Source organism: Mesorhizobium sp. M1E.F.Ca.ET.045.02.1.1 (assembly GCF_003952485.1).
In the GTDB taxonomy this organism is placed as follows: domain Bacteria; phylum Pseudomonadota; class Alphaproteobacteria; order Rhizobiales; family Rhizobiaceae; genus Mesorhizobium.
Genome location: NZ_CP034447.1, coordinates 2,656,006 through 2,710,931, shown reverse-complemented (window position 1 = coordinate 2,710,931; position 54,926 = coordinate 2,656,006). Strand labels below are relative to the sequence as shown.

The window sequence follows — 54,926 nt, the reverse complement described above, 5'->3', positions numbered from 1 at the left end:
CACCACCGCTTCCGTTCCAGGCTCATAGGAGGCGGATTCGCGCCAGCTTTCGCCATTGTCGAGGTCGACATCGAACATGTGGATCTTGTCATAATTGGCGACCGCGGCGCCGTCGGGGGCGAACAGGAACGCGCGATTGGCAAGCTTGCCGTCGGCGCGGCGGATGGCTGTCGAGCCGATATGGAGGTAGATGCCAAGCTCCTTCGCCAGCTTGCCGGCTGTCGAAACGACAATGTCCTTGTCCTCGGTGGTGAAGGCGGCGGCACCCGCTTCCTTGTCGCGCACGAGCGCGCCGGTCATCTCCGGCGTCTGGACATAGGTCGCGCCCTGGTGTGCCGCCTCGCGCACCAGCCTTTCCATGTCGGCAGCATTGCGTTCCGGGCTGGTCCCCGAACGCATCTGCACCGCTGCCGCCTTGAAAACACCCATGATCAAGCCCTCGCTCCGTTGGCAAGCAGCATGTCCAGCCGGCCCTGCGACTCCAGTTCATGGAGGTCGTCGCAGCCGCCGACATGCGTATCGCCGATGAATATCTGCGGAAAGGTGGTTCGCCCATGCGCCCGGGAAATCATTTCCTGGCGCAGTTCCGGCGAGAACGACGCGTCGTGCTCGGTATAGACCACACCCTTGCGCTCGAGCAGCCGCTTGGCGGCGGTGCAATAGCCGCACATCATCCGGGTGTAGATCGTCACGTCGACCATCGGTCAGTCATCCTGCCTGTGCATACCGCCCAGCGGTTGTGTGAAAACGACATGCACCAAAACTACAGCTAAACCCTATATAGTCGCGGACTCATCGGCCCGAAAGTCCCCAGGCAGGACGCGGGCGAAGGTCAGCACGTCGACTGCTCCGGCACCGCCCTTTTTCAGCGCCTTGGCCACCGCCCGCACGGTGGCGCCGGTGGTGAAGACGTCGTCGATGACGAGCACCCTGCGCCCAGCGATGTCGATCTCGGCTTCCGGCGGGACACGAAAAGCGGCGCGCACATTCTCCTCGCGCTCGTGCCGCTCCAGCCCGACCTGCTGGCGGGTAAGCTTGACGCGCCGCACCGCCGCCGGTGAAAAAGGCAGACCGCTCAGCTTCGATACCGCCCGCGCCAACTCCGCCGACTGGTTGAACTGTCTGCGGAAAAAGCGCCGCCAGTGCAGCGGCACCGGCACCACGACGTCGGCTTCGGTGATCAATTCCGCCCCGGCGCGCATCATCCAGCGCGCCATCCACGGCGCGAGATCGGTGCGATCCTGGTATTTCAGTCCTTGCACCATCTGGCGCGCGACACCTGAATAGACGACCGCCGCCCGCGCCCGCTCGAAAGGCGGCGGATCGGCGATCGCCTCGGCGGAGAGAAAACCCTCGCCCATGTCATGGATAAAGGGCGTACCCATCACCGGACACCAGGGCTTCTCCAGCAACCGGAGTTTCGGCCAGCAGGCGCCGCACAGCACGCCGGGCTGCGAAACGTGGCGGCGGCAGCCGGCGCAGACCGGCGGAAACAACATGCGCGCCGGCCAACCGAGCGCCTGCCGCGCCGTATCCTTGATCGCAATGGTCTTGATCTTGTGCACCGGATCGGCCACGTGAAGTGAAACCCCACGCCACCATAGCATCGGTCCGCCATGCGCGGGCAATAGGAATAGCCCATTGCAGTCCTTGATCGATACGGAGCTTTGGCTTGCACACAAGCGCCGGGCACTCGCTCGTCCCGTCGAAGGCGCCGATTTCCTGATGCGGCGGGCGGCGGAGGACCTTGCAGACCGGCTGGGCGCCGTTGAGCGAAGGTTCGGCAAGGCGGCGGCGCTGTTCTGCCAGACATCGGCCGCGACCAAAGTGCTCGCCGGCAGCGGCAAGGTGGCCGACATCGTTCGCGTGGAGACGGACCAAGCCTTCCTTGCCGGCGAAACTGGTGTCGTCGTCCCGGCGGAAACCGTGCCGTTCGAAGCCGAAAGCCTCGATCTCGTCGTCTCGCTGCTGTCGCTGCACGCGATGAACGACATCCCCGGCGTGCTCGCGCAGATTCGTCGCGCGTTGCGGCCCGACGGGCTGTTCCTTGGCGCATTGGCCGGTGCAGGCACGCTTGCGGAGCTGCGCGAAAGCCTGCTTGCCGCCGAGACCGAGCTTCATGGCGGCGCGAGCCCTCGCGTTCTTCCGTTCACCGATGTGCGCGACGCCGGCGCATTGCTGCAGCGTGCAGGCCTGGCGCTGCCGGTCGCCGACGTCGAGACGGTCACGGCGCGCTACTCCTCGCTGTTCGGCCTTGCCGCCGATCTGCGCGCCATGGGCGAGACCAGCCCGCTGTTCGATCGCAGCCGGCGACCCGCCACCAGGCGGCTGTTCGCCCGTGCCGCCGAAATTTATGCCGAACGGTTTTCAGACCCGGACGGCCGCATCCGGGCGAGCTTTTCGATCGTGTGGATGTCCGGCTGGGCGCCCGACGCCTCGCAGCAGAAGCCGCTCAAACCCGGCTCGGCCAAGGTCTCGCTGAAGACGATCCTGGAGAAGCCGACGGGGCATTGACCGATCGGCCCCGCGGTCCGGAGCAATTCCAGGAAAAGCGTGTACCGGTTTCCGTCGGAAATTTCGTAAAAACAAATAGTTAGAGCGGTTCAGCGATCCCGCCAACGCCGGACCGCTAATGCGGTCAGTGCTGGGCAAAGGCGTTGGCAAGCCTGCTGTTGTTGTCGCTGAACAACCACTGGATCGCATCCGCGGCCTTGCCGACGCCGCCGATGATGACGAGCGACAGCACGGTGACGATGAGACCGTATTCGATGGCCGTGGCGCCCGATTCATCTTTCGCGAATTGCTGCAGCAGGTTTTTCATGGTCGTCGATCCCTCTTGTGGGGAACCATAGGGCCTACCCGTTAAGAAAGGTTAACGGCAAAAGCTTAACGGGGGGTGAAACAGCCACTTCTCGCTGAATTTATTAACCAATTAGCAGTCGCCATGGCGACTGCCGTCGTTGCGGATCACGCAGATGGAACTTGGCAGCGGCTGCAGCACGCTTCGCCGCAGTGTGTAGGTGTCGCGGCGGCCGATCGAGCCGGTGCTGGTCATGTCGAGCCCGCTGGCCAGGCCGCCACGCGCGCTCTGCGACCGCGTCTGGCTGTCGAGGAAAGGCGTCGCGATCAGCGCCAGCGCCACTGCAGCCGATCCGAAAAGCAACGTGATCCGCAAAATGCCCATGCCGGCATCGGCGGCGCGGAAAGTACGATCGGGCCGGATCGAGTCCCAGTCTCTCTCGAGGCTCATGGAATGGCTCCAAACAAAATCGGGCATGCCGCCGCGCGGACGACTTCGCCTCAATCTTCCATGTCGAGATAAATCTTCCATTAACGCTGCCTAAAACAGACGAGGCAAAGGCAGCTCGCGGCTACTCCAGGAAAAGTGCGTAGCCGTCTGGTGGAAACGCCGAACTGCTCTGACGATCACAACAGATCGATGAGAAACTGGATCAGTGGCGCGTCCGCCGGCGGCATCGGATAATCCCGCATCTGCCGTGGCCTCACCCATTTCAGCCCCTGCCCTTCCTTCGGCTGCGCGATGCCGCGGAAACGCCGGCAGACATAAAGCGGCATCAGCAGGTGGAAATCGTCATAGCTGTGGCTGGCGAAGGTGAGCGGCGCGAGGCAGGGTATCTCGGTCTCGATGCCGAGCTCTTCATGCAGCTCGCGGATCAGGCACTCTTCCGGAGTCTCGCCGGGCTCGACCTTGCCGCCTGGAAACTCCCAAAGGCCCGCGAGTTGCTTGCCTTCGGGGCGCTGCGCCAGAAGCACGCGCCGGTCGGCGTCGACCAGCGCGCAGGCCGCGACGAGGAGCAGGCGCTTTCCGGCTGGCTTGATCTCGCTCATGCGCCCGGCGGCCGACGATAGTGGTAGCGGTAGACTTCCTCGAAGCCGAGCGACCGGTAGAGCGACAGCGCCGGGACATTGCCGGCTTCCACCTGCAGCCAGGCTTCGCGCGCGCCGCGCAGCCGCGCCCATTTCAGCGCCGACAGGATGAGGTTGCGGCCATGACCCTTGTTGCGAGCCGACTTCTCGGTGGCGACCTCGAACAGCCCGGCGAGATCGCCGTCATGGACACAGATCAGCGTCGCGAGCGGCTCGTTGCCGTCTTCGAGCGCAAACAGCCCCGCTTCGGGCTGGATGGCGCCGATGACCTCCGACAGGCCGGGCCGCAGCGAGACATCCGAGCTGCTCGTCCTGATCGCCGCGCCGATGAAGCGGCTGATGTCCTTCAGCGGAATCTGGTCCATCGCGGCGTCGAGCTCAGCCTCCTTGAGCGGCAGCCGCATCACCAGCGACTCGTCGAACCGGCTCCAGCCCGCCTCGTCGAGATGCTTCGACAGCACCGGCCCCGAAAGCGGCGACATGCGAAAGGTCAGCGGCCGGCCGTAGGCGTCGAAACGGCGGCTGGCGCGCATGATCCGCTCGGCAATGTGCTGGGTGTCGCCCGGATCGAGCGGGTTGACCGAATTCAGACGCTTTGCCGGATGGCCGGCCGTCAGCCGCACCACCCATGTCCCGTCATAATGGACGGCCGCCGCCGGCCAAGCGCGAAAACCCGCCGCCTCGTAGCGGCGCACGATCGCAAGCACGCTTGCCGGATGCCTCGACACCGGCGCCATCAGCTCCGGTAGTCGCCATTGATGGCGACATATTCCTTGGTGAGGTCGCAGGTCCACACCGTCGCCTTGCCGCGGCCGATGCCGATATCGGCGCGGATGCGGATATCGTCCCGCTTCATATAAGCCGAGGTCGCTTCCTCGGAGTAAGCCGGATCACGCTCGCCCTCATGCGCCAGCCGGTTGTCGCCGAACCAGATCGACAGCCGGTCGCGGTCGGCCGGCTCGCCGGCCTTGCCGACGGCCATGACGACGCGACCCCAATTGGCGTCCTCGCCGGCGACCGCCGTCTTGACCAGCGGCGAGTTGGCGATCGAGAGCGCGATGCGCTTGGCCGAGCGGGCGGACTTGGCGCCGGTGACGGTGACCTCGACCTGCTTGCGCGCACCCTCGCCGTCGCGCACCACTTGCAGCGCCAGCGACTTCAGCACCTTGCCGAGCGCGCGGCGGAAGGCGCCGAGCCGCGCATCCTTCGGATCGCTGATCGCCGGGGCGCCGCGCGCGGCTGCCTTGCCGGTTGCAAAGAAAAGCAGCGTGTCGCTGGTCGAAGTGTCGCTGTCGACGGTGACGGCGTTGAAGGTCTTGGCCGTGCCGCGCGACAACAGGTCCTGCAGCACGGGCGCGGCGATCGGCGCGTCGGTGGCGATGAAGGAGAGCATCGTCGCCATGTCGGGCGCGATCATGCCGGCGCCCTTGGCGATGCCGTTGATGGTCACGTCGGCGTCGCCGAGCTTCACGGTCTGCGTCGCCACCTTCGGATAGGTGTCCGTGGTCATGATGGCCTTGGCCGCGTCGGTCCACAGGTCCGGCTTGCCATCCTTCACCAGGGCGGCAAGCAGGTGGCTGAATTTGTTGGTGTCAAGCGGTTCGCCGATGACGCCGGTCGAGGCCAGGAACACCTCGCTCTCGGCACATCCTGCCGCCTTTGCCGCCGCCTCGCCGGTCAGCGCGGTTGAAGCCTTGCCCTTCCTGCCGGTGAAGGCGTTCGCGTTGCCGGAATTGACCACCAGCACCCGCGCCTTGCCGGCGGCAAGGTTCTGGCGGCAGTAGTCGACCGGCGCCGACGGGCATTTCGAGCGCGTGAAGACGCCGGCGACGGCCGTGCCCGCATCGAAGACCATGGCAAGCAGGTCGGTGCGATTCCGATATTTGATCCCGGCCTCGGCGGTCGCGATGCGCACGCCCTCGATGACCGGCATCTTGGGATATTTCTTCGGTGCGAGCGGCGAAATCGTAGCGGACATCGGGACCCCGGAGCGGCAATAACGCGAAAAGAACGCCGGTTTGCCCGATACGGCGCCACGGCGCAAGGGCGTTTTGATGGCCCTCGCAAGGTGTCGGGCGTGGCCGGCGTGGATGGACCCACACGATCGGTCGGAGCGCTCAGGAATGCCCGCTCAGGAACGCAATGATCCGCTCGGCCGTCTCGGCCGGGAATTGATCGACGAAGAAATGCCCGCCAGGCAGTGACGCTTCGGTCATGTCGGCAGCCCGCTTGCGCCATTCGGCGGGGATATTGAACAACGAGGCCATCGTTCCCGACGAGCCGTAGAATACGAGCGTCGGGCAGAGGACCTTGCGGCCGATGTCGGCGGCATCGTGTTCGAGGTCGATGCTGGCTGCCGCCCGATAGTCGGAGCAGGAACCGTGGATCATCCCGGGGTCATGCCAAGCCCGCCGGTACTCGGCGATCATCTCGGGATCGAAACTCGAAATGCTGGTCGCGCCCCAGCCGACTAGGCATGTTTCGTAAAAGAAGTCCGGATCGTTGCCTATGAGGCGCTCGGGCAACGGCTCCGGCTGCGACAGGAAATACCAGTGCCAGTAGGCGCCAGCGACATGCCTGTTCGTGTCCGTGAACATGGCATAGGTCGGCACGATATCCATGACGGTGAGCGACAGGACCGCTTCCGGATGGTCGAGCGCCATCCTGTGTCCGGTCCGTCCGCCCCTGTCGTGGCCGACCACATGGAACCGGTCGAATCCGAGTTGGCGCATCAGGCCGACCTGGTCGTTCGCCATCGCGCGAAAGCTGTAGTTCGACCGATCGGGCAGGCATTTCGGCTTCGAGGAATCGCCATAACCGCGCAGGTCGGCGCAAACGACCGTGAAACGATCCGCGAGCAAGGGGGCGACCCGAGCCCACATCGCCCGGCATTGCGGAAATCCGTGCAGCAAAAGCACCGGCGGCCCGGAACCGCCAACCTCGCAGGCGATGTCCATCCCGTCAATGGTGAAGGCCTTGCGTGCGAAACCTTCAAACATGATCCGCTTGCTCCGCGCTGGCAGCGGCCTTGGCCGCCTCATCGGCAGCCGAGTTATTTCGGAATTTGCCGCTCCGATCCATCCCTACATTCGTTGCAGCGTGTCGCGCCGGCGGCGATCAGATCGGTTCCAGCGCCTACTCGCCCGGCCGGCCTGCGCGCACATTGATGAAACCGCCAAACGCCCTCTGCACGCCGGGGATCAGTCCCCAGATCATGATCGAGACCATCAGCGGCGCGATGACCAGCGTGCGCTGCCAGATGAACCAATCCTCGGTGAGCGGGAACACCACGTAGAGAATGGCGGTGATCAGCGGATAGACGCCGGCAAGAACCAGAAGGGCAAAGCGGGGACGCGAGAAGCGGGTGGGCTGGGTCATCGATCTCTCCTATCGTTACGAAACGTTCCGTTATATAAAACGGACCGTTTCGTTTCGTCAAGAGGTCGTGTATGAGGATGCAGCAATTCATGGATAAGACAGGTCGAATGGCTGAAGAGGCTGGCTCGGGACGCAAATCGATCGGCGCGCGGCGAAACCCGGAAAGCGCCGGCGCCATTCTCGACGCCGCCGAGGCAGTGCTGGTCGAAGCCGGCTATGCCGGTTTCTCCATCGAGGCCGTGGCGCGGCGGGCGCGCGCCGGCAAGCCCACGATCTACCGCTGGTGGCCGAGCAAGGCGGCTCTGCTGCTCGACGTCTACCAGCGGGGCAAGCGCGTCGACAATCCGGACACCGGAAAGCTGGAGGACGATCTCGTTGGTTTCCTGAAGAGCCTGTTCTCGCACTGGCGCGAAACCTCGTCCGGCAGCGTGTTCAGATCGCTGATCGCCGAGGCCCAGTCCGATGAAGGCGCGGCAGCAGCGCTTGCAGACTATGCGAGAGGGCGCCGCGCCCATACCGGCCAGATGGTCGAGCGCGCCAAGGCGAGGGGCGAAGTTGCGGCCGATATCGACCCGACGCTCGTTGCCGACCTCATGGCCTCCTATGCCTGGACGCATCTCCTGACCAATCGCCTCGACGAAGACGACGCGGCCATACGCAAGGCAGTCCGCTATGTGATGCACGGCATTGCCGTGCGTATCCGCTGAAACAAAAGGGCGCGACGAACAACAGTTCGCCGCGCCCTTTTGCGGAGTCTCTTGCGCTTACTTGCCGTTCTCCATCGCGTCGACCGCGGCCTTCAGCTTCTCGTCGGGGATCTCGACCTTGGCGGCTCCGCGCAATTCCTTGACCATGGCGAAGTATTTGTCGCGGATCACGGCCTGCCTGGCCTGGTCCTTGACGTCGTCGAAGGCCGGCGGCTGCTTGGCGCGCTTGTCCTCGACCTTGATGACATGCCAGCCGAACTGCGACTGCACCGGCTCCTTCGAGTATTTGCCGACCTCCAGGGCAGAGGCCGCCTTGTCGAACTCAGGCACCATCTGCCCGGGACCGAACCAGCCGAGGTCGCCGCCATTCGATTTACCGCTTGGGTCGCTGGTGTGCTCGTTGGCGAGTTTTTGGAAATCGGCACCGCCGTCGAGCTGCTTGATGATCGCCTCGGCCTCTTCCTTGGTCTTCACGAGGATGTGACGGGCGTGGATTTCATTGACCGGCGGCGTGTTGGCGATTTCCTGGTCATAGCGGGCGCGGACTTCGGCGTCCGTCACCTTGTTGACGACCTCCTTCTCGACCACCTCGCCGTGCAGGGCGCGCTGCTGCAGGAACGCCATGCGGCGCTGGAAATCGGCATCCTTGTCGAGACCGCTGTCGACCGCCTTCTTGGCCATGACGCGGATTTCGATGGCAGCCGAAAGGGCGGCGGCGCGGCGCTGTTCCGGCGGCAGCTGCTGGAACTGCTGCGACAGCTCGCCTTCGGCGAGCGCAAGATCGGCCTCGGTCAGCTTCTCGCCGTTGATGGTGGCGACGACGGCGTTCGGGTCGACCGGCGCAGCGGCGGGAGCCGCGGCATCCGGCTGGGCGGGCTTGGTTTCCTGCGCCATCAGCGGCGACAGTGAAAGAGCCGAGAGCCCGAAGGCCAGGCCAAGGCTGGCGAGCGACGCGCGGCGGAACAGCAGGGACATCAAGATAAACTCCAATGGGGATTGCCAATAAGGATGGCTTGAGCGGAAAGGTTCCAGATCAGTCCGATTGTGGCGGAATTTGGCGCTGCCCGGAGGGCTAACGCGGCGTTGACATCGATTGAGCCCCCTCTTATCTGTCCAACGACTTGGCGTCCAGAACCGTTTTCCGGGCGCTTTTTGCGTTTGTCCGCATTCACGCGGATTTGATAGGCCCGCCAGGCGCCTGTCGCAAACGGCTAAAATTGCTATCGAAAGGACCATTGGATGGTCAGTCTCGGCGGTCTCGCCCGTAAGGTTTTCGGCTCCTCCAACGACCGCCGAGTCAAGGCGACCAGGCCCCGGGTCGAGGCCATCAACGCCATGGAAAACGAGATGCGGGCGCTGTCCGATGCCGAGCTTGCGGGCCGCACGGAAAAATTCCGCCAGGATCTCGCCAACGGCGCGTCGCTCGACGACCTGCTGATACCGGCTTTCGCCACCGTGCGCGAAGCGGCCCGCCGCGTTCTGAGCATGCGTCCCTTCGACGTGCAATTGATCGGCGGCATGGTGCTGCACAATGGCGGCATCGCCGAAATGCGCACCGGCGAGGGCAAGACGCTGGTCGCCACCTTGCCGGTCTATCTCAATGCGCTTGCCGGCAAAGGCGTCCATGTCGTCACCGTCAACGACTATCTGGCCAAGCGCGACGCGGAATGGATGGGCCGCATCTACAAGTTCCTCGGCCTCACCGTCGGCATCATCGTTCACGGCCTCTCCGACGACGAGCGCCGCGAGGCCTACGCCTCCGACGTCACCTATGCCACCAACAACGAGCTCGGCTTCGACTATCTGCGCGACAATATGAAGTACGAGCGCTCGCAGATGGTGCAGCGCGGCCATGCCTACGCCATCGTCGACGAGGTCGATTCCATCCTGGTCGACGAAGCGCGCACGCCGCTGATCATTTCCGGTCCGCTCGAGGACCGCTCGGAAATGTACAACACCATCGACGCCTTCATGCTGAGGCTCGGCCCCCCCGACTACGAGGTCGACGAGAAGCAGAAGACCACGATCTTCACCGAGGACGGCACCGAAAGGCTGGAAAACATGCTGCGCGACGCCGGCCTGCTGAAGGGCGAGTCGCTCTATGACGTCGAGAACGTCGCCATCGTCCACCATGTCAACAATGCGCTGAAGGCGCACCTTTTGTTCCAGAAAGACAGGGACTACATCGTGCGCAACGGCGAGATCGTCATCATCGACGAGTTCACCGGCCGCATGATGCCTGGCCGCCGTTATTCGGAAGGCCTGCACCAGGCGCTGGAGGCCAAGGAACACGTGGCGATCCAGCCGGAGAACCAGACGCTCGCCTCCGTCACCTTCCAAAACTATTTCCGCCTCTACAAGAAGCTCGCCGGCATGACCGGCACGGCGCTGACCGAGGCCGAGGAATTCGCTAACATCTACAATCTCGAAGTCACCGAGATCCCGACCAACCTGCCGGTCGTCCGCAAGGACGAGGACGACGAGGTCTATCGGACGGTGGACGAGAAGTACAAGGCGATCGTCAAGGAGATCAAGGAAGCGCGCGACAAGGGCCAGCCGATCCTAGTCGGCACCACCTCGATCGAGAAATCCGAGCAGCTGGCCGAACGCCTGCGCAAGGACGGTTTCAAGAATTTCGAGGTGCTGAACGCCCGCCACCACGAGCGGGAGGCGGCCATCGTCGCCCAGGCCGGCAAGCCCGGCGCCATCACCATCGCCACCAACATGGCCGGCCGTGGCACCGACATCCAGCTTGGCGGCAACGCCGACATGCGCATTGCCGAGGAATTGGCCGACATGCCGGCCGGGCCGGAACGCGAGGCACGTGAAAAGCAGATCCGCGACGACGTCGCGCAGTTGAAGGAAAAGGCGCTGGCCGCCGGCGGCCTCTACGTTTTGGCCACCGAGCGCCATGAATCGCGCCGCATCGACAACCAGCTCCGCGGCCGCTCCGGCCGCCAGGGCGATCCGGGCCGCTCGAAATTCTTCCTGTCGCTGCAGGACGACCTGATGCGCATCTTCGGCTCCGAGCGCATGGACGGCATGCTGCAGAAGCTCGGTCTCAAGGAAGACGAGGCGATCATCCACCCGTGGATCAACAAGGCGCTGGAAAAGGCGCAGAAGAAGGTCGAGGCGCGCAACTTCGACATCCGCAAGAACCTCTTGAAATATGACGACGTCTCCAACGATCAGCGCAAGGCGGTGTTCCAGCGACGCATCGAGTTGATGGACGGCGAAGGTCTGTCCGAGACGGTCACCGAGATGCGCGAGGGCGTCATCGAGGAAATCGTCGCCAAGAACATCCCCGAAAACGCCTATGCCGAGCAGTGGAACGTTGCCGGCCTGAAGGAGGAAGTGGCGCAATTCCTGAACCTCGACCTGCCGGTCGAAGAGTGGGTCAAGGAAGAGGGCATCGCCGAGGACGACATCCGCGAACGCATCGCGGCGGCTGCCGATGCAGCCGCGAAGGAACGCGCCGACCGCTTCGGCCCCGACGTGATGAGCTATGTCGAGCGCTCGGTGGTGCTGCAGACGCTCGACCACCTGTGGCGCGAGCACATCGTCAATCTCGACCATCTGCGCTCGGTCGTCGGCTTCCGCGGCTATGCCCAGCGCGACCCGCTGCAGGAGTACAAGGGCGAGGCCTTCGAACTGTTTCAGGCCATGCTCGGCAACCTGGAACAGGCCGTCACCGCGCAGCTGATGCGCGTCGAGTTGGTCCGCCAGGCGGCGGACGCTCCCCCGCCTGAGGCGCCCGACATGTTCGGCAGCCATATCGACGGCACCACCGGCGAGGACGACTTCCAGGGCGGCGAGACCGCGCTTCTGGTCCGCCAGGATCACAACACGATCGTCGCGCCGGAGAATCGCGATCCGAAGAACCCGGCGACCTGGGGCAAGATCGGCCGCAACGAGGCCTGCCCCTGCGGCTCCGGCAAGAAATACAAGCACTGCCACGGCGCCTTCGCCTGATCCTCTCTTCCTTCTCCCCGTTTTTACGGGGAGAAGGTGGCCCGCAGGGCCGGATGAGGGGCTGCGCCGGTGTTCGGCGATCTGCCAAACACCGAACTGCTCCAGCTTCCCTGGCCGGTAAGCCTCACAGCAGCCCCGACGCCCGCGCCGCCGCCGTCGCCTCGCCGCGCGAGACGGCCTCCAGCTTCTCCAGCACCGCCGAGACGTGGTGATCGACCGTCTTCGGCGAGATGGTCAGATGCGCCGCGATCTTCTTGTTGGAGAAGCCGCGCTCGATCAGTTGCAGCACCTCCATCTGGCGTTGCGTGAGGCCCGCTTGATTGGCGCGCGTCGCCTGCCTTGGCCCTCTCGCGATATGGCTGACGCCGCTTTGCCGCATCATGCCGCGCACATGCTGCGCCACCGGCCTTGCGCCAAGCGCTTCAAGAATGTCGAGCGCCTCGCGCAGCGCCGCCTCGTTGCCTTGCAGCAAGGCGAGCGCGCGCTCGAAGGGAGCGTCCGTCCCTGCCCAGAACGCCGCGGCGCCGCGCCAGTCTCCGGCAAGCAGAAGGCGATGCGGCTCGGCCATGCCAATGGTCTCGCCGGGATCGCTGTCGGGCGACAGCAATTGCCGCCAGATCGCCAATTCGCCGAACACCGCCCGCGTCGGCGACTGGCTTTCGGCGAGGTCGATCAGGCGGAGCGCCTCGTCCGGATCGCCTTGCCCGAGCCATGCGAGCTCCGCCATCACCGCCGCGTAAGGCACCAGCCGCTGCAGCTCCATGCCCTTGTCCAGGAAGCTTGTCATCTCGTCCAGCACCGGCTCGGCCGATGGATCACCCCGCCTGATGCGCAGCCTTGCCAGCGCCACCAGCGAGGGGTAGCGCACCAGCGCGGTCGCTGCCTCGTCGTCGATGACGTCATGCGCTATCGCCGCCGCGTCGTTCCACAGGCCGCGCCGCAGCAGCAACTGCGCCTGAACGCCGCGCATGTAGTCGCGCCAGGTCGCCAGATCGTTCTCGACGCAATAGGCGATGCCGCGTTCGAGGAAGGCTTCCGCCTCGTCGAAGCTGAGCCGGTTCATCTCGACGCAGGCGCAATTGGTGAAGGCGCGGGCCGCATGCTCCTGGAAATTCCCCGCAAGGGCGATTCCCAGGCTGCGGGCGAGATCGCGTCGCCCTTTGGCGAAATCCAGCCATTGCCCGGCGGCGCCGACATTGTTGAGTGCGTGACACAGGATGTCCGGCCGGTTCAGCCGCTCCGCCAGCGCGATCGCCTTGCCACCCAGCGAAAGCGTCTCGTCGAGCCTTTCGGCCAGCATCGCCAGTTGGGAAAGGTTCGAGTAAGCCATGGCAAGCTCGGGACTGTCGGGCGCCGTTTCCAGAAGCTCGACGGCCTGCGACCCGAACCGGTCCGCCGCCTCGCGGTCGCCGAGCAGGTAGGCGAAGCGTGACAGGCATCTGAGGCTGTCGCCTTCCTTCAGCCTGTCGCCCAACGCTTGCTGCAGCCGGCGCGCCTCACGCTGCGCCTCCATGGCCGCGTTGATGCGGCCGATGAGATGGCATTCGAAGGCATGGCCTTCGTGCAGCGCGGCCCGGCTTTCCATCGGCAGGCCATCGCAATACCGCAGGGCGACCTCGTAATGGCCGGCGGCATCGCGATGCGCGCCGACGCGGGAAGCCTCGCGCGCGGCAAGCGGCGCAAGCTCGCGCACCGCCTCCAGGTTCTGCGCCTCCACCGCGTGATGCACCAGCCTTGCGGTGGCCACATCGGGGTTTTCCTGCAGTGCTGTCAGCGCGCGCTGGTTGTACTCGCGCCGTCGGCTCGGCGTCAGCGCCATCTCGATGGCCCGGCGAGCGATCTCGTGCCGGAAGGCGTAGCCGTCGCCGAAATCCTCGAGCAGGCCTTGGCTGACGCATTCGGCGAGCTGACCGGCGGCGGCGATCCCGCACAGGCCCTGCAGTGCCCAGGCGTCGGCGCGGCGCGGAAACACGGACACCGCGTCGAGCATCGAGCGGGCGCCGGGCGACAGCCGCTCCGCCCGGGCCAGCACCGCGTCGCGTACGCTGGCCGGCAGCGCGCTGTCGCTTTCGGCGGCAAGCAGTTCGGCGACGAAGAAGGCATTGCCGGCGGTGGCCCGGTAGATCGCTTCGCCCTCGCGACCGGCCTGTTCCGCGAGCGACAACACGGCGGCCTCACTGAGCAGCGGCACCTCGATACGCGTGACATTGCTGGCCGGGATCTCGCCGAGCGCCCGGCGCACGCGCATCTGCCCCTCGCTGCGGTCGGTGCGCGCCGTGACCAGAAGCAAAATGTGGGTGTTTGCAATGCGCCGGCCGAGGAAGCGGACGAAATCGAGCGTAGCGTCATCCGCCCAATGCAGGTCCTCGATGACGAGCAGGCTCGGACCCTTCGCCTCGAAGACGTCGAGCGCATCGGAAAACAGCGGCAGCCGCTGCCCCTGCCGGGCGTCGATCGCCCGCGGCAATTCCCATTGCGCCTCGCGGGCGAGGTCGTAGAGCGGCCCGAGCGGATCCGGGATCGACAGGTCCTCGCAGGCGCTGCGAAGCAGCGTCACGCCTTGCCCGACATGACCGACGAAGGCCTCGACCAGCGCCGTCTTGCCGGCGCCGGCCTCGCCTGACAGCGCCGCGACGCGGCCGCGGCCCTGCATCGCATCCGCCACAAGGGCCTCCAGTTGCCGCAGTTGCGTCTGCCTTTCCAGAAGCATTCTCGTTTCTCTCGCAAAGTCAGGATTTCACCGCGGCGGGTGCCGCCTCGATAGTCCGGATGAGCGCGCCATAATGTGACCTTCCACACATTATGGTGCCTCTCTCCACAAATAACGCCCCTAATGTGGGGAATCGTCCCGCCCAATATGGGGAAAGGTTCCGATGCGCGGCTTTTGCGAGCGTGGTTTTAGTGCGGCCGCGCTCGAACCGAGCGTGATTCAATCACCAAAGGAAAACCAATCATGCCTCGCTATCTGGTTGAACGGACATTTCCCGATGGGCTCAACGTGCCGATGAACGATGCCGGCGCGACGGCCATGGGCGGCGTCATCGCCCGCAACGCCGAAAAGGGCGTGACCTGGGTGCAGTCCTTCGTCTCGCCCGACAAGTCGAAGAGCTTCTGCATCTACGACGCCCCCTCGCCCGAGGCGATCCGCAGCACCGCGCAGAAGAATTCGCTTCCCGTCGACAAGATCACGGAGGTGCGGGTCCTCGACCCCTACTTTTATCGCTGATCAAGCGGACGATGCGCTTCAGATCATCCCTGCCGGTGGCGGACCTGATGGCGTGCCGGACGGCGAGGGAGTATCCGCCCCGGCGCATATCCTCGCGCCACGGCGCGGCATCATCCAGCGGGCCGTGGCGGCGCTGCTTTCGCCTCTGCGAAACCGGCGCCGCCGATTGCCCCCGCGGGACGATTATCTGAGACGCGATATCGGCCTCGAGGAGCGCGAGATGCCGCGCGAATACTGGGAATATTGGTGGCATCACCGTTGATGCAGCCCCTTCCCTTCTCTCCGTCTCTAAGGGGAGAAGGGAGCACTCCACCCACCCTTTCTTAAGGTGTTTCGGATAGACGGGACCGCTGGAAAGAGGCGGAAAACGGAGAGTATTCGGGGTGCGCTTTTCCGCGGCGACGACTGCCGGGCGGTTCCTGCCGCAGCGCTTAGCGCTGCGCATGCGGCCGTTGCTTGGCCGCATCGATGCCGTGCTGTTCACCGCCGACGAACGCGGCGAAGCCGGCCGCATGTCGCTGATCGCCTTTTCCATCCGCATCGTCAGCGCCGTCATCGCCTTCATCAGCCAGGTGCTGATGGCGCGCTGGATGGGCTCGTTCGAATACGGCATCTTCGTGCTGGTCTGGGTGACGATGGTCATCGTCGGCAACCTTGCCTGCCTCGGCTTCCACACCTCGGTCATCCGCTTCATTCCCGAATATCGCGAGCGCGGCATGCTCGCCGAGCTGCGCGGCATCGTGCTCGCGAGCCGCCTGTTCGTGCTGGTCGCCTCGACGGTGATTGCGGCCCTCGGCGCCCTCGGCGTCTGGCTCGCCTCGCCCTGGATCGAGAACTACTATGTCGTTCCCTTCATCCTCGGCGTCATCTGCCTGCCGATGATCGCGATGGGCGATCTTCTGCAGGGGCTGGCCCGCGCCAATTCATGGGCGCTGTTCGCGCTGTCGCCGACCTATCTCGTGCGGCCGGTGCTGATCCTGGTGTTCATGGCGCTTATGCTCGCCCTGAACTACGCCCCGGACGCCAAGACCGCGATCTTCGCCTCGATCGCCGCCACCTATGTGACGACGCTCGGCCAGTTGATAGGCGTCACCTCACGCATGGACAAGAAGATCCCGGCCGGCCCGACGACCGTGCATTTCGGCCAGTGGTTCCTCGTCTCGCTGCCGATCTTCCTGGTCGAGAGCTTTTTCTTCCTGCTCACCAATGCCGACGTGCTGATGGTCGGCGCCTATCTCGACCCCAATGACGTCGCAATCTATTTCGCTACCGTGAAGACGCTGGCGCTGGTGCATTTCGTCTATTTCGCCGTCAAGGCGGGCGTCGCCCAGCGCTACGCGCAGTTCACCCATGGCGAGCCGGAACGGCTTGCCGCCTTCGCTCGCGAGACGGTCTCCTGGACTTTCTGGCCGTCGCTGGCGATGGCGCTGCTGGTGCTGGCGCTCGGCAAGCCGATGCTGGTGCTGTTCGGCCCGGAATTCACCGCCGGCTATCCGCTGCTTTTCCTGCTCGTCTTCGGCGTCGTCGCGCGCGGCGCCGTCGGCCCCTGCGAAAGCCTGCTCACCATGAGCGGCAACCAGAACATCTGCGCCGCCGTCTATGCCATGACGCTTGCCCTGAACATCGGCCTCAACGTGATGCTGATCCCGCATTTCGGCCTCTGGGGCGCGGCGGTCGCCACCAGCCTCGCCATGATCTTCGAGGCCAGCGCGCTGTCTTTCACCGTCTGGCGCAAGCTCGGCATCGTCATGGCGATTTTCGTGCCTGCAAAGAAGGAAGTCGCCTGATGGCCGCCGTTCCGTTGCTCGAGGAGACCAGCGGCGGCCCGGCCGGCGCCATGGTGTCGGGCCTTGCGGGCCTCGCCAGGGAGGCGGACCCTGCCCATATCGAGCTGTTCGCCAACAACAGGCCGGAGCGCAGGCTCGCGATCTATCCGGCCTCCGCAGGCTTCGATCTCGTCGAGGAGCTCGATTATCTCAGCGCCCGCGCGATCGAACCCAACGTGTTCTTCAACCCCCGCTTCCTGGCCCCCGCCATGCCGAGGCTCGAGGACCGCGAGGTGCGGCTGGCTGTCATCCGCGACGGCGACGAGTTCCGCAACCGGCTGCGGCTTCTGGTGCCGTTCTCGGTCGAGCGGCCGGCGATCCCGCTCGGCGTCCCGGTCATGCGCACATGGTCGAGCCCGTTCGGCCCGCTCGGCGCGCCGCTGGTCGATCGCGACGACCCGGTCGGCGTCATCGAGGATTTCTTCTCGATGCTGTCGAGGCCGCATCTCAAGCTGCCGAAGGTCTTTGTGCTGCCCGACATGAGGCTGGACGGCCCGGTGGCGAGCCTGCTCACCTCCTTTGCCGACAGCCGCGGCCTGACCCTGGTCGTCACCGGCAAGGCCGAGCGCCCGGTGCTGGAGAGCGATGCCGATGGCGACGACTATCTCAAGGCATCGCTGCGCTCGCATCACTATCGCGAATTCCGCCGCCTGAAGCGGCGTCTTGCCGACCTTGGCAGGCTCGAGCATGTCGTGGCGCGCGGGCCGGACGAGATCCGCCACGCCATCGAGAGCTTCCTGACTCTGGAGGCCGCGGGCTGGAAGGGCCGCGAGCGCACCGCCATGGCGATCGACCGCTACCGCGCCGCCTTCGCCCGCGAGGCCGTGCACCGGCTGGCAGAGCACGACATGTGCCGCATCCATTCGTTGAAGCTCGACGGCCGCACCATCGCCTGCCTGGTGGTCTTCGTCGAGGCGGGCGTCGCCTACACCTGGAAAACCGCCTATGACGAGGCGCTCTCAGCCTATTCGCCGGGCACGCTTCTGATGATCGAGGTGACGAAACAGCACCTCGACGACCCCAACATCGTCATGACCGATTCCTGCGCGGTGCCCGACCATCCGGTGATGAGCCGGCTGTGGAGCGAGCGCAAGCCGATGGGCACGCTGGTCGTGGGTCTGACGCCGGACGCCGACCGCCTCGCCCGCCAGGCAGCCTCGCAATTGCACCTCTATCGCGAGACCCGCAACATGGCGCGCATCCTGCGCAACCGCATGCGGAGCCTCTTGAAAAGGCGCTAGATGGAGAGCGCTGCACAGGCTATGGCATGCGGCGGGCCGATCCGGTCCGCCTTCCTCGAAAAGCAATCCAGATGATCAGAACCTTCCTGCGCCATGTCGGTCCGCCAATCACGCTGCTTGGCCTGCTGCTCGCCCCACTGCCGACAACCGCCTTCGCAGGCTCCTGCCCCGAGGATTGCAGCGAGCCTCCGCCGCCGCCCGTCAACATCTACAGCCATACCACCGCCGGCCATCTCGACGCCGCCACGGCCGGCGCGCTGCCGCGCGTCTATGTGCCGAACCGCTCCTCGAACAGCGTCTCTGTGATCGACATGGTGACGCTCAAGGAGGTCGAAAGGTTCCCGGTCGGCAGCAAGCCGCAGCATGTCGTTCCCTCCTGGGACCTGAAGACGCTCTGGGTGGCCAACAACGGCACCGGCAAGAACGGCAGCCTGACGCCGATCGACCCGACGACCGCCAAACCCGGCAAGCAGGTGCAGGTCGACGACCCCTACAACATGTATTTCATGCCGGACGGCAGCGCCGCCATCATCGTCGACGAGGCGCTGAGGCAGCTCGACCTGCGCGATCCGCGGACCATGGCCCTGAAATCGATCATCCCGGCGCCGACCTGCCCCGGCATCAACCACGCCGATTTCTCGGCCGACAATTCCTATGCGATCTTCACCTGCGAGTATGGCGACGGCGGGCTGGCAAAGATCGACCTGAAGAACCAGAAGGTGCTCGGCCATCTCGACCTGTCGAAGATGGGCATGCCGCAGGACATAAGGCTGTCGCCCGACGGCAAGATCTTCTACGTCGCCGACATGATGAATGACGGCGTCTTCCTCATCGACGGCGACAGCTTCAAGGAGATCGGCTTCGTCGCGACGGGCATAGGCGCGCATGGCTTCGTCGTCAGCCGCGACGGCAAGCGGCTCTACGTCTCGAACCGCGGCTCGCACAAGATGGAGCAGGGCCGCGCCGACGGGCCGGGCAGCGTGACGGTGATCGACTTCGCCACGCGCTCGGTCGTCGCCCAATGGCCGATCCCCGAAGGCGGCAGCCCCGACATGGGCAATGTCAGCGCCGACGGCAAGCAGCTCTGGCTCTCGGGCCGCTTCGACAGCGAGGTCTACATGATCGACACGGCGAGCGGCGCCGTGACCAAGATCCGCGTTGGTGTGGAACCGCATGGCCTCACCGTCTGGCCGCAACCCGGGCGGTATTCGCAGGGGCATACGGGGAATATGCGGTAGCGTGCTCGGGACCTTGCACCCCCTCCTGCCCACACTTGTTCCCGCTCTGGAGCTGCGGAATGTTGGTGAACCGCTCGTCTCCGTTCATGATTCGGTGGTTTAGCCAAATGGAATTGATGGCTGCTCATGCTGAGGCCGAGACCACACGAGCGATCTTCTCCCGCAGCCATCGATGCGCAGCATCGCGGTCGTACGAGGCATGCCAGAGCATCGACACCTGGAAGCTCGGCAGGTCAAACGGCAGGTTGCTGGTCGCCAATTGGAACTGCTGCACGAAGCTCTGAGCCAGCGCTGCCGGCAGGGTCGCAATCGCGCCCACCGGCCGCAGAAGGTGGGGAATGGCAAGGAAATGCGGCGTGGACAGTAACACGCGTCGGCGTTGCCCAAGCAGTGCTAGTGCATCGTCGACGACGCCGCGAGGATCCTCCCGCGACGACGCCAGCACATGCGGCAGCGATACGTATTCGTTCAGGGTGATCGGTGCGGACACCTGAACCAAGTCCGGCGGATAAAGGCACAGGTAGCCTTCAAGATATAAGACGCGCCGCTTGTGGGTCGTATCTCCTTCCGTAAACACGCCGATACCGAGGTCGAGTTCGCCTCGGTCCAGCAAGTCGAGCACCGCAAAGCGGTCTGTTGAACGCACCTGCACCGCGATGCCGGGCGCCTCCGCAGCAAGCGCGCCCAACAGGCGCGGCAGCAGCGTGCTTTCCAGGCTGTCGGGGACAGCAATACGGAAGCGGCGCTCCGCCGTAGCAGGCTCGAAGCCCGGTTGTTCGAGGACGATCGCCGCCACGCCGGTCAGCACCGCGCGTACCGGTGTGGCCAGAGCCAGCGCCTTCGGGGTCGGACGCATTCCATCGGCACTGCGCACCAGCAGTTCGTCACGAAACAACGCACGCAGGCGCGCGAGGTTGTAACTCATCGCCGACTGTCCCAGTCCCACCCGCGCCGCGGCGCGTGTCACGCTCCTCTCCGACAGCAACGCGTCAAGCGCCACCAAGAGGTTGAGGTCGAGCCGAGCGAGATTAGCGTGATCGATTCCCATAAGGAGTGTCATCGATTGGGCAAATGAGCGCTCCGCGTTTATCTCGGGGACATGGAGCGCGCAAGTCTTGCCCTACCGCTCGAGACGAGGATCAGATCATGAAAGTAGTTGAGGTGACCGCCTACGGCGAATCGGACGTGCTGGCTCTGGTCGACAGAACCGAACCGACTCCGGCTTCCGACCAAGTCATCATCGCCAACCACTATGCTGGCGTGAACTTCATCGACATTGCCATGCGGCGCGGCTGGTATCCCTTTCCGGCCGTGCCCACTCCTTTTGTGCCCGGCACCGAGGGCGCGGGCATGGTTGTGGCGATCGGTTCGTCAGTCCGGGATTTCAAGATCGGCGATCGCGTCGCCTATATGCAAAACGAGAGCGCCGGTCTTGAGCGCGCCTATAGCGAGCTTATCGCAATCGAGGCTGACAAAGTCGTGCCGCTCCCCGACGACATCTCATTTGAGATAGCGGCTGCTATGACTGCGCAAGGCATGACGACGCACTATATGCTCAATGAGATCAGGCCCGTGCGGCCGGGCACGACGGTGTTGGTTCACGCTGCCGCTGGTGGGATGGGTCGCAACCTCGTGCAGTGGGCGAAGCACCTTGGCGCCACCGTGATCGGCACCTGCAGCACCAGCAAGGTCGACGTGGTCAAGAGGCTCGGCGCCGACTACGTCATTGACTACACCAGGGACGATTTTGTCGCGATCGGCCGTGACGTCACCAACGGTAGAGGCGTCGATCTCATCATCGATGGCATCGGCAAAACGACGTTGGCCGGCGATCTCGAACTCGTCGCGACGCGCGGGAATATTGTCACCTATGGACTTGTCAGCGGCGAAGCCGATCCGGTCAACGTCCACCACCTGATCCATAGGTCGCGCGCGATCCACGGGTGCGATCTCTTCGACTACATCGCCGATCCAAAGGAGCGGCGCATGCGTGCTGCGGCCGTCTGGCAGGCGATCCGCGAAGGTTGGCTTACGCCGCAGATCTCGGGCGTCTATTCGCTTGAGAACGCCGCCGCGGCGCAGGACCAGCTCATTGACAGAAGCAACGTCGGCAAGATCGTCATCGAGATCGGCTCCGTGTGAGGCAAATCGCAAAGCCGCCGTGATGAGCACGCCTGCAAACTGCAACGCCGCCGCAGGCGCTCGGGCTTTCGATCGGCGTGTCCGGTTGCTAACGGTGGGGAAACTTTGCCATCGGCACCGACGCCTTCGTGGTCTCGGGCATCCTGCCAGCTATCGCGGCGGACCTTCGGGGTGGATTGGAGCGAAGGATGGTGCCCCTAGCCGGGATCGAACCAGCACTCCTTGCGGAACTCGATTTTGAGTCGAGCGCGTCTACCAATTCCGCCATAGGGGCTCAGGCCGGGCGGCCTGGATGGGCGCGGACTATACGGTTGGACGGGCTTTCGTCAACTGGCCTGTTGCGGATTTGACAAACCCGCCGGTGCCCCTGCCACAGCTTTTCGGTTTCATGGTGGCGCCGCCATTGTGCGGCGCGGAAAATCTTTCTAGACAGACGGCGTACCTGCGCCGAAACCCTTGCTGCGGCGCTTTGGGTCCTTGTCTTCCTGCCTGTCGTCGCCCAAAAACCGCAAGCGCCTCGGGGTGGCATTCATTAGGAGAGCCGATGCTTCGCGGACTTTACGACTGGACCCTGTCGCTGGCGGCGCGCAAATCCGCCGAATGGTGGCTGGCCTTCATCGCTTTCGTCGAAAGCTCTGTCTTCCTTGTGCCGGCCGACGTGCTCTATCTGCCGATGGCGCTGTCGCGGCCCGACCGCGCCTATCGTTACGCGCTGATCGCAACGGTCGCCTCGGTGCTGGGCGGCATCGCCGGCTGGTTCATCGGCCACTATGCCTATGAGGCGGTCGCCAAGCCGATCCTTGAATTCTATGGCAAGTATGACGAGTTCGAGCAGTTGCGCCTCTCATCCGGCGTCGGCTTCATTATCCTGATGCTGGTTACCTCAGGCGCCGCGCATTTGCCGCCGATCAAGGTGGTGACGATCCTGTCCGGCGTCATCGGCGTCAACCTCATGCTCTTCATCGGGCTTGCCATCGTGGCGCGCGGCGCCCGTTTCCTGCTGCTTGCCTGGCTGCTGCGCCGCTACGGCGAGTCGATCAAGGAGTTCATCGAAAAGCGCCTGGGTATGATCGTCAGCGCCGGCGCCGCTGCCCTTATTTTGCTCTATATCGCGGTCAGATACGCCCACGGATAAAGCCAAGCGAACGGACCCTTCGATGACAGCGACCATGAATGCCGACACCGGACGCCAGCGGACCCGCGCGGCGCTGTTTCTCGCCGTCGCCATGGCTGCGACCGTCGGCTCGGCGCTCGCCTTCCAGTACATAGGCGGCTATATCCCCTGCCATCTCTGCCTGGAGCAGCGCACCCCTTACTACATCGGCGCGCCGCTGATGCTGGTGGCGGTGATTGCTTCAATGCTGCGCGCGCCGGCCTGGGTGACGCGCGCCCTGCTGGTGATCGGCGGCCTGCTGATGCTCTACGGCCTCTATCTCGGCGTTTACCATTCCGGCGTCGAATGGGCCTGGTGGCCGGGTCCTGCCGACTGCACGGCCGGCGCCGGCCCGGTCGACACCGGTGGCAAAGGCGTGCTCGACGCGCTCGACAAATTCGTGCCGCCCTCCTGCGACAAGGCCGCGCTTCGCATCCTCGGCCTGTCGCTCGCCGGCTGGAACGCCATCGCCAGCCTTATCCTGGCCGCCGTCGCCTTCCGCAGCGCGCTCTCGCGCGACTGAGCCAATTCGATCGAGCGACGCCACGCAGAGTTCGAGCAAGAATTCGGCAGGCTGAGTCGGATGGCGCAGCTTTCGACGTCCGAGCCAGATCGACCCCCACTCCGTCTCGGCTTCGCCGAGCCACCTCTCCCCCGATCGACGGGGTAGAGGAAGGGCGCGAGCCTATTCTAGCCAGCGCTCCTCCAAAGGCTCCCTTCCTCTCCCTCCGAAGGGGGGAGAGGTGGCGCTGCGAAGCAGCGACGGAGTGGGGGAAGCCGGTCGTTAAACGCGAAGCCGCTGATAAGTGAACACGCCGAACTGGTCCGATATCTGGGAGTGTCAGACAATCGCGGCCTGGCAAGTCCATGAGCACCGGCCCACGCCGGCCGTAGCCCTTAACCACCACGACCACCTCCCACTGGTGCTTCGACCGGCGAAGGCCGGAAGCGCAGAAAGCTGCGCCAGGCGGCCAGCATGGCGGATTTGTGCCGAACTCTACGGTTCGAGTTCGACATCCCAGTACAGATAATCCATCCAGCTTTCATGCAGATGGTTGGGCGGGAACAGGCGGCCGTTGTTGTGCAGGTCGTGCACCGTCGGCTGATAGGGCTTCTGCAGCGGCCACATCTTGGCCTGCGCCGGCATCATGCCGCCTTTCCTGAGGTTGCAGGGCGAGCAGGCGGCGACGACATTCTCCCAAGTCGTCGCCCCGCCGCGATGGCGCGGGATGACATGGTCGAAGGTGAGATCCTCGGGGGTGCCGCAATACTGGCACTGGAAGCGGTCGCGCAGGAAGACGTTGAAGCGGGTGAAGGCCGGATGCCGCGACGGCTTCACATAGGCCTTCAGGCTCACCACGCTCGGCAGCTTCATCGAGAAGGTCGGCGAGGAGACCGCGTGCTCGTATTCGGCGACGATGTTGACCCGGTCGAGGAAGACGGCCTTGATGGCGTCCTGCCACGACCAGAGCGACAGGGGATAATAGCTGAGCGGACGGTAGTCCGCATTCAGCACCAGCGCTGGAAGCCCATCCGGAGATACGGCAACCGTCACGTTGTTGGCCTCCTTGGTTCAGCGCATGACCCCGAAAATCGTATGATTTTCGGAAAGGATCATGCGCCGCTTCAAAAGTCCTACAGCGTTTTAGCACATCCAACCGGATGCGCGGCGCTGTAGCCGAACGGCGCGGATACTGTAAGCCCGACATGACAGGGATGTGAAGCGGATTGTCATTCGGCGAAACCGTCAAAAACGCATGATTTTCATGCTTTTTTGGCCATTTCGACAGGGGGCGCCGCGTCCCTGCCCTTCAATTCGCGGTAGTAGGCCCAGAAAAGCCGCGACGCGACCCCTCGCCACGGGCTCCATGATTCGGCCAGCCGAATCAGTGTTTTCTCCGGCGGACGGGGGTCGATGCCGAGCGCATGGCCGACCGCCGTCTGCAGCGCGACATCGCGCGCGGGGAAGACATCGGGATGGCCGGCGGCGAAAAGCAGATAGCACTCCGCCGTCCAGGGACCGATGCCGGGCACGGCCGTCATCGCCGCGACCGCCTCGCCGGCGTCGAGCGAACAGAGATGGTGAAGATCGAGCCCGCCGGCCACGGCTTCCGCGGCGGCGATCAGCCCGCGCTGCTTCGGCCGCGACAAGCCGGCCTCTCTGAAAATGTCCTCGCCGGCTGCGAGAATCCCTTCCGGCGTCAGCGGATCGACCAATCTGGTCAGCCGGCCGAAGATGGCATCCGCGCTGGCGCGGGACACCTGCTGCGAAACGACGATCGAGGCGAGGCTCCCGAATCCGGGCTCCGAGAGCCTCAGCGGTACCTCGCCCGCCATATCGCGCACCTTGTCCAGCCGCGGATCGATGAGGCAGAGCGCGTCGAGCCCTGCCGCAATGTCGTCGAGCGAGGCGATGCGTTGCACGTTTTGTTTGTTCCCAGAGCGCCCACGAAGTGGCAATTGATGGCCAAGAGACTGTTTCGAAATTCGCGCTGGCCGCCAGAGCAGAATTTCGAAACAGTCTCTAACTATCAACCGGCGGAAGCGCCTTTCAACCCGAATGCCGCCTTGAGACATGACGCTCCTGACATTCCGCTTCGCGCCGAGCCCCAATGGCGAATTGCATCTCGGCCATGCCTATTCGGCGCTGCTCAACCAGCAAATGGCGGCGCGGGCGGGCGGGCGGCTCTTGCTGCGCATCGAGGATATCGACATCACCCGCTGCACGCCGGAATTCGAGGCCGGCATATTTCATGACCTGAAATGGCTGGGGCTCGATTGGGAAGAGCCGGTGCGGCGCCAGTCCGAGCATTTTGCCGAATACAGGGCGGTGCTCGACCAGCTGATCGCCGAGGAACTCGTCTATCCCGCCTTCATGAGCCGAGGCGAGATCCGCGCCTTCATCGCCGAGACCGGGAAGCGCGGCCGCGACTGGCCGCGCGACCCCGACGGCGTGCCGCTTTATCCGCCTCTGGACAGGGCCTTGCCGATGAAGGAGCGCAAGCGGCGCATTGCCGGGAACATGCCCTTTGCCTGGCGGCTCGACGTCGAGGCGGCCATGGCGCGCATGCCGGGCGCCCTGTCATGGACCGAGTTCGCTGACGAGACCATGGCCGCGACGCGCACGGTCGAGGCGATGCCGCGGGCCTGGGGCGACGTCATCGTGGCGCGCCGCGACATCCCGACCAGCTACCATCTCGCGGTCGTCGTCGACGATGCGCTGCAACAGGTCAGCCATGTCGTGCGTGGTCAGGATCTTTATGCGGCCACCGGCGTGCAGCGCCTGCTCCAGGAACTGCTCGGCCTCCCGCCGCCACGCTATTTCCACCATCGCCTGGTCCTCGGACCGGACGGCCGGAAGCTGTCGAAGAGCCTCAAGGACACCGGCCTTGCCGCGCTCAGGCAGGCAGGCATGTCGCCGCAAGATATCCGGCCGCTGATTGGGCTTTAGCTGGCTTTCCAGTGTGTCGAGATTCAGGTCAGGCCGAGTCGAAAATGGCGGGCTCCGAGAATCGGAACGGAGCGTACTTAAAGTACGTGAGTACCGGAAGCGCAGGAGCCTGGCGTTTGCAGACCGGCCTCACCTGAATATCGACGCACTGGTTACAGACGAGCCAGCCCGGCTTTGATCAGCGCCATCACGCTGATGAAGACGAAGGCGCCGCTCAAACCCCAGCCGACCGCCAGCCTGATATCCTTGAAACTGATACCATGCTCGTTGGCGACCATGACGGCAACGAAAAAGCCAAGCGTGAAAAGCAGCGTATTGCCGGTCGAGCCGAAGCCGTCGTCCTTCATGATGGCGTCGAGCGCCGTACCGAAGAAGAATCCGAAAACCGCGACGGTCGCGACCGCGAACAGCAACCACGTCGTACCGAGATGCAAAAGCATACCTGCCCATGGCGTGCCTTAACGCCATGCCCCTCATTCGCACCGGTTGTTGAATTCGAATGAGCTTATGGATCAACCGTTTCGTTTTGCTTGCCGAATTAAACGGCATTAGAGCAATTGCCGTTATAAACTTTTCACCCGCAGCCAGAGCCCTTCCCGAAAAAATGCACAGCATCAAGCGGTTCATCCCCGCCTCTTTCGTCGTCCTGTGGGCGACCGGCTTCATCGGCGCGCGTTATGCCATGCCATGGGCGGAGCCTTTCACCTTCCTCGCCATCCGCTTCGTGCTGGCGGCGGTCCTGTTTGCCGGCCTGACCGTGCTGCTCGGCTCGCGCAGGGCGAGCCGCGAAGAAGCGCTTCACGCCACGGTGGCCGGCGTTCTCATGCACGGCGTCTATCTGGGCGGCGTGTTCTGGGCGATCCACAGGGGCATGCCGGCCGGGCTTTCGGCGCTGATCGTCGGCCTGCAGCCGCTGATCACGGCCGTGCTTGCCGGGAAATTCCTCGGCGAGGCGATCCTGCCGCGTCACTGGGCGGGCCTCGCCGTCGGGCTTTTGGGCGTCGTCGTCGTGCTTTGGCCGAAGCTAGGCATGATTGGCGGCGGCGTCACCGCGGCAACGCTGGCGGCTTCGCTCGTCTCGGTGCTCGGCATGGCCGCTGGCACGATCTGGCAGAAGCGCTACGCCTCCGGCGGCGACCTCATCCCGGCGACGATGTGGCAGTATGTCGGCGGCTCCGTCGTCACGATCCTCGGGTCGCTCGCCTTCGAGACGCGCACGATCACCGTCAACGGCGAGCTCATCTTCGCCATGGCGTGGCTGGTGCTGGTGCTGTCGGTGGGCGCTATCTTCCTGCTCATGGTGATGATCAGGGACGGCGAGATGTCGAAGGTCGCTTCGCTGTTCTACCTGGTGCCGGCCGTCACCGCCGTCTTCGCCTGGGCCCTCTTCGGCGAGCAGCTCAATCTGCTGCAGATCGCCGGCATGGCGATCGCCACGCTGGGCGTCGGGCTGGCGACCGCCCGCCAGGGCAAAGATCAGCCGACTCTCGCGCGCGCCTCGAGATAGCGGCTGATCGCGGCGTTGAGCTCGCCGCCAAGGATGAAGATGGCCGAGATGATGTAGAGGAACACCACCGCGATCATGATCGAGGCGAGCCCCGCATAGGTCGTCACATAGGACGAGAAATGGTCGAGATAGGCGGCGAAGATGGTCGAGCCCGCAAGCCATGCGATCAGCGTGAAGACGATGCCCGGAATGATCGAAACGAAACGGCGCTTGCCCGCCGGCAGCCAGATATGCACCGAAAACAGGCCGATGACGATGACCGTCGAGGCGATGACGTAACGCCATATTGTGATCGTGCCCATATAGGGCTTGATCCATTCGAAATGCGCCTCGGCCAGCCGCGCGAGCAATGGCGCGAACACCAGGAGCACGCTGACGGCGAGAAAACAGGCCGTCGCGATCAGCACGAAGATGATGCTCTGCACCCGGCGATAGATGATGCCGCGCGTCTCGGCCACCCGGTAGGCGCGGTTGAGGGATGTGCGCAGAGCCTCGATACCGTTCGAGGCGAAATAGGCGGCCAAAAGCACGCCATAGGTCAGAAGGTCGGTGCGCCGGACTGTGAGCACGTTCTGCACCTCGCGCGCGATCGGCTTGGCGATCTGCTCCGGCCAGGTGTCGAAGACCAGATGCACGGCGGTGTCGGCGAAGGCACGCGCGCCGAGAAAGCTTGCCAGCGTCGTGGCGAAGATCAGGAACGGAAACAGCGCCATCAGCGAGGTGATCGCCAGATGGCTGGCCATTGCCCAGCCATCGTCGGTGTTGAAATGGCCGATCGCATCATAGAGCACGCGCTTGACGGCGACGATATTCCTGAGCAAGGACCCGCGCTCCGCTCGATTGTGTCGACGTCGCGAATATGGGAAGTGATTGCGGCAAATGGCAACCCCAGGTGAAACCACGATTCCCGCCGCCAAAGAATTGCGCACCATTATCGTCACCGGTGCTTCCTCCGGGATCGGTGCTCATTGCGCGCGGGCGCTGAAGGCGGAAGGCTGGCGGGTGTTCGCCACGGCGCGGAAAGCTGGCGACATCGCGGCTCTCGAGGCAGACGGGATCGAGGCCTTCTATCTCGACTATCGTGAGCCGGAGTCCATCGCCGCCCTGGCCGACGCCGTATTGGAGCGCACGGGCGGCACGCTGGCGGCGCTGTTCAACAACGGCGCCTACGCGCAGCCCGGCGCCATCGAAGACCTGCCAGTAGAGGCGCTCCGCGAGCAGTTCGAAGCCAATTTCTTCGGCTGGCACGATCTGACGCGGCGCATCGTGCCGGTCATGCGCCGCCAGGGCCACGGCCGTCTCGTCCACTGCTCCTCGATCCTGGGCCTCGCCCCGGTCCGCTTTCGCGGCGCTTATTCTGCGTCCAAGCACGCTATCGAAGGCCTGATGCTGTGCCTGCGCCAGGAACTCGAAGGCAGCGGCATCCACCTTTCGCTGATCGAGCCGGGTCCGGTGACCTCGAAGATCGCCAGCAACGGCCTCGTCTGGTTCCTGAAGAACATCGACATCGAGAACTCCGTCCACCGCGCCGACTACCAGGCGCAACTCGCGCGGCTGCAGGCGGGCGGCAGCGTCTCGCGGCTGAAGCCTGGACCGGAAGTGGTTCATACCGCCTTGCGCCACGCGCTTCTGTCACAGCGCCCGCGCCCGCACTATGTGGTAACAGTGCCGGCCAGAATCGGCGTGGTGCTCAAGCGTATCCTGCCCGCATCGGCGCTCTACCGCGTGCTCGCCAGGCGCGCCTGACCGAAACCGAACTGGAGCCAGCCCATGGCAAGCGTCTTCAACATCCTCGCCATCATCGTCATGGCCGCCGTGGTGGTCGTGCTGATCCGCGGCCTCGTCAACATGATGCGCGGCGGCTCCGGCATCACCTCCAACAAGCTGATGCAGGCCCGCGTGCTGCTTCAGTTCATCGCTTTGGTGCTGATCATGCTGACCGTCTACTTCACCCGCAAGTAACGGGCCGGGGAGGACGACGTGGTCAAGCTCAACAAGATCTACACCCGCACCGGCGACGACGGCACCACCGGCCTCGGCACCGGCCAGCGGCGGCTGAAATCCGACCTTCGCGTCGAAGCCTACGGCACGGTGGACGAAGCCAATGCCTGCATCGGCATGGCCCGCACCCACACCGCCGTCAGCCATCCGCCCATCGACGCCATGCTTTCGCGCATCCAGAACGACCTTTTCGACCTCGGCGCCGATCTCGCCGTGCCAGACGAGGGCAAGCCGCTCGACTACGAGCCGCTGCGCATTGTCGCCGCGCAGACCGAGCGCGTCGAAAAGGACATCGACCTGCTCAACAAGGACCTGCGGCCGCTGAAGTCCTTTGTGCTGAACGGCGGCGCGCCTGCGGCGGCCGCCCTCCATCTTGCCCGCACGGTGGCGCGCCGCGCCGAGCGCATCATGGTGGCGCTGGCGCAGGACCCGGCCGAGCACGTCAACCGCGAGGCGCTGAGATACATCAACCGCGTCTCGGACTTCCTGTTCGTCGCCGCGCGAGCGGTCAATGACAATGGAAATGCCGACGTGCTATGGGTGCCCGGCAAGAACCGCTGACAATCAGGTATGGCGGGAGGATCCGATGTTTATCCCGCTCTACGACACCAACCGGCTGCGTCACATCCGTCTGCAATATGTGACGATCAGTCTGATCGTCGTGAACGCTCTGGTCTATCTCGCGACCACGCTCGGCGGTGAAAACTTCACCAACGCCGCGGTGCTCGGCCTCGGCTTCATCCCTTCGGTGGTCCACGACAAGGTCGAGCTGTCGCCCGAATTCGTCGTCATTCCCGAGAGCCTCAGCTACCTCACCTATTCCTTCCTGCATGCCGACATCTTCCACCTCGGCGGCAACATGCTGTTCCTCTGGGTGTTCGGGGACAATGTCGAGGACGCGCTCGGCCATGTACGCTACCTGATCTTCTACCTCGCCTGCGCGGCGGCGGGTGCTTTCGTTCAAGGGTTGGTTGGCTGGGATTCGCAGGTGCCGCTGATCGGCGCCTCCGGCGCCATCGCCGGCGTGGTCGCCGCCTACCTGATCCTCTATCCCAGGGTTAAGGTCTGGGTGCTGGCCTTCGCCCGTATCCCCCTTCGTATCCCGGCTTTCATCCCGCTCATCCTCTGGATCCTGTTCCAGATCGTGATGTTCGCCGCGGGCGGCGAGGACCAGGTTTCCTGGGCCTGCCACATCGGCGGCATCATCGCCGGCGCCGTCCTGGTGCTGGTGTTGCGCAGGCGCGGCGTGCCGCTGCTTGCCGGCGCCGACGGCGAGCCGGATCCCACGCCGAATGTTCAGCAGGCGCCCGTTCCGACCGAGCCCGGGCCAACGCCCGAAACCTCGGCGCCACCCTCGCCGCAATAGGGTCGCGGAGCCGCGTCGCGTCAGGACTGAACCGATTTGAATGCGCCGTGCATATTGACGCGCCGGATTGCCGCCACTACGGAAACGCCACCCGGGCATGATCCCGAAAAGTGGGAACCGGTTTTCGGAAAAGACCATGCACAATCGAAGGATCGGGGTGGAACAGGTTCTTGGCGGTCGAAGACCAGAATTCCGCCCGGAATGTCGGCTTTCGACAACTCTGACAAGGCGCGCACTGCTATAGCGCGCCCGACTATCTCAAGAGAGGTGACAGGAAAATGAAGATCCTTGTGCCCGTGAAGCGGGTTGTGGATGCCAACGTCAAGGTCCGGGTGAAGGCCGACGGACTGGGCGTCGAGCTCGCCAACGTCAAGATGGCGATGAACCCGTTCGACGAGATCGCGGTCGAGGAAGCGATCCGGATCAAGGAAGCCGGCAAGGCCGAGGAGATCATTGTCGTGTCGATCGGCCCGCAGCAGGCGCAGGAGACGCTCCGCACCGCGCTCGCCATGGGCGCCGACCGCGCCATCCTGGTCAAGACCGACGAGCAGACCGAGCCGCTCGGCGTCGCCAAGGTGCTGAAGGGCGTGGTCGAGGCGGAGAAGCCCGGCCTCGTCATCCTCGGCAAGCAGGCGATCGACGATGACAGCAATCAGACCGGCCAGATGCTGGCGGCGCTGCTTGGCTGGGCTCAAGGGACCTTCGCCTCCAAGGTGGAACTCGCCGGCGATCATGCCAAGGTGACGCGCGAGGTCGATGGCGGCCTGCAGACGGTAGAGCTGAAGATGCCGGTGATCGTGACCGCCGACCTTCGCCTCAACCAGCCGCGCTACGCCTCGCTGCCCAACATCATGAAGGCCAAGAAGAAACCGCTCGACGAGAAGAGCCCGGCCGACTACGGCGCCGACGTCAAGCCGCGCCTCAAGGTCATCAAGACCGAGGAGCCCGGCGGCCGCAAGGCGGGCGTCAAGGTCAAGAGCGTGGCCGAGCTGGTCGAGAAGCTGAAGAACGAAGCCGGCGTTCTGTAAGGCATCGGGAAAGGATAAGAAAAATGGCAATTCTCCTCATCGCCGAACACGACAACGCAACCCTTTCCGACCAGACCGCCAAGGCGCTGTCGGCGACCCTGCAGATCGGCTCGGACGTCGACGTGCTGGTCGCCGGCAAGGGCGCCAAGGCTGCCGCCGACGCCGCCGCCAAGCTGAAAGGCATCCGCAAAGTGCTGCTGGCCGAGGCCGATGAGCTCGCCGAGCGCCTGGCCGAGCCGCTGGCCGCCCTCGTGGTCTCGCTCGCCGGCTCGTATGACGCCATCGTTGCGCCGGCCACATCGGTCGGCAAGAACGTCTCGCCGCGCGTCGCGGCCCTGCTCGACGTCGCGCAGGTGTCCGAGATCATCGAGGTGGTCTCGCCCGACACCTTCAAGCGGCCGATCTATGCCGGCAACGCCATCCAGACCGTGCAGGCGACCGACGCCAAGAAGGTGATCACGGTGCGCACCGCCTCCTTCCAGGCTGCGCCCGAGGGCGGCTCGGCTTCGGTCGAGACGGTCAATGCGGCCGCCAATCCGGGCCTCTCCACCTTCGTCGAGAACAAGCTTTCCGAGACCGACCGTCCGGAGCTGACTTCGGCCAAGATCATCATCTCCGGCGGCCGCGCGCTGGGTTCGGCGGAGAAGTTCCAGGAAGTCATCCTGCCCGTCGCCGACAAGCTCGGCGCCGCCGTTGGCGCATCCCGAGCCGCTGTCGACGCCGGCTACGCCCCCAACGACTGGCAGGTCGGCCAGACCGGCAAGGTGGTCGCGCCGGATCTCTACATCGCCTGCGGCATCTCCGGCGCCATCCAGCACCTTGCCGGCATGAAGGATTCCAAGGTCATCGTCGCCATCAACAAGGACGAGGAGGCGCCGATCTTCCAGGTCGCCGACTACGGCCTCGTCGGCGATCTCTTCGTCATTCTGCCGGAACTGCAAAAGGCGCTTTGACGCCTTCCGCTCAGGCATATTAAAATCCGAAGGGTGGGGTAGACGAAGTCGCCCCGCCCTTTTAGTTTGCGCTGCACAAAAAGCAGGCCGCCAAGGCCTCAAGCAATTCCAGGAAAAGTGCCTGGCGGTTTTCCGTCCGGAATTGCGACAAACAAAGAAGGCAATTCCAGGGAGAGTGCGTCGCGTTTTTCCGTCCGGAATTGCGGGAAACAAAAGATGGGAGCATTTCAACGCTTCGCAAAAGCGGAAATGCTCCAGACGGGATCGGGGTAATGAGCAAGATCGAGACGATCGGCATTGTCGGCGCGGGCCAAATGGGGGGCGGCATCGCCCATGTCGCGGCGCTCGCTGGCTACAAGGTTCTGATCCACGACGTCACGTCCGACCGGATCGAGAAAGGCATCGCCACCATCAGCGGCAACATGGCCCGACAGGTCGGCTCCGGAAAGCTCGAGGAGAAGGCGCGCAATGAGGCGATGGGGCGGATCTCATCCGCCGCGGCGATGGCCGATCTTGCCGCTGCTGACCTCGTGATCGAGGCGGCGACCGAGGACGAGACGGTCAAGCGCAAGATTTACGCCCAGCTCTGTCCGCAGCTCAACCCGGAAGCGATCCTGGCGACCAACACCTCGTCGATCTCGATCACCCGGCTCGCCGCGCAGACCGACCGGCCGGAGCGTTTCATCGGCATACATTTCATGAACCCGGTGCCGGTGATGAAGCTGGTCGAGCTGGTGCGCGGCATCGCTACCGAGGATAAGACCTTCGAAGCGGCCAAGGCCTTCGTCAACCACCTCGACAAGACGATCACCGTCTCCGAGGATTTCCCGGCCTTCATCGTCAACCGGATCCTGCTGCCGATGATCAACGAGGCGATCTACACGCTCTATGAGGGCGTCGGCACGGTCGACGCCATCGACACCGCCATGCGGCTCGGCGCCAATCATCCGATGGGGCCGCTGCAGCTTGCCGATTTCATCGGCCTCGACACCTGCCTGTCGATCATGCAGGTGCTGCATGAGGGCCTGTCGGATTCCAAATACCGCCCCTGCCCGCTGCTGGTGAAATATGTCGAGGCCGGCTGGCTGGGTCGCAAGACCGGACGCGGCTTCTACGACTATCGCGGCGACCATCCGGTGCCGACGCGCTGAGCCAGCGATTGAACGCCCTCCCGCGCGGCGCTCAGGATGCCGCGGCAAGCGGTAGAGGCATCGCCTCGTCCTTCGAGACTTCGTCCGGAGCTGCCGAAACGCAGCCGCGGCCGGCCGCCTTCGCGGCATAGCAGGCAGCGTCGGCACGGGCGATGATCTCGTCCACCTCGCCGCAGTCCGCGCGGATCGGTGCGAGCCCGATGCTGGCGCCGATCGAATGCGGGCGGCCGTCCCAGCTGAAATTCAGGTTGCGGATGGCGTCGATGATGGAGCGCGCCGCGATCATCGCCCTCGTCGGCGCGCCTGACTTCAGGATGACGGCGAACTCGTCGCCGCCGAGGCGGGCAACGATATCTTCTGGACCAAGCCCGTTGCGGATCGCATCGGCAATGCTCTTCAGCAGCGCATCGCCCGCGGCGTGGCCTCCGGTGTCGTTGACCGCTTTGAAATGATCGAGGTCGACGAACATGAACTGGTGCTCGCCGCCGTTGAGACGGCACTGATCGACCAACTCCTCCATCGTGCGGATGAAGCTCGAGCGGTTGGCGAGCCCGGTCAGCGCGTCGTGGGCGGCGGCGTAAGCGAGCTGGCGCTGCAGAGCGCGCGCATCGGTGAAATCCTGGAAGACGATGACCAGCCCGCAGAATTCGTCGCGGTCGTTCATGATCGGCGACACCACCTGGCGGATGCTGCAGCGTGTGTCATCGCGCCGGACCAGAACGGCGCGGGTGTTCTGGTCGCAGTGCTGGCGGTCGACTGCCGAGGGCCGCGTCAGGCCGATCCTCTGCCCGGTTTCCTCGTCGACCGCCCAATAGACATGGCCGAGCACCTTGCCCAGCGCGTCGCCGGCGGCAACGCAGGTCAGCTTTTCGGCGACCGGATTCATGAAGGTGATGCGGTTTGCTGCATCGGTGCAGATCACCGCGTCGCCGATCGACTGCAGCGTCACCTTGAGCCGCTCCTTCTCGTCGGCCAGCATGGCCGCCGAAACCTTGAGGCGTTCTTCGGCCTGCTTGCGTTGGGTGATGTCGGTCAGGCTGCCGATGGCCCGGATCAGCCGGCCTTCGCCGTCGCGCTCGATCGCCTTGCCGCGGTCGAGGATCCAGACCCAGTGGCCCTCCTTGTGGCGCATCCGGAACTCGGCCTCGAAGAAAGGCGTCTCGCCGGCAAGATGCGCCCGGTCCGCCTCGGCGACGAGCTCGCGGTCGTCCGGGTGGATCATCGTCAGCCAGCGATCGGGATCGCCGTCGAGCTCGCCATCCGCGTAGCCCAGCATCCTCACCCAGGTTTCGGAATAGGTCGTGCCGCCCTTGCGCGCATCGAGGCTCCACACACCCTGCCCGGCGCTGGTCAGCGCGAAGTTCCAGCGGGTCTCGGCTTCGGCGATGCGCGCTTCGGCCCGTTTGCGCGCATCGATGTCCTCGATCTGCGACACGAGATAGAGCGGGCGATGGGTCTCCTCTTCGCGGATGACCGACCCGGCAAGCTGCGCCCAGACGGGAGTGCCATCCTTCTTGAGGTAGCGCTTCTCGAAATGGAAGGAATCGATCTTTCCCTCCTTGAGCGCGATCATCGTCTCGCGGCCGATCTGCAGATCGTCGGGATGCGTGATCTGAAAGAACGTCAGCGCCTCGATTTCCGCCCGGCTGTAACCGAGCATCGCCGCGAAGGCGGGATTGGTCTGGAGGATACGGCCGTCGAGTCCGACGATGGCGACGCCGATCGCCGAATCCTCCATCGCGCGGCGAAAGCGCTGCTCGCTCTCGGCGATCTGCCGATGGTCATCCGCGATCCGGCGAATGAACAGTGCGAAAAGGAAAAGCGACGCTCCGATGACGGCAATCGAAAGCTGCAGGCACAACCTGAGCGCCGCGACGCCAGGCTGAAAGCCCGGCGACAGAATCGAGGCCGCCACGGCAATGATGCCGGCTGTCATCAAGACGGGCACGGCGCGCTTGCCGGCCCGCGGACCTTTCCAACTCGACCATGCCACAATGCGATCCCACCCAATACGCAACTGCACGCTGCCGCAACCCTGGAGGATCGATTTTAAGGAATGGTTGCGCGAACGGCAGCGACCGCTCCGCTAACCGGCAAACAATTGCCGGCATGATTAAGGATCGGTGTGCGAACCTACCAGCGGACGAAAAGCCGCCCACCTATGGCGCCGAGCGCTGTGAGGATGACAATGGCGAGCGTGTACCAGATGGCGACGAACAGCGGCGAATCGTCGAAGCAATGCGCGGCATAGAAGGTCGCCGAGAGTCCGCCGGCGAGCAGGCCGGCGACCGCGCCCGCCAGCATCGGCCGCGTCGGCGCGCCGTGACGCAGCGCCGCGAGAAAGACCGCGAGCGGGCCGATGCCGATCAGCGGGATGAAGGTCAGGCAGATGTACCAGTTGGTGCCGACCAGCCTCCTGCCCCACTCAGGCGAAGGCACGGCAAACAGTTCCAGAGCCACGGCCACGACAACCAGCAGCGGCGCGACGGCCATCCAGGCAGCCGCCCGGGCTGTCGACGCGCCGGGGGTCGACAACGCCCGAATCAGGGCGAAGGCGCTGACACCGAGCGCGATGGTGAAGACGAATTTGGCGAGGAAGCGCATCGTGTGCATGGCGGCCATGATGTCGGGACGCGGGCCGATGGTCAGCCAGAAGACCGTCGCCCCGATCACCGCCGCCGCAGCGACCGCCAGCCACCAGGCCGAATCCTGCGGCATCGCCTTGCTGCGCGCATCGGCGTCGAGCGCCTTGATGAGGTCTTCGGTTCTCATGTCACTGTTGTCCGAACCTTTTCGCGATCGCGGCAAGGCCGCGATGCAGCGACACCCTGACCGCCGTCTCGCTGACGCCGAGCTTGGCCGCCGTTTCGCCGATCGAGCGGCCATCGACCGAAATCGAAGAGACCACCGAACGCTGCGCAGGCGGCAGGCCATCCAGGGCCCTGGCGATGTCGCGCTCGCTGACGGTCTCCGCTTCCGGTTCGGCGAAAGTCTCGGCGATCTCGTCGATCTCGACCTCGATGCGCCGGCCTCGCCGACGGAACGCGTCGATCAGCTTGAAACGGGCGATCGCATAGACCCACGGGAGAACCGGAGCATCCTCGCGCCAGGTGTGCCGTTTGACATGAATGGCCAGCAAGGTTTCCTGCACGACATCCTCGGGGTCGACCCCGCCCTGAACGATCTTGCGCCGGACGAAGCCGCGAACGAGGGCGGCTATCCGGTGCAGAAAGTCGGCATAAGCCCTTTCGTCTCCCGCGATCGCGGCCCTGAGCAGCCGGGATAGTTCGGCCTCGTCCTGCGTCACAAGAAGTTTACCCCCGAATGTTCGCGTCTCGGCCCTGGTTTGTTACGTGGCCAACGAAATAATGTCCAAGCCAAAGTACCGGAAAATCACGAAAGTTTGCGGCGACCGCCGCGCCTTTTCAAATTTCGCGAAACGGCGCGGCCCACGCAATGTCCGAGACGGTCGCACGACACGATGCTGCTTATTTCGGCGGCGCTGCGATGATTTTTGCGCCATAGGCATGCCGCGATCGCCGCCAGAACCCAGGAAAACAGCCTCAGGCAGGCGCTTTCAGATTGGCATGGCCCTTGCTTCGTAACCGGCGTGCAGAGCGTCTAGGGTTCCGGCCGTGTCGATCACGGTGCTGGTCCGAGAGACGCAACCGCCAGGGATGCATTGAGGCATCCGGCGGAACACGGCGGGCCAAAATCCCGGGAGAACCCTGCACGGGTTTGCTGGCGCGAACCTCTCCCGGATGCGCGCTCCGTGAACCCCCAACAAAAAGTCCGGATGCAATCCGGACCGCAAAAAGGGGTACGCAATGCTTCGCAAGCTGGCTGCAATCGTCCTGGCCGCGTCACTCAGCCTTCCCTTGATCCCGGCCGCGCAAGCGGCGCCCAAGAAGACCAGGTTGGTCGATCTATGTCGGCTGGATGCCATGGGGCTATCTCGCCGACAGCGGCATCATGAAGAAATGGGCCGACAAATACGGCATCAACGTCGAGATCACCCGCATCAACGACTACGTCGAGAGCATCAACCAGTACACTGCCGGCGGCTTCGACGGTTGCTCGATGACCAATATGGACGCGCTGTCGATCCCCGCCGGAGGCGGCGTCGATACCACCGCGCTGATCGTTGGCGACTTCTCCAACGGCAACGATGCCGTCATCCTCAAGGACAAGACCGCGCTCAAGGACATTGCCGGCCAGAAGGTCAACCTCGTGGAGCTCTCGGTCTCGCACTACTTGCTGGCGCGCGCGTTGGATACGGTCGGGCTCGCAGAGAAGGACATCACCGTGGTCAACACCTCCGATGCCGACATGGTCGCCGCCTATGGCACCAGCGACGTCACCTCGGTCGTCACCTGGAATCCGCTGGTCTCGGAAATCGTCGCCATGCCGGGCGCCCACAAGGTATTCGATTCGACACAGATCCCCGGCGAGATCATCGACCTGATGGTCGTCAACACCGCGACGCTGAAGGACAATCCGGCGCTCGGCAAGGCGCTCGTCGGCGCATGGTACGAAGCGATGGCCCTGATGACCTCCGGCATGCCCGAAGGCAAAGCGGCCAAGGAAGAGATGGCCAAGGCGTCCGGCACCGATCTTGCCGGCTTCGATGCCCAGCTCGCATCGACGGCGATGTTCTTCGAGCCGGCCAAGGCGGTTGAGTTCACCAAGGGCGCCGAACTGCCCAAGACGATGGATCTCGTCCGCAACTTCCTGTTCAGCCACGGCATTCTGGGCACCAAAGCGCCCACTGTCGACGTGATCGGCATGAGCTTCCCCGACGGCTCGACGCTGGGCGATGCCGGCAACGTCAAGCTGCGGTTCGACCCGGCCTTCATGGCGGAGGCGGCGGCCGGAACGCTCTAGGACCGATCGTCATGCTGGCCAGAGGAACCGGTGCCGTGCAAGCCGGGGCGGGCGCGAACACAGCCAGCCCGCCCCCCAGCGTGCCGAAGACACGGCTTCGCCTGATCAACGCCACGGTCTCGCGTGGCGGAGCGGTGTTGCTTGGCACGCTGCCCTTCGCGGCCGTTGCCGTGGCCTATCTGTCCGCTTCGGCGCAACGGCTGGCCGTCAACGCCAATGACAAGCTGCTGCCTTCCCCGGCACAGATGTGGTCGGCGTTCTTCGATTTGGCGACCGTGCCGGACAAGCGCTCCGGCGACCTGATCCTGTGGGCCGACACCTATGCCAGCCTGGTCAGGCTGTTCGCCGGCGTCGGCTTGGCGACACTGGTGGCGCTCTTGCTTGGCATCGCCATCGGCTTCATCCCGCGCGTCAGGGCGTTTCTCCTGCCCTTCGTCACCGTTGTCTGCGTCATCCCGCCCTTGGCGCTGTTGCCGATCCTGTTCATCGCGCTCGGCCTCGGCGAAACGGCCAAGATCACCTTGATCGCCATTGGCGTGGCACCGGTCATGGTGCGCGACATCGCCAACCGGGTCATGGAACTGCCGCCCGAGCTCATCGCCAAGGCACAGACGCTCGGCGGCAACAGCTGGACCATGGTTCTGAGGCTGGTGCTGCCGCAAACCATGCCGCGCCTCATCACCTGCGTGCGGCTGGCGCTCGGACCGGCCTGGCTGTTTCTGATCGCGGCGGAGGCCATCGCCTCGACCGAGGGGCTGGGCTACCGCATCTTCCTCGTCCGGCGCTACTTGTCGATGGACGTCATCCTGCCCTACGTCGTCTGGATAACGCTGCTCGCCGTCGCCACCGACTGGCTGCTCGCGCGGCTCTCGCACGTGGTTTCCCCCTGGGCTCATCCGGGGTCGGGCAAATGAGCCGCATCGTCGTCCACGGCCTGGAAAAGAGCTACGGCGACGCCCGCGTGCTGGAGCGCGTGAGCGTCACCGCCGAGCCTGGCGAATTCCTGTCGCTGGTCGGCGCCAGCGGCTGCGGAAAATCGACCTTCCTGCGCATCCTGCTCGGCCAGGAGCAGCAGAGTGGCGGCGTGGTCGTCATCGGAGACCGGCCGATCGTGCCGGAACCGACGCCGCAGCGCGGCATCGTCTTCCAGCGCTACTCGGTGTTTCCGCATCTGACCGCGCTGCAGAACCTGCTGCTGGTCGAGGACTTCCGCTCCGGCGGACCTTTCGGCCGCGTCTTTGGCGCCAGGCGCAGACGCGCGAGGCAGGAGGCCGAAACAATGCTGGAGCGCGTCGGCCTCGCTCATGCGCGCGACCTCTATCCTGCATCGCTCTCCGGCGGCATGCAGCAGCGGCTGGCGATCGCCCAGACGCTGCTCGGCCGGCCGCAGATCCTGCTTCTCGACGAGCCGTTCGGGGCGCTCGATCCGGGCATCCGCGTCGAGATGCACGAATTGCTGACCGAGCTTTGGAACGAGCACGGCATGACGGTGGTCATGGTCACCCACGACATCGGCGAGGCCTTCAAGCTCGGCACCCGCGTGCTTGTCTTCGACAAGGTGCGCCACGACCCCCAGTTTCCGTCCGCCTACGGCGCGACGATCACCTACGATCTGAAGCTCGACCACAAGAGCCGGGCTTCCGCACGAGAAGTGGCCGAAGTGGCCGCGATGGTCGGGACGACCCGACTGGACAACGCAATCACGACGACGGCGTCGTAACGGAGGTTTTCATGCACAGAGACATTCCAGCGCGCCGGCATCGCCGGGCTGGGCTGTTTGATCGCCAGCCGCGCCAGCGCTTGCATCATCCCAACTTCGAGATCCGCGACATGCAGGGCTGGAAGTCGATCGAGGCGGAAGGAAAGCTGCCCGAGGACGGCTGGCGCAAGGAACAGAAATGGGCGCTGGACATGGGTCTGCCGGGATCGGATTCGATCACCGACAAGTCAATCCCGACCTTCGCGCGCGGCGAACTGCCGCATTTCGCCGGCATCAACACCTTCCTCAAGGCGCCCTATGTCGAGAATGTCCGCGATGTCGGCCGATATGACGCTGCCGTCATGGGCATTCCCTTCGACAGCGGCACCACCTACCGCCCAGGAACCCGTTTCGGGCCGCAGGGCATCCGTCGCATCTCGGCACTCTACACGCCTTACAACTACGAGCTGGGCGTCGACCTGCGCGAGCAGATGACGCTGTGCGATGCCGGCGACGTCTTCACCATTCCGGCCAATCTCGAAAAGAGCTTCGACCAGATCACCAAGGGCGTCAGCCACGTCGCCTCCTCGGGCGCGCTGCCGATCATGCTGGGCGGCGATCATTCGATCGGGTTCCCCTGCGTGCGCGGCATCGCCGACGTCACCTCGAAGCGCATCGGCATCATCCATTTCGACCGCCACATCGATATCCAGGAAAAGGATCTCGACGAGCGCATGCACACCACGCCCTGGTATTGGGCGACCAACCTGCCGAACGTCTCGGCCGCCAATCTGGTGCAGCTTGGCATCGGCGGCTGGCAAGTGCCCCGCTATGGCGTGGCCGAGGCTAGGAAGCGCGGCACCAACGTACTGACGATTTCGGACATCGAGCAGATGGGGCTGGAGAAGACGGCGGAGATCGCGCTCGAACTGGCGTGGAAGGACGCGGACGCCGTATACATCTCCTTCGACGTCGACAGCGTCGACTGTGGTTTCGTGCCAGGCACGGGCTGGCCCGAGCCTGGCGGCTTCCTGCCGCGCGAGGCGCTGAAGCTGCTCGGGCTGGTCTCGGCGCCCGGCATTTGCGGGCTGGAAGTGGTCGAGGTTTCGCCGCCATACGACACCTCGGACATCACTGCGCTGTTCGGTGTGCGGGTCGTCGTCGAGGCGCTCGGCTCGATGGTCGCCCATGGCACGCTGGGCAAGCACAAATCCATCATCGACAAGCCGACGAGCTTTTGACCATGCACGATGACCATCATCATCACAGCCACGATCATGGCGACCACCACCACCATCACGGCCCGACCGGCCACCATCACCATCCGCACGCCGTCGGCCACAACGGGCCGGCCGGCAAACCGTTGCAGTGGCAGACGCCGCATTTGCCGCGCGACCGTGCGCCCGAGCCGGCCGATCAGCGCGCGACCGATCTCGATCTCGTTGAGACAGCCTTTCTCGACGGGTTCGCGCGGGCACCCGATCCATCCAGTTTCCTGCGGCTCGCCGGCATTCCGTTCCTCGGCGAAACCGCCGACGGCAGCCGCCTGCACCTGCTGCGGGTCGAGACGCAGGATATCGTCGATGTCGGCGCCGTGATGCCGCTGATCGGTGGCGCCGGCCTGACCTACAACCCGCTGCCCGCGAAGCTGACGTCACACCGACGCCGCCTGGCATTCGTCTATCATGACGGCAATGGCCAGCGGCCTCTCGATTTCAGCGAGGCACGGCTTCTGATCGACAGGTCCGCGGCGGCCGAAATCGCTATGCCCGGGCAGTGAACGCCGGTTTTGACCCCGGATCCTCTCCCTTTCAAACAAGGTTCAGACCCATGAACAGGATGCTTTCGATTCTCACCAGGCTTGCTCCCGCGGCCGCGGCAGTTCTCATACCGTCACTGGCCTTCGCTCACAGCGGGGGCTTTCATGTCCACGGCCTTTTGAGCGGCCTTCAACACCCGCTGGCCGGCATCGACCATCTGCTTGCGATGCTACTGGTCGGCATCATTGCGGCGCGAACCGGCGGCAGGGCCGCCATCCTCGTGCCGGCGTGTTTCGTCGCGGCGATGGTCGCGGGGACCATGCTGGGGATCGCCGGTACCGTCTTGCCGTCGCTGGAGTCCGGGGTCGCGCTGTCGCTGGTGATTTTCGGCGCCATGGTTGCGCTCGCCAGGCCGTTTCCGCTTGCCCTCGCAGCAACGCTGACGGCGCTCTTCGGCCTTTTCCACGGCAACGCCCATGGTCTTGAGATTCCGGAGACGGTCGGTGGCATGGCCTATGCGATCGGCTTCCTGGCCAGCACCTTGGCTTTGCACGCGACCGGAGCGCTGGCCGCCCTGACGTTGCGGAGCCGGCCGGCCGCCATCCGCGCGGCGGGGATCGGCACCTCGCTGGTCGGAGTGGCGCTGGCCGCGCAGCTCATCTGAACCGGCGGCTCAAGGATCGCGCGAACGGAAGGCGGAGCCATGCCCAGACCATTGACGATCTGGCGGCGCGTTCGAGAGCTGCTGTATCATATCCTGAAGGTACGAGCCGAACGGCTCTGACCGCGTTCGCCCGGCAACCCCGCCCCACGGGACCCGGTATTACGGGCCCCGTGCGATCGGACATTGCTCGGCTTGAAAGAACGAATGGCCGTCGGGCACCGCCAGGCGCTCCGCGATATCCCGCCGCACACCATTCACATGGAATTGTCCGCGTGGCGCCGGCTTTCACGCCTCCGCGACGGAATGAGCCACCCTCACAATGTTGACTATCACTATCAGGTATTGGTAGTGCAGCCGTGCTTGAACCCTGTCTCCAGATTTGAGGACGATGCCCCATGAAACTTGCGCTTTCCATTCTCGCCGGCGCCGCCGCGCTGGCGCTCGGCCTGATCGCCGGCCCGGCAAACGCGGAGGATAAAGGCATCATTGTCTACAATGCCCAGCATGAGAGCCTCGCCAAGGAATGGGCGAAGGGCTTCACCAAGGAAACCGGAATCAAGGTCACGCTGCGCAACGGCGGCGACAGCGACTTTTCCAACCAGATCGTCGCCGAAGGCGCCGCTTCGCCGGCCGACGTGTTCCTGACCGAGAACTCGCCGGCAATGGCCTTGGTCGAGGCGGCCGGCCTGTTCGCGCCGGTCGAAGCCGACACCCTCGCCCAGGTGCCGAAGGAATACCAGCCGTCGACCGGCAAATGGGTGGGCGTTGCAGCGCGCAGCACCGTCTTTGTCTACAACAAGGACAAGCTCAAGGAAGAGCAACTGCCCAAGTCGCTGCTCGATCTTGCCGATCCGAGCTGGAAGGGCCGTTGGGCCGCCTCGCCGTCCGGCGCCGATTTCCAAGCCATCGTCAGCGCAATGCTTCAGCTCAAGGGCGAGGCCGCGACCGCCGACTGGCTGAAAGCCATGAAGGAGAACTCCACCGCCTACAAGGGCAACAGCACGGTGATGAAGGCCGTCAATGCCGGCGAGATCGATGGCGGCGTGATCTACCACTATTACTACTTCGGCGATCAGGCCAAGACCGGCGAGAACAGCAAGAATATCGGGCAGCACTATTTCAAGAACCAGGATCCGGGCGCGTTCGTGTCGATCTCCGGCGGCGGCGTGCTGGCCTCGAGCAAGCATCCGAAGGAAGCCCAGGCGTTCCTGAAGTGGGTGACCGGCAAGGGGGGCCAGGAGGTGTTGAAGACCGGCACGTCTTACGAATATGCGGTCGGCAAGGATGCCGGGTCCAACCCGAAGCTGGTGCCGCTGCCTGACCTGCAGGCGCCGAAAGTCGATCCGGCGACGCTGAACTCCAAGAAGGTCATCGACCTGATGACGCAAGCCGGCTTGCTTTAGTTCGCGTTCGTCCTAAAAGGACAACCGACCGTGCTCCTGCGGGAATTCGCTTTCCGCGGGAGCGTTTTTGTTTTGGAGATGGCCTCGTCGATGACGATCAGCTGCCTTTCCTGCCGCATCAGCGGCTCATCGGATCGCCTTCATCCATCTCGCATGGCGATGCATATCCTCTGATGGCATCCGCGATCGACCTTACGCCGTCAGGCTTGCCGGCTGCCGGAACGCAGAGCCGAAGATCCGCGTCTTGGATCACGCTTGCGGCCGCCCTGATCTCGCTGATCGCGCTGCTGCCGCTTGCCTTCATCGTCTGGACGGCAATCCAGACGGGCTGGGAGACCGTGGCGGCGCTGATCTTCCGTCAGCGCGTCGGCGAGCTTCTGGTCAACACCATCCTGCTCGTCCTCGTGGCGGTGCCGATCGCCATCGCGCTGTCGGTGGCGCTCGCCTGGCTGACCGAGCGCAGCGACTTGCCCGGCAACCGCCTGTGGTCCTGGCTGTCGGTAGCGCCGCTCGCCATCCCGGCCTTCGTCCACAGCTATGCGTGGATCAGCCTGGTGCCCGGCCTGCATGGGCTCTGGGCCGGCGTCCTCATCTCGGTCATCGCCTATTTCCCGTTCCTCTACCTGCCGATCGCGGCGGCGCTGCGCCGGCTCGACCCGGCGCTGGAGGATGCGGCCGCCGCCCTTGGCCTCGGCCCGTGGCGCGTTTTCGCCCGCGTCGTGGTGCCGCAATTGAGGCTGGCCATTTGCGGCGGCTCGCTGCTGGTCGGCCTGCATCTGCTTGCCGAATACGGCCTCTATGTCTTCATCCGCTTCGACACCTTCACGACCGCGATCGTCGATCAGTTCCAGTCGACCTTCAACGGCCCGGCGGCCAACATGCTCGCCGCCGTGCTGGTTGCCTGCTGCTTCGTGATGCTTGGCGTGGAAGTGATCGTGCGCGGCGAGGAGCGCTATGCGCGCGTCGGCTCCGGCGCCGCGCGCCAGCAGCAGCGCGCCCGGCTCGGCCGCGCCAAGCTGCCTTGCCTGTTTTTGCCCGCCGCCACCGCGCTGCTCACGCTCGGCGTTCCATTCGTCACGGTCGGCCGCTGGCTGCTCGCCGGCGGCGTCGATGTCTGGCGCTGGGACGAGATCGGCCTGGCGCTCGGCCAGACTCTGTTCCTCGCCATCGCCGGCGCGCTGCTTGCCACCATCGCCGCGATGCCGATGGCCTGGATATCGATCCGCGCGCCGGGCCCCTTGCAGCGGCTGCTCGAGAGCTGCAATTACATCGTCGGATCGCTGCCCGGCGTCGTCATCGCGCTGGCGCTGGTAACCATCACCGTGCGCATCGCCTTGCCGCTCTATCAGACGCTGTTCACCATTCTCTTCGGCTATGCGCTGATGTTCCTGCCGCGCGCGCTGGTCAGCCTGCGCGCCTCGATCGCGCAGGCGCCGGTGGAGCTCGAGCGCGCCGCCTCGAGCCTCGGCCGGTCGCCGCTCAAGGCGCTGTGGGCGACGACGATCCGCTTGTCGGCGCCAGGTGCCGCGGCGGGCATGGCGATGGTGGCGCTCGGCATCACCAATGAACTGACCGCCACCCAGATGCTGGCGCCGAACGGCACCCGCACGCTGGCGATGGCGTTCTGGTCCTACAGCGGCGAGATCGACTACGCCTCCGCAGCACCCTACGCCCTGATCATGGTCGCGATGTCGCTGCCGATGACCTTGATGCTCTATGTCCAGTCGAAGCGGATGGCTGGGCGATGAGCTTCCTCGAACTCAACGATGTGGCGAAATACTATGGCAAGGTGGCGGCGCTGGCCGGCGTCGACCTCACCGTCGAAAGCGGCAGCCGCACCGCGATTGTCGGCCCGTCCGGTTGCGGCAAGACGACCTTGCTCAGGCTGATCGCCGGTTTCGAGGCGCCGGATCGCGGCCGCATCGCGCTCGACGGCAAGGTGCTCGCCAATGGCGGCGCCGCCGTGCCGGCATATCGCCGCGGCATCGGCGTGGTGGCGCAGGACGGCGCGCTGTTCCCGCATCTCACCATCGCCGACAATATCGGTTTCGGCATGGCGCGCGGCGAGGACAAGCGCATGGAGCGCATCGTCGAGCTCGCCTATATCGTCGGGCTGGACAAGGCTGTCTTGAAACGCCGGCCGCACGAGCTTTCCGGCGGCCAGCAGCAGCGCGTGGCGCTTGCCCGCGCGATGGCGATGAAGCCGAGGCTGATGCTGCTCGACGAGCCCTTCTCGGCGCTGGACACAGGCTTGCGCGCCTCCATGCGCAAGGCTGTCGCCGAGCTTCTGGAGGAGGCGGGCATCACCACCATCCTGGTCACCCATGACCAGGCCGAGGCGCTGTCCTTCGCCAGCCAGGTCGCCGTCATGCGCGACGGCCTGTTCTCGCAGGTCGGCACGCCGCGCGAGCTCTATTTCCAGCCCAAGGACCGGATGGTCGCCGAGTTCCTCGGCGATGCCATCATTGTCCCGGCCAAGATCGCCGACGGCTTCGCCATCTCGCCGCTCGGCCGTATCGCCGTCGACATTGCCGAGCGGCGCGACGTCGCCCGCATCATGCTCAGGCCCGAGCAGGTGCTGCTCAAGCGAACCACGCGCGAGGGCATGTCGGGGACGCCGGACATGCTGTTCGGCGAAGTGACGGACTCCGAATTCGCCGGCTCGGTCTGCACCATCGCGGTGCGGCTGCTCAACAGCCCCGACCCGCCCGATGCGGCCGCGATCGGCAACACGCCGCTCATCCTGCGCAAGACCGGCATGGACGCGCCGACGGTCGGCGAGATCGTGCGCCTCACCGTCACCGGCAAGGCGCACGTGTTCGCCTGAATCGCAGGCTGGTCGCGGTTGCTCTACCGCACCTGTTCGCCTGTCTGCGGCGACCAGAGGGGCCAGCTCTCCAGGAAATCATGGCTGTGCACGACGACGCGCTGCCCATCGATCAGGATGATCGAATAGGCGGGCGGCGCCTGCTCGACCACCTCGTCGCCGACAAGATCGAGCATGAAGCGGGCATTCAGGCCGCGCTGCGCCGAGAACGGAATGCCGGCGACAGTGCCGGCGATGTCGCGATGGACGTGGCCGAAGAAGATGTAGCGGACATTGCCGTGGCGCGTGAGCACATCGAGCAGGCGCTGCGGCTGTTCGAGGCCGAGCGGGTCGAGGATTGTCAGGCCAAGTTCCACTGGCGGATGGTGCAGGAAGAGATAGGCCGGCTTGCCTGCTGCCTCGGCAAGCCGTGCGTCGAGCCAACCCAGGCGGTTGTCGCACAGTTCTCCGGTGACGCGGCCTTCGGCCAGGCTGTCGAGGAAGACCAGCCGCCCCTCCGGCGTATCGAAGACCGATTGCACGAAGCCGTTGTCGTCGACCGGACTTTCCGGAAAGGCGGCGATGAGGTTCGCCCGCCGGTCGTGGTTCCCCGGCAGCAGCCGGTAGGGCACGGAGAGCCGGCCGAGCGCCGATTTCAGATCGGCATAGCTCCCGGCCTCGCCCGACTCGGTCAGGTCGCCGGTGAACACGCAAAGCGCTGCATCGCCGTTGCGTGCATTGATATGATCGATGCAGCGGTCGAGCCGCTCATGCAGGTCCGCACCAAAGCGGACCTCGCCCCGACGGCCGAGATGGACGTCGGTGATCTGGATGATCTTCATTCCGTGAACCCTCTATCGACCCTTACAGCGCAGGCTCCGGCACCGAAGCCTTGAAGACGTCGAGCCTGCCACCGTTCTCCGACGAGAAGAAGTGCAGGTCGCTCTCCGCGAACTGGAGGCCGATCGCGCTGCCCGGCTCGGGATGGACGGTCTCGGAGGTCACCACGGAGAATGGCGCGCCGTCGAGATCGACATAGACGACCCGGCCGGCACCCAGTTCCTCGACGAGGTCGACCGTTGCGCCGAGCGCGCTCGGCGTTCCAGGCGCCACCATGCGCACGGCCTCGGGCCGGATGCCGACCGCGATCTTCGAGCCGACGGGAAGGCCGGCGCGGGAAACGTTTAGCTTGCGGCTGCCGCCAAGCAGCGACAGCCCGTCGAGCGTGACCGTCCCTTCGAGCATGTTCATGGCCGGCGCGCCGACGAAGGTCGCCACGAAGCGGCTCGCCGGCCGGCTGTAGACTTGCGCCGGCGTGCCGACCTGCTCGACGCGGCCGCCATTCATCACCACCAGCCGGTCGGCAAGCGTCATCGCCTCGACCTGGTCATGGGTGACGAAAACGGACGTGGCGTTGAGGCGCCGATGCAGCTTGCGGATTTCCGAACGCATCTGCACGCGCAGCTTGGCGTCGAGGTTGGAGAGCGGTTCGTCGAAGAGGAAGACCTTCGGCTCGCGGATCATGGCGCGGCCCATGGCGACGCGCTGGCGCTGGCCGCCGGAAAGCGCCGTCGGCTTGCGGTCGAGCAGATGCTCGAGCTCCAGGATGCGGGCGACGGCCTGGATGCGCCGGGTTCGTTCCGCCGCCGGAACACCGGCCACCTTCAGCGAATAGCCGATATTCTGGGCCACGCTCATATGCGGATAGAGCGCGTAGTTCTGGAACACCATGGCGCAGCCGCGCTCGCGCGGCTCGAGCTTGTTGACGACCGTGCCGTCGATGGCGATCGTGCCGTCGGAAATCTCCTCCAGCCCCGCGATCATGCGCAGCAGCGTGGACTTGCCGCAGCCCGACGGCCCGAGGATGACGACGAATTCGCCGGATTTGATGTCGAGATCGACGCCGTGCACGACCTGCATCTTGGCGTAGCTTTTCCGGACATCGCGGATGGTGATGGAGGCCATTGTCCGTCTCCTTATTTTTCCGTGGCGATCAGGCCGCGCACGAACCAACGCTGCATCAGCACCACGACGATCAGCGGCGGCAGCATGACGATCAGCGTGCCGGCCATGGCGATATGCCATTCCGGCGCACCGCCGACATTGGGGATGAGCTGCTTGAGTTCCGTCACCGCCGTCGCGTGCGACTGATCCGTGGTGATGAGTAGCGGCCACAGATACTGGTTCCAGGCCCACAGGAACATGATGGTGCCGAGCGCCGCCATGTTGTTGCGCGACAGCGGCAAGAGGATATCGATGAAGAAGCGCAGCGCGCCGGCGCCGTCCATGCGCGCGGCCTCCGTCAGTTCGTCGGGCACCGTCAGGAAGAACTGGCGGTAGAGGAAGGTGCCGGTAGCGGTGGCGATCAACGGCATGATCAGGCCCGTGTAGGAATTGAGCAATCCGAGGCTGAGCGAGACCTGAACGCCGGACACCTTCTCGATCAGCCAGGAGAGCCCGGTGACGTCCATGATCGCCTGATAGGGCGACAGCACGTTGGCGACCACCGCGTAGGTCGGCACGATGCGCACCTCGAGCGGCAGCATCAGCGTGACGAAGATCAGCCAGAAGATCAGCGTCCGCCCGGGATAGCGGAAATAGACGATCGAGAAGGCGGTCAGCGCCGAGATGATCACTTTGCCGGCGGCGACGCCCGCCGCCATGATGAAGCTGTTGAAGAGCTTCGGGCCGAGGCCGGCCGTCGTCCAGGCCGTCTTGATGTTGACCCAGAAGTCGCTGCCCGGCAGCAGCGACATCGGCACGTCGTTGACGTCCTTCAGATTGTGCGAGGCGGCGATCGCCACGATGACGAACGGCGCCACGCAGAAAACGAAGCCGACGAACAAAATCAGATGCGTGAAGAAGTTGAGGATAGGGGTACGCTCGACCATGGCCGCCTCAGCGATAATGCACGCGCCGCTCGATGAAGCGGAACTGGACGATGGTCAGCACGATGATGAGCAGCATCAGGATGATGCTCTGCGCGGCCGCGCCTGAGTAGTCGAGGCCTCTGAAGCCGTCGGAATAGATCTTGTAGACCATCAGGTTGGTGGCGTTCGCCGGGCCGCCGGCGGTCATGATGTCGACGATGCCGAAGGAATCCTGAAAGCTTTCGGTGATGTTGATGACCAGGAGGAAGAAGATCGTCGGCGTGATCAGCGGGAACTGGATGTCCCAGAAGCGGCGGACGACGCCCGAGCCGTCCATCGCCGCCGCCTCGATCAGCGAGCGCGGGATCGCCTGCAGCGCGGCGAGGAAGAAGATGAAGTTGTAGCCGACATATTTCCACGAGAAGGCGATGATGACGGAGGCCATGGCGTCGGCGCCGTTGAGGCCGGGATCCCAAAAGCCCGGCCAGAACTTGTTGACGGCGGCCATGAAGCCGGCTTCCGGCGCCAGGATGAAGCGGAACGCCAGCGCCAGCGCCGGTGCTGCGATGCCGTAGGGCCAGATCAGCACGACACGGTAAAGACGTGAGCCGGCAAGCTGGCGGTCGGTCAGCGTGGCGAGCACCAGCGCGATGACCATCGCAAGACCGGTGCTGATGCCGGCGAAGACAAGGCTGGCGGTGATCGAGTTCCAGTAGTCGGCGTTGGCGAGGATCGAGCGGAAATTGTCGAGCCCGACCCAGATGTTGCCGCCGCCCCAGGGCTGCTGCAGCGTCAGCGACCAGTAGACCGCCTGGCCGGCCGGCCAATAGAAGAAGGTGAAGATCAGCAGGAGCTGCGGCACCGCGAACAGGATGCCGATCGTCCATCTGCCGAAAGTGACGCGTTTTTCCATCGATCCGCCGACGCCGTTAAACCGCCAGCCCGCCTTCCGCGAACAAACTAGATGTGAAACGGCCGCCCGTCGATTCTCGGCGGACGGCCATGGCTGCGTAGGAAATCAGGGCAGCGTCTTGTTGGGATAGGTCTGCTGGAAGCGGTCGAGGATGGCGTCGCCGTTCTTGACCAGCGCGTCGATGCCGTCCTGCACGCTTTCCTTGTTGGCGAAGATCGCCTGCATCTGCGTGCCGAACTCGGCGCGGATCTGGGTGAAGTTGCCGAGGCGGATACCGCGGGTGATTTCGGTCGGCTCCGAGGCGGTCAGGCTGGCGATTGCCACTTCACGGCCCTTGTAAGGCGCCTTGTCGTAGAAGCCGCTTGCCTTCATGTATTCGAAGCCCGACTTGGTCACCGGGATATAGCCGGTGTTGGTCGACCAGAACAAAGCGGTCTTGGGGTCGTGGATGAAGTTGAGGAAGGCGGCCGCGCCCTTGTATTCGGCGTCCGACTTGCCGGAGAGCACCCACAGCGAAGCGCCGCCGACCAGCGAGTTCTTGCGCTCGGTGCCGGCATAGACCGGCAGCTCGGCGACATCCCAGTTCATGCCTTCCTTCTGGGTCTTGCCGACCGTGCCGTGGTCGCCGACCGAGGTCATGATGACCTGGCAGGTGCCGGTGGCGAAGGCCTGCACCATATCCTGGCCGAGGTCCTTCGACTTGATCTTGATCAGGCCGTCGTCGTACCACTTCTTCAAGTCGGTGACGTACTGGACGAACTTGGTCTTGTTCATTTCCAGGCGGGCGTCGAGGCCGTCATAGCCGTTGTTCTTGCTGGCGATCGGCTGGTTGTGGATGGCCGAGAACTGCTCCATCAACTGCCAGCTTTCGTTGCCGGAGATGTTGATCGCCATCGGGCAATCGTAGCCGGCGTCCTTCAGTGCCTTGAGGTCGGCGCCGACATCTTCCCAGGTCTTCGGCGCCTCGGTCTTGCCGATCTTGGCGAAGGCGTCCTTGTTCCAGTACATCAGCGCCGTCGACGAGTTGAACGGGAAGGACAGCATCTCGCCCTTCGAGGTCGCGTAGTAGCGGGCGATGCCGGGGAAATAGTCGCTGTAGTCGATCTTGTAGCCGTTCTCTTCCATCAGCTTGTCGGCCGGCTTGTAGGCGCCCGACAGCATCATGGTGGCGGTGCCGACGTCATAGACCTGGACGACAGTGGGCTGCTTGCCGGCGCGGAAGGCGGCGATGGTGTTCTGCAGCGTGGCGTCGTAGTTGCCCTGGCTGGTGCAGACCACTTCATAGTCGGACTGCGAGGCGTTGAAGTTCTTGCACAGCGTGTCGACGACGCGGGCGAGATCGCCCGACAGGCCGAACCAGAAGTCGAATTTGACCGGCTCTGCAAAGGCAGGCGCCGCGAACGCGGCGCTGAGCGCGCCTGCGGCAAGGGCAGCGAGGCCCCGCTTGATGATCGTCATGGTTTTTCCCTCTTGAGTGGCAGTTTGACAAGGTTTGGCGCAAGTCCCTGCCGCTCTCTTAGAGAAGGTATGTGACAGTTCTGTTGTGGCCCCCGGACTGGTAGGTTGGGCCCTGTGGACAGCCGGTCTCTCCTCCCCTTCGGCGGTGGTGCCGGCATGAAAACGTCATATCGGCGGTCTAGGAAGCTAGAGCGCCAAAAAGTGGCGTAAAGGCCGCCCGTGATTAACCGGCTAAATTTGGACGCCAGCTGAATTGGACGAATGACATGCTTGTCGCGCAATTGACCCATGTCCCGATCGCCGAACGCCAGGCGATGCGGGAAGGTCCGCGCGACAGCGCCACCCACCTGCGCCACGCGGCCGCCATTCCGGCGCTCGGCGAGATCGAGATCGGCGGCAGGACATCCCGGGGCAGCGCCGGCGAGAGCCTGACCGTGATGGCCTGGAACGTCGAGCGGCTTCGCCATGTCGAAGCGATTGCCGTAATGATCGCCGGCCAGGCGCCGGACGTCGTCCTGCTGTCGGAGGTCGACAAGGGCATGGCACGCACCGGCAACGGTCATCCGCTGAGCCGGCTTGCCGACCGGCTCGGCCATGCCTTCGCCTATGGCGTCGAGTTCGTCGAGCTGGGCGCCGGCAATGAAACGGAGCGGACGGCAGCCGGCAAAGCCGAGAATACCGAAGGCTTCCACGGCAATGCCGTGACCAGCGCAGTGCCGCTGCTGCGGCCGTTCCTCATTCGGCTGGATGCCGCCGGCGGCTGGTTCCGGCCGGAGCGCGGCCAGCCGCGCATCGGCGGGCGGATGGCGATCGGCGGCCAGGTGCTGGTCGGCGAGCGCCGGGTGACAATCGTTTCCGTGCATCTCGAAAACCGCACCGATCCCGCCGGCCGGGCCGACCAGATACGCCATCTCCTCGATGCCATCGACAGATACGACGCGGAAGCGCCTGTGCTGATCGGCGGCGACTTCAACACGCTGACCGCCAGCCATGAAGAGCGTCACGACGACCCGGTCGCATGGCGCGCCAGGATCGCGGCCGAACCCGACCGGCTGATCAAGGTCGAACGCCACGAACCGTTGTTCCAGGTGTTTGCCGAGCGCGGCTATGGCTGGCGCGACGCCAACACGCTCGACCGGCCGACCCAGCGGCGAGCGGCGGGAGACCCGACGCCGATCGGCCGCATCGACTGGTTCTTCACGCGCGGCCTTGCGGCAAGCGCTCCGGCCACCCTGCCGGCGGTGCTGCCCGACGGCAGCCCGAGTTCCGACCATGAGGCACTGATCGTCACCGTCCGTTTGGGGTGAGCATCGCGCTAAATCGCATCCGCGCTTTGGCGTTCACGGCCCGAGCGCCGCTTCCACCAGCCGCTTGGCGTCGGCGCTCGACCATTCGGCCGGGCCGTTCATATGCGCGATCAGGCAGCCTTCGCCGTCGATCAGCATCGTCACCGGCAAGCCCAGCGCCAGTCCGCGTGTCTTGGCCTCATTGAACAGGCCCATGGTCGCATCCCGGTAGTAGCCGAGCGTCTCGACGCCGATCTCCTTGAGGAATTTCTTCGGCTTGGCGTCGTCGCCGGTATCGACATTGACCGCGACAACCTCGAAGGTGTTGCTGCCCTTCTCCTTCTGCAGCGCATCGAGCGCCGGCATTTCGGCACGGCAGGGCGCGCACCAGGTCGCCCAGAGATTGAGCAGCACCGTCTTGCCGGCATGATCGGCGATCGTCATCGGCTTGCCGTCGGGACCGTTGAAGGCAAGGCTCTTCATCGATTGCGGCGGATCGGCCGGCTGCAGCGCGGCGACCTGGCCCACGGCCTTCGCCGCGACCTGCCTGGCCCGCTCGGCCTTGGCCTTGCAGGCGACATCGTCCTTGCCGTCGGCTGCCGCGGACTGAGACGGGGCGTTGTTGCCAGAACTGCTCTCGCTGACATATACCGCGACCGCGCCGGCCAAGACGCCCGCCGCCAGGGCGGCGAGGATGAGGCGCGGGGCCGGGAAGAATCTATTTCCGTCTGCCATTTTTCAAAAACTGTTCCGGAGCACGGGTTATAGCGATGAGCGACAAGAAGGCCAGCAACCAGATGTGGGGCGGACGTTTTGCCTCGGGTCCGGCCGCGATCATGGAAGCGATCAACGCGTCGATCTCCTTCGACCGCAAACTCTATGCGCAGGACATCCGCGGATCGATCGCCCATAGCGAGATGCTGGCGCAAACGGGCATTATTTCGGCCGCCGATCA

General features: G+C 64.8%; 55 protein-coding genes, 1 tRNA gene, 1 pseudogene and 1 riboswitch (2 of these 58 only partly in view). Of the genes and pseudogenes, 30 read left to right on the top strand and 27 right to left on the bottom strand.

Annotated elements, in window-relative coordinates; translation table 11 throughout:
- The 3 genes from EJ070_RS13185 to EJ070_RS13175 all read right to left on the bottom strand — a co-directional run.
- A protein-coding gene (locus EJ070_RS13185; RefSeq protein WP_126091755.1) for a carbon-nitrogen hydrolase family protein crosses the window boundary here: on the bottom strand, positions 1-429 show its 5' end (the start). The gene continues 438 nt to the left of window position 1, outside the view; 429 of the gene's 867 nt are visible here — the first part of the coding sequence; its start codon is at positions 427-429; its stop codon lies off the left edge, out of view.
- Between the two features lie 2 nt (positions 430-431).
- On the bottom strand, positions 432-701 hold the full coding sequence (gene grxC / locus EJ070_RS13180) for a glutaredoxin 3 (protein WP_126091754.1): 270 nt from the start codon (positions 699-701) through the stop codon (positions 432-434).
- A gap of 75 nt (positions 702-776) precedes the next feature.
- Positions 777-1,577: a ComF family protein gene (locus tag EJ070_RS13175; protein ID WP_126095735.1), complete on the bottom strand. Its 801-nt coding sequence runs from the start codon at positions 1,575-1,577 to the stop codon at positions 777-779.
- A gap of 64 nt (positions 1,578-1,641) precedes the next feature.
- On the opposite strand from EJ070_RS13175, the gene EJ070_RS13170 reads away from it, so the two are divergent.
- Entirely contained in the window at positions 1,642-2,514 is an 873-nt protein-coding gene (locus EJ070_RS13170; protein WP_126091753.1) for a methyltransferase domain-containing protein, read from the top strand.
- Between the two features lie 124 nt (positions 2,515-2,638).
- Here the strand turns inward: EJ070_RS13170 and EJ070_RS13165 are convergent, their stop codons facing one another.
- The 7 genes from EJ070_RS13165 to EJ070_RS13135 form a co-directional block, all read right to left on the bottom strand.
- A complete protein-coding gene (locus EJ070_RS13165) occupies positions 2,639-2,821 on the bottom strand; it encodes a Flp family type IVb pilin (protein WP_126091752.1) in 183 nt (60 codons plus the stop codon).
- 111 nt (positions 2,822-2,932) lie between these two features.
- Complete coding sequence (locus tag EJ070_RS13160; RefSeq protein WP_126091751.1) at positions 2,933-3,250, bottom strand: hypothetical protein; 318 nt, start codon at positions 3,248-3,250, stop codon at positions 2,933-2,935.
- A 176-nt stretch (positions 3,251-3,426) separates the two neighbouring features.
- Positions 3,427-3,849 (bottom strand): (deoxy)nucleoside triphosphate pyrophosphohydrolase, encoded by a 423-nt coding sequence (locus EJ070_RS13155; RefSeq protein WP_126091750.1) that lies wholly within the window; start codon positions 3,847-3,849, stop codon positions 3,427-3,429.
- Positions 3,846-4,625, bottom strand: coding sequence for a GNAT family N-acetyltransferase (locus EJ070_RS13150; RefSeq protein WP_189350517.1), 780 nt, complete (start codon positions 4,623-4,625; stop codon positions 3,846-3,848). The genes EJ070_RS13155 and EJ070_RS13150 overlap by 4 nt, the downstream gene beginning before the upstream one ends.
- Positions 4,625-5,866: a bifunctional glutamate N-acetyltransferase/amino-acid acetyltransferase ArgJ gene (gene argJ / locus EJ070_RS13145; protein ID WP_126091749.1), complete on the bottom strand. Its 1,242-nt coding sequence runs from the start codon at positions 5,864-5,866 to the stop codon at positions 4,625-4,627. Before argJ ends, EJ070_RS13150 begins: the two co-directional genes overlap by 1 nt.
- A gap of 139 nt (positions 5,867-6,005) precedes the next feature.
- Complete coding sequence (locus EJ070_RS13140; protein WP_126091748.1) at positions 6,006-6,887, bottom strand: alpha/beta hydrolase; 882 nt, start codon at positions 6,885-6,887, stop codon at positions 6,006-6,008.
- A gap of 136 nt (positions 6,888-7,023) precedes the next feature.
- On the bottom strand, positions 7,024-7,266 hold the full coding sequence (locus EJ070_RS13135) for a hypothetical protein (protein ID WP_126091747.1): 243 nt from the start codon (positions 7,264-7,266) through the stop codon (positions 7,024-7,026).
- A gap of 107 nt (positions 7,267-7,373) precedes the next feature.
- On the opposite strand from EJ070_RS13135, the gene EJ070_RS13130 reads away from it, so the two are divergent.
- On the top strand, positions 7,374-7,973 hold the full coding sequence (locus EJ070_RS13130; protein WP_126091746.1) for a TetR/AcrR family transcriptional regulator: 600 nt from the start codon (positions 7,374-7,376) through the stop codon (positions 7,971-7,973).
- Between the two features lie 57 nt (positions 7,974-8,030).
- On the opposite strand, the gene EJ070_RS13125 is transcribed toward EJ070_RS13130, so the two are convergent.
- Positions 8,031-8,948: a peptidylprolyl isomerase gene (locus EJ070_RS13125; protein ID WP_126091745.1), complete on the bottom strand. Its 918-nt coding sequence runs from the start codon at positions 8,946-8,948 to the stop codon at positions 8,031-8,033.
- A gap of 264 nt (positions 8,949-9,212) precedes the next feature.
- Between EJ070_RS13125 and secA the strand changes: the two genes are divergently transcribed.
- Complete coding sequence (gene secA, locus EJ070_RS13120; protein WP_126091744.1) at positions 9,213-11,945, top strand: preprotein translocase subunit SecA; 2,733 nt, start codon at positions 9,213-9,215, stop codon at positions 11,943-11,945.
- A gap of 124 nt (positions 11,946-12,069) precedes the next feature.
- On the opposite strand, the gene EJ070_RS13115 is transcribed toward secA, so the two are convergent.
- The gene (locus EJ070_RS13115; RefSeq protein WP_126091743.1) at positions 12,070-14,655 is read right to left on the bottom strand and encodes a LuxR family transcriptional regulator; all 2,586 of its coding nucleotides are present in this window, start codon (positions 14,653-14,655) and stop codon (positions 12,070-12,072) included.
- Between the two features lie 243 nt (positions 14,656-14,898).
- Between EJ070_RS13115 and EJ070_RS13110 the strand changes: the two genes are divergently transcribed.
- The 4 genes from EJ070_RS13110 (at position 14,899) to EJ070_RS13095 (ending at position 19,476) form a co-directional block, all read left to right on the top strand.
- Entirely contained in the window at positions 14,899-15,171 is a 273-nt protein-coding gene (locus EJ070_RS13110) for a DUF4242 domain-containing protein (protein WP_126091742.1), read from the top strand.
- A 383-nt stretch (positions 15,172-15,554) separates the two neighbouring features.
- The gene (locus tag EJ070_RS13105; protein ID WP_126091741.1) at positions 15,555-16,958 is read left to right on the top strand and encodes a lipopolysaccharide biosynthesis protein; all 1,404 of its coding nucleotides are present in this window, start codon (positions 15,555-15,557) and stop codon (positions 16,956-16,958) included.
- Positions 16,958-18,238, top strand: a complete 1,281-nt coding sequence (locus tag EJ070_RS13100; RefSeq protein ID WP_126091740.1) for a GNAT family N-acetyltransferase — start codon at positions 16,958-16,960, stop codon at positions 18,236-18,238. Before EJ070_RS13105 ends, EJ070_RS13100 begins: the two co-directional genes overlap by 1 nt.
- Positions 18,239-18,309: 71 nt before the next feature.
- A complete protein-coding gene (locus EJ070_RS13095; protein ID WP_126091739.1) occupies positions 18,310-19,476 on the top strand; it encodes a YncE family protein in 1,167 nt (388 codons plus the stop codon).
- Between the two features lie 124 nt (positions 19,477-19,600).
- Here the strand turns inward: EJ070_RS13095 and EJ070_RS13090 are convergent, their stop codons facing one another.
- On the bottom strand, positions 19,601-20,524 hold the full coding sequence (locus EJ070_RS13090; protein ID WP_126091738.1) for a LysR family transcriptional regulator: 924 nt from the start codon (positions 20,522-20,524) through the stop codon (positions 19,601-19,603).
- Between the two features lie 23 nt (positions 20,525-20,547).
- Between EJ070_RS13090 and EJ070_RS13085 the strand changes: the two genes are divergently transcribed.
- Positions 20,548-21,618, top strand: coding sequence for a quinone oxidoreductase (locus tag EJ070_RS13085; RefSeq protein ID WP_210211977.1), 1,071 nt, complete (start codon positions 20,548-20,550; stop codon positions 21,616-21,618).
- A gap of 189 nt (positions 21,619-21,807) precedes the next feature.
- Here the strand turns inward: EJ070_RS13085 and EJ070_RS13080 are convergent.
- Positions 21,808-21,892 (bottom strand) — tRNA-Leu (locus EJ070_RS13080).
- A 270-nt stretch (positions 21,893-22,162) separates the two neighbouring features.
- Between EJ070_RS13080 and EJ070_RS13075 the strand changes: the two genes are divergently transcribed.
- Both EJ070_RS13075 and EJ070_RS13070 read left to right on the top strand, forming a co-directional pair.
- Positions 22,163-22,753 (top strand): YqaA family protein, encoded by a 591-nt coding sequence (locus EJ070_RS13075; RefSeq protein WP_126091737.1) that lies wholly within the window; start codon positions 22,163-22,165, stop codon positions 22,751-22,753.
- A gap of 22 nt (positions 22,754-22,775) precedes the next feature.
- On the top strand, positions 22,776-23,294 hold the full coding sequence (locus EJ070_RS13070; RefSeq protein ID WP_126091736.1) for a disulfide bond formation protein B: 519 nt from the start codon (positions 22,776-22,778) through the stop codon (positions 23,292-23,294).
- Positions 23,295-23,768: 474 nt separating this feature from the next.
- Here the strand turns inward: EJ070_RS13070 and EJ070_RS13065 are convergent, their stop codons facing one another.
- Positions 23,769-24,326 carry an HNH endonuclease gene (locus EJ070_RS13065; protein WP_027167440.1) on the bottom strand — a complete coding sequence of 186 codons (558 nt, stop codon included), beginning with the start codon at positions 24,324-24,326 and terminating at the stop codon, positions 23,769-23,771.
- A 209-nt stretch (positions 24,327-24,535) separates the two neighbouring features.
- The gene (locus EJ070_RS13060; RefSeq protein ID WP_126091735.1) at positions 24,536-25,195 is read right to left on the bottom strand and encodes a DNA-3-methyladenine glycosylase; all 660 of its coding nucleotides are present in this window, start codon (positions 25,193-25,195) and stop codon (positions 24,536-24,538) included.
- Between the two features lie 151 nt (positions 25,196-25,346).
- Here EJ070_RS13060 and gluQRS point away from each other — a divergent pair, with 151 nt between their 5' ends.
- The gene (gene gluQRS, locus EJ070_RS13055) at positions 25,347-26,222 is read left to right on the top strand and encodes a tRNA glutamyl-Q(34) synthetase GluQRS (protein ID WP_126091734.1); all 876 of its coding nucleotides are present in this window, start codon (positions 25,347-25,349) and stop codon (positions 26,220-26,222) included.
- A 152-nt stretch (positions 26,223-26,374) separates the two neighbouring features.
- Here the strand turns inward: gluQRS and EJ070_RS13050 are convergent, their stop codons facing one another.
- A complete protein-coding gene (locus tag EJ070_RS13050; RefSeq protein WP_126091733.1) occupies positions 26,375-26,662 on the bottom strand; it encodes a hypothetical protein in 288 nt (95 codons plus the stop codon).
- 164 nt (positions 26,663-26,826) lie between these two features.
- Between EJ070_RS13050 and EJ070_RS13045 the strand changes: the two genes are divergently transcribed.
- Positions 26,827-27,729: a DMT family transporter gene (locus EJ070_RS13045; protein ID WP_126091732.1), complete on the top strand. Its 903-nt coding sequence runs from the start codon at positions 26,827-26,829 to the stop codon at positions 27,727-27,729.
- On the opposite strand, the gene EJ070_RS13040 is transcribed toward EJ070_RS13045, so the two are convergent.
- Positions 27,699-28,550: a YihY/virulence factor BrkB family protein gene (locus tag EJ070_RS13040; protein ID WP_126091731.1), complete on the bottom strand. Its 852-nt coding sequence runs from the start codon at positions 28,548-28,550 to the stop codon at positions 27,699-27,701. The genes EJ070_RS13045 and EJ070_RS13040 overlap by 31 nt on opposite strands.
- Positions 28,551-28,608: 58 nt before the next feature.
- Here EJ070_RS13040 and EJ070_RS13035 point away from each other — a divergent pair, with 58 nt between their 5' ends.
- The 7 genes from EJ070_RS13035 to EJ070_RS13005 all read left to right on the top strand — a co-directional run bounded on the left by EJ070_RS13035 (position 28,609) and on the right by EJ070_RS13005 (position 34,228).
- A complete protein-coding gene (locus tag EJ070_RS13035) occupies positions 28,609-29,475 on the top strand; it encodes an SDR family oxidoreductase (protein WP_126091730.1) in 867 nt (288 codons plus the stop codon).
- 24 nt (positions 29,476-29,499) lie between these two features.
- On the top strand, positions 29,500-29,691 hold the full coding sequence (locus EJ070_RS13030) for a twin transmembrane helix small protein (protein WP_126091729.1): 192 nt from the start codon (positions 29,500-29,502) through the stop codon (positions 29,689-29,691).
- A gap of 18 nt (positions 29,692-29,709) precedes the next feature.
- On the top strand, positions 29,710-30,291 hold the full coding sequence (locus tag EJ070_RS13025) for a cob(I)yrinic acid a,c-diamide adenosyltransferase (RefSeq protein WP_126091728.1): 582 nt from the start codon (positions 29,710-29,712) through the stop codon (positions 30,289-30,291).
- 25 nt (positions 30,292-30,316) lie between these two features.
- Entirely contained in the window at positions 30,317-31,096 is a 780-nt protein-coding gene (locus EJ070_RS13020) for a rhomboid family intramembrane serine protease (protein WP_126091727.1), read from the top strand.
- Positions 31,097-31,374: 278 nt separating this feature from the next.
- Positions 31,375-32,124, top strand: coding sequence for an electron transfer flavoprotein subunit beta/FixA family protein (locus EJ070_RS13015; protein WP_126091726.1), 750 nt, complete (start codon positions 31,375-31,377; stop codon positions 32,122-32,124).
- A gap of 23 nt (positions 32,125-32,147) precedes the next feature.
- Positions 32,148-33,077 carry an electron transfer flavoprotein subunit alpha/FixB family protein gene (locus EJ070_RS13010; RefSeq protein ID WP_126091725.1) on the top strand — a complete coding sequence of 310 codons (930 nt, stop codon included), beginning with the start codon at positions 32,148-32,150 and terminating at the stop codon, positions 33,075-33,077.
- A gap of 272 nt (positions 33,078-33,349) precedes the next feature.
- Entirely contained in the window at positions 33,350-34,228 is an 879-nt protein-coding gene (locus EJ070_RS13005) for a 3-hydroxybutyryl-CoA dehydrogenase (RefSeq protein ID WP_126091724.1), read from the top strand.
- A 31-nt stretch (positions 34,229-34,259) separates the two neighbouring features.
- Here EJ070_RS13005 and EJ070_RS13000 read toward each other — a convergent pair whose 3' ends face one another.
- The 3 genes from EJ070_RS13000 to EJ070_RS12990 form a co-directional block, all read right to left on the bottom strand.
- A complete protein-coding gene (locus EJ070_RS13000; protein WP_245464865.1) occupies positions 34,260-36,221 on the bottom strand; it encodes a PAS domain S-box protein in 1,962 nt (653 codons plus the stop codon).
- Between the two features lie 140 nt (positions 36,222-36,361).
- Entirely contained in the window at positions 36,362-37,000 is a 639-nt protein-coding gene (locus tag EJ070_RS12995; protein ID WP_126091723.1) for an NrsF family protein, read from the bottom strand.
- A 1-nt stretch (position 37,001) separates the two neighbouring features.
- Complete coding sequence (locus tag EJ070_RS12990) at positions 37,002-37,535, bottom strand: sigma-70 family RNA polymerase sigma factor (RefSeq protein WP_126091722.1); 534 nt, start codon at positions 37,533-37,535, stop codon at positions 37,002-37,004.
- Positions 37,536-37,838: 303 nt separating this feature from the next.
- Positions 37,839-37,954: riboswitch (guanidine-I (ykkC/yxkD leader) on the top strand.
- 101 nt (positions 37,955-38,055) lie between these two features.
- Between EJ070_RS12990 and EJ070_RS12985 the strand changes: the two are divergent.
- The 9 genes and pseudogenes from EJ070_RS12985 to EJ070_RS12945 all read left to right on the top strand — a co-directional run bounded on the left by EJ070_RS12985 (position 38,056) and on the right by EJ070_RS12945 (position 47,465).
- A pseudogene (locus tag EJ070_RS12985) lies at positions 38,056-39,112 on the top strand (putative urea ABC transporter substrate-binding protein).
- A gap of 11 nt (positions 39,113-39,123) precedes the next feature.
- Positions 39,124-40,026 (top strand): ABC transporter permease, encoded by a 903-nt coding sequence (locus EJ070_RS12980; protein ID WP_245464864.1) that lies wholly within the window; start codon positions 39,124-39,126, stop codon positions 40,024-40,026.
- A complete protein-coding gene (locus EJ070_RS12975) occupies positions 40,023-40,832 on the top strand; it encodes an ATP-binding cassette domain-containing protein (protein ID WP_126091721.1) in 810 nt (269 codons plus the stop codon). The genes EJ070_RS12980 and EJ070_RS12975 overlap by 4 nt, the downstream gene beginning before the upstream one ends.
- A gap of 11 nt (positions 40,833-40,843) precedes the next feature.
- Positions 40,844-42,052 carry an agmatinase family protein gene (locus tag EJ070_RS12970; protein WP_126091720.1) on the top strand — a complete coding sequence of 403 codons (1,209 nt, stop codon included), beginning with the start codon at positions 40,844-40,846 and terminating at the stop codon, positions 42,050-42,052.
- A 2-nt stretch (positions 42,053-42,054) separates the two neighbouring features.
- Positions 42,055-42,591: a hypothetical protein gene (locus EJ070_RS12965; protein ID WP_126091719.1), complete on the top strand. Its 537-nt coding sequence runs from the start codon at positions 42,055-42,057 to the stop codon at positions 42,589-42,591.
- A 50-nt stretch (positions 42,592-42,641) separates the two neighbouring features.
- Positions 42,642-43,235 carry a HupE/UreJ family protein gene (locus EJ070_RS12960; protein WP_210211976.1) on the top strand — a complete coding sequence of 198 codons (594 nt, stop codon included), beginning with the start codon at positions 42,642-42,644 and terminating at the stop codon, positions 43,233-43,235.
- 395 nt (positions 43,236-43,630) lie between these two features.
- Positions 43,631-44,638, top strand: a complete 1,008-nt coding sequence (locus tag EJ070_RS12955; protein ID WP_126091718.1) for an iron ABC transporter substrate-binding protein — start codon at positions 43,631-43,633, stop codon at positions 44,636-44,638.
- A gap of 173 nt (positions 44,639-44,811) precedes the next feature.
- Entirely contained in the window at positions 44,812-46,386 is a 1,575-nt protein-coding gene (locus EJ070_RS12950) for an iron ABC transporter permease (protein WP_126091717.1), read from the top strand.
- On the top strand, positions 46,383-47,465 hold the full coding sequence (locus EJ070_RS12945; protein ID WP_126091716.1) for an ABC transporter ATP-binding protein: 1,083 nt from the start codon (positions 46,383-46,385) through the stop codon (positions 47,463-47,465). Before EJ070_RS12950 ends, EJ070_RS12945 begins: the two co-directional genes overlap by 4 nt.
- Before the next feature lie 23 nt (positions 47,466-47,488).
- Here EJ070_RS12945 and EJ070_RS12940 read toward each other — a convergent pair whose 3' ends face one another.
- From EJ070_RS12940 to EJ070_RS12920, 5 genes are all read right to left on the bottom strand, one after another.
- Positions 47,489-48,286, bottom strand: a complete 798-nt coding sequence (locus EJ070_RS12940) for a phosphodiesterase (RefSeq protein ID WP_126091715.1) — start codon at positions 48,284-48,286, stop codon at positions 47,489-47,491.
- 22 nt (positions 48,287-48,308) lie between these two features.
- Positions 48,309-49,409, bottom strand: coding sequence for a sn-glycerol-3-phosphate ABC transporter ATP-binding protein UgpC (gene ugpC, locus EJ070_RS12935; RefSeq protein ID WP_126091714.1), 1,101 nt, complete (start codon positions 49,407-49,409; stop codon positions 48,309-48,311).
- Between the two features lie 11 nt (positions 49,410-49,420).
- The gene (locus tag EJ070_RS12930) at positions 49,421-50,335 is read right to left on the bottom strand and encodes an ABC transporter permease subunit (protein ID WP_126091713.1); all 915 of its coding nucleotides are present in this window, start codon (positions 50,333-50,335) and stop codon (positions 49,421-49,423) included.
- Between the two features lie 7 nt (positions 50,336-50,342).
- Positions 50,343-51,227, bottom strand: a complete 885-nt coding sequence (locus tag EJ070_RS12925; RefSeq protein WP_126091712.1) for an ABC transporter permease subunit — start codon at positions 51,225-51,227, stop codon at positions 50,343-50,345.
- A 105-nt stretch (positions 51,228-51,332) separates the two neighbouring features.
- Positions 51,333-52,685, bottom strand: a complete 1,353-nt coding sequence (locus tag EJ070_RS12920) for an extracellular solute-binding protein (RefSeq protein ID WP_126091711.1) — start codon at positions 52,683-52,685, stop codon at positions 51,333-51,335.
- Positions 52,686-52,951: 266 nt separating this feature from the next.
- Here EJ070_RS12920 and EJ070_RS12915 point away from each other — a divergent pair, with 266 nt between their 5' ends.
- A complete protein-coding gene (locus EJ070_RS12915) occupies positions 52,952-53,992 on the top strand; it encodes an endonuclease/exonuclease/phosphatase family protein (protein ID WP_126091710.1) in 1,041 nt (346 codons plus the stop codon).
- A 33-nt stretch (positions 53,993-54,025) separates the two neighbouring features.
- Here the strand turns inward: EJ070_RS12915 and EJ070_RS12910 are convergent, their stop codons facing one another.
- Positions 54,026-54,706 (bottom strand): TlpA disulfide reductase family protein, encoded by a 681-nt coding sequence (locus EJ070_RS12910; RefSeq protein ID WP_126091709.1) that lies wholly within the window; start codon positions 54,704-54,706, stop codon positions 54,026-54,028.
- A 35-nt stretch (positions 54,707-54,741) separates the two neighbouring features.
- Between EJ070_RS12910 and argH the strand changes: the two genes are divergently transcribed.
- Positions 54,742-54,926 carry the beginning of an argininosuccinate lyase gene (argH, locus tag EJ070_RS12905; protein WP_126091708.1) on the top strand. 1,216 nt of this gene lie beyond the right edge of the window, so 185 of the gene's 1,401 nt are visible here — the first part of the coding sequence; the start codon lies at positions 54,742-54,744; the stop codon falls past the right edge of the window.

Excerpts from the sequence above, each read along its gene's own strand:
- EJ070_RS13020 (WP_126091727.1), top strand. The coding sequence starts at position 30,317 with ATGTTTATCCCGCTCTACGACACCAACCGGCTGCGTCACATCCGTCTG.
- EJ070_RS12975 (WP_126091721.1), top strand. The coding sequence starts at position 40,023 with ATGAGCCGCATCGTCGTCCACGGCCTGGAAAAGAGCTACGGCGACGCC.
- EJ070_RS13125 (WP_126091745.1), bottom strand. The coding sequence starts at position 8,948 with ATGTCCCTGCTGTTCCGCCGCGCGTCGCTCGCCAGCCTTGGCCTGGCC.
- EJ070_RS13135 (WP_126091747.1), bottom strand. The coding sequence starts at position 7,266 with ATGACCCAGCCCACCCGCTTCTCGCGTCCCCGCTTTGCCCTTCTGGTT.
- EJ070_RS12950 (WP_126091717.1), top strand. The coding sequence starts at position 44,812 with ATGGCATCCGCGATCGACCTTACGCCGTCAGGCTTGCCGGCTGCCGGA.
- EJ070_RS13045 (WP_126091732.1), top strand. The coding sequence starts at position 26,827 with ATGCACAGCATCAAGCGGTTCATCCCCGCCTCTTTCGTCGTCCTGTGG.
- EJ070_RS13165 (WP_126091752.1), bottom strand. The coding sequence starts at position 2,821 with ATGAAAAACCTGCTGCAGCAATTCGCGAAAGATGAATCGGGCGCCACG.
- EJ070_RS13150 (WP_189350517.1), bottom strand. The coding sequence starts at position 4,625 with ATGGCGCCGGTGTCGAGGCATCCGGCAAGCGTGCTTGCGATCGTGCGC.
- EJ070_RS13015 (WP_126091726.1), top strand. The coding sequence starts at position 31,375 with ATGAAGATCCTTGTGCCCGTGAAGCGGGTTGTGGATGCCAACGTCAAG.
- EJ070_RS12910 (WP_126091709.1), bottom strand. The coding sequence starts at position 54,706 with ATGGCAGACGGAAATAGATTCTTCCCGGCCCCGCGCCTCATCCTCGCC.
- EJ070_RS12930 (WP_126091713.1), bottom strand. The coding sequence starts at position 50,335 with ATGGTCGAGCGTACCCCTATCCTCAACTTCTTCACGCATCTGATTTTG.
- EJ070_RS12965 (WP_126091719.1), top strand. The coding sequence starts at position 42,055 with ATGCACGATGACCATCATCATCACAGCCACGATCATGGCGACCACCAC.
- EJ070_RS12970 (WP_126091720.1), top strand. The coding sequence starts at position 40,844 with ATGCACAGAGACATTCCAGCGCGCCGGCATCGCCGGGCTGGGCTGTTT.
- EJ070_RS12925 (WP_126091712.1), bottom strand. The coding sequence starts at position 51,227 with ATGGAAAAACGCGTCACTTTCGGCAGATGGACGATCGGCATCCTGTTC.
- grxC (WP_126091754.1), bottom strand. The coding sequence starts at position 701 with ATGGTCGACGTGACGATCTACACCCGGATGATGTGCGGCTATTGCACC.
- EJ070_RS13005 (WP_126091724.1), top strand. The coding sequence starts at position 33,350 with ATGAGCAAGATCGAGACGATCGGCATTGTCGGCGCGGGCCAAATGGGG.
- EJ070_RS13130 (WP_126091746.1), top strand. The coding sequence starts at position 7,374 with ATGGCTGAAGAGGCTGGCTCGGGACGCAAATCGATCGGCGCGCGGCGA.
- EJ070_RS13090 (WP_126091738.1), bottom strand. The coding sequence starts at position 20,524 with ATGGGAATCGATCACGCTAATCTCGCTCGGCTCGACCTCAACCTCTTG.
- EJ070_RS13035 (WP_126091730.1), top strand. The coding sequence starts at position 28,609 with ATGGCAACCCCAGGTGAAACCACGATTCCCGCCGCCAAAGAATTGCGC.
- EJ070_RS12945 (WP_126091716.1), top strand. The coding sequence starts at position 46,383 with ATGAGCTTCCTCGAACTCAACGATGTGGCGAAATACTATGGCAAGGTG.
- EJ070_RS13160 (WP_126091751.1), bottom strand. The coding sequence starts at position 3,250 with ATGAGCCTCGAGAGAGACTGGGACTCGATCCGGCCCGATCGTACTTTC.
- EJ070_RS12980 (WP_245464864.1), top strand. The coding sequence starts at position 39,124 with ATGCTGGCCAGAGGAACCGGTGCCGTGCAAGCCGGGGCGGGCGCGAAC.
- EJ070_RS13010 (WP_126091725.1), top strand. The coding sequence starts at position 32,148 with ATGGCAATTCTCCTCATCGCCGAACACGACAACGCAACCCTTTCCGAC.
- EJ070_RS12960 (WP_210211976.1), top strand. The coding sequence starts at position 42,642 with ATGAACAGGATGCTTTCGATTCTCACCAGGCTTGCTCCCGCGGCCGCG.
- EJ070_RS13070 (WP_126091736.1), top strand. The coding sequence starts at position 22,776 with ATGACAGCGACCATGAATGCCGACACCGGACGCCAGCGGACCCGCGCG.
- argJ (WP_126091749.1), bottom strand. The coding sequence starts at position 5,866 with ATGTCCGCTACGATTTCGCCGCTCGCACCGAAGAAATATCCCAAGATG.
- EJ070_RS12940 (WP_126091715.1), bottom strand. The coding sequence starts at position 48,286 with ATGAAGATCATCCAGATCACCGACGTCCATCTCGGCCGTCGGGGCGAG.
- ugpC (WP_126091714.1), bottom strand. The coding sequence starts at position 49,409 with ATGGCCTCCATCACCATCCGCGATGTCCGGAAAAGCTACGCCAAGATG.
- EJ070_RS12995 (WP_126091723.1), bottom strand. The coding sequence starts at position 37,000 with ATGAGAACCGAAGACCTCATCAAGGCGCTCGACGCCGATGCGCGCAGC.
- EJ070_RS12915 (WP_126091710.1), top strand. The coding sequence starts at position 52,952 with ATGCTTGTCGCGCAATTGACCCATGTCCCGATCGCCGAACGCCAGGCG.
- EJ070_RS13085 (WP_210211977.1), top strand. The coding sequence starts at position 20,548 with ATGAGCGCTCCGCGTTTATCTCGGGGACATGGAGCGCGCAAGTCTTGC.
- EJ070_RS13110 (WP_126091742.1), top strand. The coding sequence starts at position 14,899 with ATGCCTCGCTATCTGGTTGAACGGACATTTCCCGATGGGCTCAACGTG.
- EJ070_RS13115 (WP_126091743.1), bottom strand. The coding sequence starts at position 14,655 with ATGCTTCTGGAAAGGCAGACGCAACTGCGGCAACTGGAGGCCCTTGTG.
- EJ070_RS13155 (WP_126091750.1), bottom strand. The coding sequence starts at position 3,849 with ATGAGCGAGATCAAGCCAGCCGGAAAGCGCCTGCTCCTCGTCGCGGCC.
- secA (WP_126091744.1), top strand. The coding sequence starts at position 9,213 with ATGGTCAGTCTCGGCGGTCTCGCCCGTAAGGTTTTCGGCTCCTCCAAC.
- EJ070_RS13140 (WP_126091748.1), bottom strand. The coding sequence starts at position 6,887 with ATGTTTGAAGGTTTCGCACGCAAGGCCTTCACCATTGACGGGATGGAC.
- EJ070_RS12920 (WP_126091711.1), bottom strand. The coding sequence starts at position 52,685 with ATGACGATCATCAAGCGGGGCCTCGCTGCCCTTGCCGCAGGCGCGCTC.
- EJ070_RS13095 (WP_126091739.1), top strand. The coding sequence starts at position 18,310 with ATGATCAGAACCTTCCTGCGCCATGTCGGTCCGCCAATCACGCTGCTT.
- EJ070_RS13075 (WP_126091737.1), top strand. The coding sequence starts at position 22,163 with ATGCTTCGCGGACTTTACGACTGGACCCTGTCGCTGGCGGCGCGCAAA.
- EJ070_RS13030 (WP_126091729.1), top strand. The coding sequence starts at position 29,500 with ATGGCAAGCGTCTTCAACATCCTCGCCATCATCGTCATGGCCGCCGTG.
- gluQRS (WP_126091734.1), top strand. The coding sequence starts at position 25,347 with ATGACGCTCCTGACATTCCGCTTCGCGCCGAGCCCCAATGGCGAATTG.
- EJ070_RS12955 (WP_126091718.1), top strand. The coding sequence starts at position 43,631 with ATGAAACTTGCGCTTTCCATTCTCGCCGGCGCCGCCGCGCTGGCGCTC.
- EJ070_RS13050 (WP_126091733.1), bottom strand. The coding sequence starts at position 26,662 with ATGCTTTTGCATCTCGGTACGACGTGGTTGCTGTTCGCGGTCGCGACC.
- EJ070_RS13100 (WP_126091740.1), top strand. The coding sequence starts at position 16,958 with ATGGCCGCCGTTCCGTTGCTCGAGGAGACCAGCGGCGGCCCGGCCGGC.